Source organism: Shewanella sp. ZOR0012 (assembly GCF_000798835.1).
Classification (GTDB): Bacteria; Pseudomonadota; Gammaproteobacteria; order Enterobacterales; family Shewanellaceae; genus Shewanella; species Shewanella xiamenensis.
In genome coordinates this window covers 3198057-3255727 of record NZ_JTLE01000094.1, presented here as the reverse complement: position 1 = coordinate 3255727, position 57671 = coordinate 3198057, and the positions used below count along the sequence as shown (strand labels likewise).

Below are 57671 nucleotides of genomic sequence, written 5' to 3'. Positions count from 1 at the left end.
CACTGCCAATACGCACCCGCGAATATACGCCGCGCATTTCCTTAGTATCATTGATATTGATAGTAAGCTTTTCATCCATAGGTAACTTAGCATCTAAGGTCACCATCGCGGTCATTAGCTTAGTCACAGAGGCAATGGGCCTTACGGCATCTGGATTGCTGGAATAGAGAATTTCATTAGTTTTAAGATCAACGACTAATGCACTATTAGCTGCCACCTCCTGCTTAGCAGGGGCTTTTTTAGCAGAAGTTGCTTTAGTGGCGGTGCTTTTTGTAGTGACAGAGGCCGAATCGGCTGAATGCGCTGTCGCGGCAACAGTTAAACTGCTGCATACCAAGATAAAACTACCAAGCAGAGAAGGGATCTTCATGTAGAATTCACTGAGTCGTTAATAAGTCGAATGTGCTACGGCACAGGGTTGAGGCTAAGTATAAGAGGTATATGCCGAAAGGAATAGAACTGAACACGACTTTTATCAGCAATATCAGCACTTTTTACACTCACTTTATGAGAAAAATCTTAGTTTTGAGCCCACAAACACATCAGAGTAAAAGTACCTATTAACAAACAATCGTAAATCGGCAATCATAAAAGCTAAAAAAGATTTAATATTCAGAATGATAAACCAAATACATTTGGCTTATCGAGATTATTAATCACCTATTCATTGATGTGCAGACAAGCCGCCATTTCGATAAAAGCCTTAGCAAATGATCCTAATGGAAGATAGAGCTCCCTTTCTTAATTTCCTCAAGCTCTATAGCCATAACATTAACGAGTTTAAAACACCTCAATAGTGAAAAATGAAATATTGCCAATGAAGCTCATCACAAAAACCAACAACTGGCGCAACAAAATCACACTTTAAATTACAAACTGATAGCGGGCCGATACAAGTTAAGCTATATTGCGCAACATCAAGGATAGTAGGTTTAGCTTACTGATTAAATAGCACTTTTTACTAATCATTTGCCATATAAAATCACGTAGGCTTGTGTCAGGATGATGTTTTTTCTGTTCATCCCCCGCACACCCCCTTTCCTTGAAAACAGGAGTTAATACTGAGCTAATCAGTATTAATGGATATAGAAAGCAACTCCACAGGCTTGTTATCATTTTTAAATTAGGGATTGATGATGTTAAAAAAACTACTTACCCCCATGTTAGCTGTTTGCCTATTTCTGACTGGTTGTGCTTCAGTGCCGATGGCATCACAGGAAGAAGATGCCAAATTAAAAACATTCCAAAAACCGGCTGACAATAAAAGCGGTATCTATGTTTACCGTAATAGCTTTGCTGGACAAGCACTAAAGAAAAATATCTACATTAACGGCAATCTAATTGGTGAGTCAGCAAACAAAGTTTATTTTTACAAAGAAGTTGATCCCGGTGAGCAGAAGTTATCGACCGAATCTGAGTTCAGCGAAAATGATTTAACAGTGAAAACAGAAGGGGGTAAAAACTACTTCTTCGAGCAATATATCAAGATGGGTGTATTTGTGGGTGGTGCAGGACTAAAAGCCGTCTCAGATACCGAAGGCATGAAAAACGTTCAAGAATGTAAACTAGCAAAATAGCCATTACTCCCCCCTTGAATCGCCCATAAAAAACCAGCCAAAAGGCTGGTTTTTTAATATTTATCCAATGCAAATTGGGTCGCAGGTTTTATCTGCAACCCAATACCGCACTTAGGCCTGTGGGCGCATCGCTGGGAACAGGATCACGTCACGGATAGTGTGAGTGTTAGTAAATAACATCACTAAACGGTCGATACCGATACCTTGACCCGCTGTTGGCGGTAAACCGTGTTCCAGCGCAGTGATATAGTCTGCATCGTAGAACATGGCTTCGTCGTCACCCGCGTCTTTGGCATCAACCTGCGCCTTAAAGCGGCTATCTTGATCTTCAGCATCGTTTAATTCGCTGAAACCGTTAGCCACTTCACGGCCACCGATGAAGAATTCAAAACGGTCGGTAATGAAGTGATTGTCATCGTTACGACGTGCCAGTGGCGAAATGTCCGCTGGGTAGCCAGTGATGAAGGTCGGTTGCATTAACTGCCATTCAGCGGTTTCACCGAAGATTTCTTCTAATAGTTGACCACAGGTCCAGAACTTCTCGATCTTGATGCCTAGGCTGATAGCCAGTTCACGCATGAACTCCAGATCTTTCACTTGCTCGTAAGTCATGGCTTGGATAGTCGCGTTGTCAGGATTGTACTTCTGAATCGCTTCTAACATGCTTAAACGGGCATATGGGCCACCGAAATCAACGGTGTGCTCGCCGTATGGCATTTGCGCACTGCCTAACAGTTCAATCGCGATAGAGCTTAACAGTTCTTCGGTTAAGTCCATCAGATCTTTGTAGTCAGCATAGGCCATATAGAATTCCATCATAGTGAATTCTGGGTTATGGCGTGGCGACAGACCTTCGTTACGGAAGTTACGGTTGATTTCGAACACACGCTCAAAACCACCTACCACTAAACGCTTGAGGTATAACTCTGGCGCGATGCGCAGGTACATTGGCATGTCCAGCGCATTGTGGTGAGTGATAAATGGACGCGCTGAAGCGCCGCCTGGGATTACGTGCATCATTGGGGTTTCAACTTCCATGAACTCTTTTTTGATCATGAAGTTACGGATTGCAGCAACCACTTTTGAACGCATGACGAAGGCTTGACGAGATTCTTCGTTAACGATTAAGTCCACATAACGTTGGCGGTAACGGGTTTCTTGGTCGGTTAAGCCGTGGAATTTTTCTGGCAAAGGACGCAGTGCTTTAGTCAGCAGTTGGTACTCTTCCATGTTCACGTACAGATCGCCTTTACCAGATAAGTGCAACTGACCAGTCACGCCGATGATGTCACCGATATCCAGACCTTGGTAACGCTCCTTCAGATCTGCCTGTACACCCTTTTCAGCATAAGCTTGGATGCGACCAGACACGTCTTGGATCACCAGGAATGGGCCACGTTTTGCCATGATACGGCCAGCGATGCTGGTTCTAAAACCTAAGGCTTCGAGTTCTTCCTTAGTATTTTGACCGTATTTTTCCTGCAACTCAGCCGCTTTATGGGTGCGACGGAACGTATTAGGGTGAGCATTAGCGCTGCAGTTCGGGCGAATGCTGTCTAGCTTGGCACGACGCTCGGCAATCAGTTTGTTTTCATCTTGTACTTGTTCAGTCATCTTATTTCTCGTCTATACCTTTGAATTAATTACAGTCCTGATTTCAAACTGGCTTCGATAAACTTGTCCAGATCGCCATCGAGTACCGCTTGGGTATTGCGCGTCTCCACGCTAGTGCGTAAGTCTTTAATACGGGAATCATCCAATACATAAGAACGGATCTGGCTACCCCAACCGATGTCGGACTTGGCATCTTCGGCGGCTTGCTTTTCGGCATTTTGCTTATGCATTTCTAATTCGAACAGTTTGGCTTTTAACTGTTTCATCGCCGAATCTTTGTTCTTGTGCTGTGAACGGTCGTTCTGGCACTGCACTACCGTGTTGGTCGGTAAGTGGGTAATACGTACCGCAGATTCGGTTCGGTTTACGTGCTGACCACCGGCACCCGAGGCGCGGTATACGTCGATACGTAAGTCAGCAGGGTTGATATCGATGGTGATATCGTCATCAATCTCAGGATAAACGAATACCGAGCAGAAAGACGTATGGCGACGACCCGATGAGTCAAATGGCGATTTACGCACTAAGCGGTGCACGCCAGTTTCGGTACGTAACCAACCAAAGGCATATTCACCAGTAAACTTAATGGTCGCGCCCTTAATACCAGCCACGTCACCGTCGGTCACTTCCATCAGCTCAGGACTGAATCCGTGGGCTTCACCCCAACGCAGATACATACGCAGTACCATGTTGGCCCAATCTTGCGCCTCTGTACCACCACTGCCCGACTGAATGTCTAAGTAACAGTTTGAGGCGTCCTGTGGACCAGAGAACATACGGCGGAATTCGAGTTCGGCCAAACGGCTCTCTAAATAATCCAGCTCTTTGGTGGTTTCATTGAAGGTGTCTTCGTCTTCTTCTTCGATGGCAAGCTCAAGTAGACCTTCAACGTCTTCTAGACCTGAGTCCATATCATCGATAGTTTTTACGACGGCTTCAAGGCTGGCGCGCTCTTTACCTAGTGCTTGAGCACGTTCTGGCTCGTTCCACACCTCAGAACTTTCAAGTTCACGGCTGACTTCTTCTAGACGCTCATGCTTAGCATCGTAGTCAAAGATACCCCCTAAGAAGCTGCGTACGCTCGGCAAGCTCCTTAATTTTGAATTTTACTGGATTAACTTCAAACATGGATTTTTAACTTCGCTTATTTTTGCCGTTTTTAATGGGTTTCCCATCAAAGCAGGCGGCGCTTAACGGTAATTGCAACCGCGCATTTTAACCTAACAACGCTGGTAAACCTAGGGCGTGATAGCGTTTCACTGCGATTTTATCAGCATAAAAAGCACCGTTAGGGTCGGCAGATTAACAAACAAAGCCGAGTTAAGACTGTGATCTTACATGAAATTGCCAGCTTGACGCCCCAATTCAATTAAAAATTGAGTTAACTAAACAGTGATAATCACTAAAAACTGCATAGGATTAAACAAGATACAGATAAAACTCATATAAAATGCTGAGATAATCACAGTATTCCACCAATAAACTTTCATCAGCGCACAGTCTGACGCCTGTTTGTGATGACAGCAGCAATTTAGCATCAAACTTCCCTCGACCATAAGCGTCTTCTAAAGCGCTCTAGTTATACTCAAATCCACCTTTAGCCTGCCATGCAGCAAGCACCCTACAAATATAAAAGGCCATGGGATGATAGAACTTCGAATCGATAATCAGATAGTCTCGGCCGAGCCGAGCGATAACCTATTACACGCAGCCCGTAAGGCGGGTATTGCAATTCCCAGCCTGTGCGATCCCACTGACGCCTCACGGCAATTGGACACGCAAGCCCATGCCGAAAAGCAGGACTGCAACCTCTGCTTAGTGCAAATCGAAAATAGCGATGCCAGTCTACGCTGCGTTAAAGCCTGTGAAACCCCAGCCCAAACAGGCATGAAGGTCATCACCCAATCGGCGTTTTTAACCAAACAGCGCCAAGCGGCACTGAACACCATCTTGAGTGATCACTTTGCCGATTGTGAAGCGCCCTGCCAACAGGCCTGTCCTGCGGGGGTCGATGTACAAAGTTACCTGTACCACATTGCCCAAGGTGACCACACCCAAGCCATAAAAGTCATTAAAGACACTCTGCCACTGCCGCTGTCGATTGGCCGTGTCTGCCCCGCGTTTTGCGAAACCGAATGCCGCCGCGGCCTCGTCGATGACCCTATTGCCATCCGTCAACTTAAGCGCCACGCTGCCGATTTAGATTTAGCCGATGACGAGCACGGCAACAGCTATCAACCACCACGCCTCGCAGACACGGGTAAAAAAATTGCCATTATTGGCTCAGGGCCTGCTGGATTAAGTGCTGGTTATTACCTGTCTAACCAAGGGCATAATGTCGAGATATTTGAAGCCATGCCCAAGGCGGGCGGTTGGCTGCGCTACGGTATTCCCGAATACCGTTTACCCAAGGCGATTCTCGATAAAGAAATCGAGCTGCTGTGTCGTAATGGTTTAATCATTCATACCCAGACTCGACTCGGCCATGAGGTTCACTTAGCCCAGTTGGTCACCGACTTCGATGCGGTGTGCCTTGCGATCGGCGCCCAAAAAGCGGTGCCAATGAATTATAAAGGCTCGGAGCTGGCGGGCTGTTATCTTGGAGTAGATTTTCTTAAGGCTCATTGCCACGATAAGCAACTGAAGTTGGGTAAAAAAGTCGCAGTCATCGGCGGCGGCAATACCGCCATCGATTGTGCTCGTACAGCGGTACGTGAAGGCTGCGATGTTACCTTAATCTACCGCCGTACCCGCGCCGAAATGCCCGCCGAAGCCTACGAAGTACACGAGGCCGAAGTTGAAGGAGTAAAATTCCACTTCTTAACCAATCCCATTGAAAATCATAGTGATGCCAATGGACATGTACAGTCGGTTACCTTCAGCAAAATGGCGCTCGGCGAAGCCGATGCTTCAGGCAGACGCGCCCCCGTGGACACTGGGGAAACCTTTACCGAAGCCTTCGACACTGTTATCGCCGCCGTCTCGCAGGCACCAGACCTGAGCTTTATGCAAGATCCCATGGGGCAACTCAGCCATGGCGAGCTGGCACTCAGTCGCTGGAACACCCTCATTGGTTGTGAGCAAACCATGTCATCGGGTGTGGAAAAACTGTTTGTGATGGGCGATGCCCGCCGCGGCCCAGCCACCGCGGTTGCCGCCATTGGTGATGGCCGGAAAGCGGCAAAAGCCATTGATAAAATGCTTCAAATTGGCCTTAGCTGTGATTTACATGCCCACGATTTTAACTCGGTAAAAACCATTCCGAGCGCCCTTAAGCAAGCAAAAACAACATCAGAAGCCGCACCAACGCTTTATCCCCATACGCCACGTCAGCCCCGCTTGAAAATGCCCGAATTAACAGCACTACAACGGCTGCTGAATTACAGTGAAGTCGAATTGGGCTTTCCCACAGATGCCGCTATGCAAGAGGCGGCGCGTTGCCTTGAGTGCGCCTGCCAGGCCAATACCGACTGTAAACTAAGGGATTACGCTACGGATTACGGTGTTGAGAGCAAAAGCTTATCCACTGAAAATGCACGGCATTTCAGCGTAGATAAGAGTTCACCCTTTATTCAATTCGATGCTAACCGTTGCATTAGCTGCGGCAAATGCGTTGATGTGTGCCAGCAGCAGAGCGGCCACTGCGCCATCCAATTTACCGAAGATTCCTATCAGGCGCTGCCACAGGAAATCAGTCAAAGCCTCGTGCGCCGCGCGCCGAGAGTTGGCTTTAGCGCGAGCATGGCCGATAGTCGCTGTGTACAATGTGGCAACTGCGTGCAGGTGTGTCCCACTGGCGCACTGGTCGATGCGCGGGACAAACGCCAAGGCGATAAAACAGCACTTAAAACCGCCTCGACGATTTGTACTTACTGCGGTGTAGGCTGTCGTCTGGATCTTAAAATTGACCCTAACACCAATCGCATTCGCCATATCGAAGGCAATAAAGACTCGGTTGTTAACCAAGGCATGTTATGTGTTAAAGGGCGTTTTGGTTTCGATTTTATTCACAGCGACAAACGCCTCACGACACCATTAATACGTAAAAATGGCGAACTACAACCTTGTAGTTGGCCCGAAGCCATCGCTTATGTGGCGAAACGCTTAACCGAGATAAAACAGCAAGATGGCAGCAATGCGATCGCTAGTCTCGCCTCTGCCAAAGCGACTAACGAAGATAACTTTGTGCTGCAAAAGTTTGTCCGCAGCGTTCTTGGTACCAATAATATCGATCACTGCGCCCGCCTATGCCACTCATCGACGGTAACGGGCTTACAACAGAGTATTGGTAGTGGCGCGATGACCAATGATATTCCAAGTATTAAGGACTCGGATGTTATCTTTATCATCGGTTCAGACACCACCTGCGCCCACCCGATTATTGCCTCAAAAATCCAGCAGGCGGTAATGCAGCACGGCGCACGATTAATCGTGGCCGATCCTAAACGCGTAGGCATAGCAGAAAAGGCCGAACTCTATGTTGCCCACAGACCGGGCACGGATGTGATGCTATTAAACGCCATTATGGCGGAGATTATTCGCAATAATTGGCAGGATAAAGACTATATTGCCGAGCGTACTGAAGGGATCGAGGGCCTCTATGCGGAATTAGCGAAGGAGGATTACTCCCTCGAAAACGCCGCCCTAATCACAGGTGTTAAAGCTGAGGATATCGCCCGCATCGCGCGTACCATAGGCACTGCACAAAAAACGGCAGTTTACTACGCCATGGGCATCACTCAGCATACGACAGGCCACGATAACGTCACCGCCATTTCTAACCTGCAACTACTCTGCGGCAATATCGGAGTATCAGGGGCGGGTATCAATCCGCTACGCGGCCAGAGTAATGTGCAAGGGGCTTGTGATATGGGTGCATTACCCAACTACTTCACAGGCTATCAAAAGGTCACGGATATTCATGCCAGAATGCGCTTCGAAAACCACTGGCAAACGCCGTTATCGGGGGAAATTGGCGTCACGGCAACCCACATGATGCACGACATTGCCGAGGGCAAAATCAAAGCCTTATATGTGATGGGTGAAAATCCAGTGCTGAGCGATCCCGATCAAGCTCATGTGCTTAATGCACTGAGTCAAATCGAGTTTCTGGTAGTGCAGGATATCTTTTTAACCGAGACGGCCGAGCTTGCCCATGTGGTCTTGCCCGCCGCCGCTTTTGTAGAAAAACGCGGTCACTTTACCAATACCGAGCGCCGGGTGCAGCGACTCGAGCAAGCGCTTGCCTCACCGGGGGAAGCCTTACCCGATTGGCAGATCGTACAAGCGCTGGCTAATGCCATGGGCGCAAACTGGGATTACAAAGATGAAGAGGCTATTTGGTCTGAAATCAATGTATTAACACCCCAGTATCGCGGTATTCGTTGGGAAAGATTAACCACAAGTGCAGAGGGTAAAGTGCCTCAGGGTATTCAATGGCCCTGTCCAGATGAAAATCATCCGGGAACACCGATTATGCACCAGAGTCAATTCACCCGCGGTTTAGGCTTATTTACGCCCGTCAGTTATCGTCTTCCCGCCGAAATGCCCTGCAACGAGTACCCACTGACGCTATCAACGGGGCGGCTCTTAGAACAATTCCACACAGGTACACTCACCCGTAAAACACCGGGACTGGATTTACTCGGCGCACCTAAAGTGATGATTTCAGTCTATGATGCCGAGCAACTCGGGATAAATAATGGCGACAAAATTAGCCTTATCACCCGCCGCGGCGAGATTGAGATAGATGCCTTTGTGACTAAACGCGCCCAAGCCGGTGTACTGTTCTTGCCGTTCCATTTTGTCGAAGCCGCAGCGAACAAACTCACCATCAATGCCTTAGATCCCGTGGCTTATATCCCTGAATATAAGGTTTGCGCAGTAAGAGTTGAAAAGGTGACTAAGCGGGTTATCGAACCAGCCTAAACAGATATTTGGGGATACGACTCAATAAATGGATATAAAAAACGGGAGATGTTATCTCCCGTTTTATTTTATAACTCAATAATTAATCAGTATTAAATTTTAAACTGCCCAACTAACTTGCCAAGATTGGTCCCTTCCTGCGACACAGTCTGACTCACCCTTGCCGCATCTTCACTGGAATGCAGCAGCTCATTCACGATTTCTTGGATAGCATAAACGTTACGGTTAATTTCCTCGGTCACAGAGCTTTGCTCAGTCGCCGCGGTGGCAATTTGGGTACTCATATCGTTAATTGCCGTTACCGCCGAGGTAACCGAACCTAAGCTTTCAGAAATAGCACGGGAAGATTCAACCGAGCGCACACAACTCTGCTGACTCTCGTCCATGGTTTTCACCGCCTGCGAGACCAGCTTATGCAGCTCAGATAGCATTTCATTAATTTCTAAGGTACTTGCCTGAGTTCGGCTGGCTAAGTTACGTACCTCATCGGCTACCACGGCAAAACCCCGTCCCTGTTCACCTGCTCGGGCGGCTTCAATGGCTGCGTTAAGAGCGAGCAAGTTGGTTTGCTCGGCAATGCCACCAATCACCGACAATACGCTGTTAATCTTCTGCGATTGTTCACTCAACGATTTGATACTGCCCGCGGCATTATTAATTTGCGCCATCAATCCAGCAATTTCTTCCAATGATGCATCAACACAGCGCTGAGCGTTAGCTACATCACCTGTCGCCGCTTGAGTAGCTTCGGCCACTTGGGTGGTGTTTTGCGCGACTTCACTCGCGGTAGATGACATTTCAGTAATCGCGGTAACGACTTGGTCAGTCTCATTGTTGTGACTGAGCAGTTGGTGTGACATCACTTTCGTTTGGTCATGAATCGCATTGGCTGCCGTTTTGACTTTGGCGGTCGCATTCGCCACATCACCGATAATGGTTTGTAGCTTATCGACAAACAAGTTAAAAGCTCGACCTAATTGAGCAATCTCGTCTTCACCTTTAACTGTTAAGCGTTTAGTTAAATCCCCTTCACCCTTAGCAATATCATTAAGATTATCAGCCATATTTTTGATCGGCACGACCATTCGATGGGCGGCGACCATAATCATAAACGCCGTAATCCCCGTTAACACAATGGCGATGAGGAGGATCATAAACGATTTCTCAGCCATCTGTTCAGTCACAGTTTGACGATAATCTTCAACTACGGCTTCAATATCATCAATATAAGCGCCAGTTCCTAACATCCAGTCTGTACCTGGAACCATCATCACGTAGCTTATCTTCTCAATTTGCTCATTGGTATTAGGCTTCTGATAATAGTAAGAAAAGTTACCATCACCCCGTTTAGCCGCATCCAGCAAACCAACAATAATCTTGGTGCCGCGCGGGTCGGTCATATCGATTTTGTTTTGACCTTCTAAATTAGGTAATAAAGCATGGAATATATTTTTACCTTGAGAATCATACATAAAGAAGTAACCAGCACTGCCAAAACGAATATCTCGTAATGCTTGATTCACATTACCTTGCTCCTTTAAGGACAATTGGTATTGCACAATTCCGGCGGCAATTTCGGTCGCTTCTTTAATTTGTTGTTTACGTTCGCCCACTAATTTTGTTCTAAAGGTCACGACCTCTTCCGCGAGAGATTCCTGTTCGACATAGTAGGAAACGGTCATTAACACTAATAAGGTCAAGATGAGGGGAAACAAAGATAACAGCAGTAATTTATTACGCAGGCTTAAATTCGACATGCTTGCTTACTCCAGAGTGATGTAATTTATATTTTTTATATGGTCGAAGTATAGCCAAAAAGGTGCATCCACTTAGCGCTTGGGTTAACAAAATTTTCTATAGAGGATAAAAATTATACTCAACTGATTTTAAGCTAATAATATCAGTCCTATGCCACATAGGCTAAAACCTAAGACCAGTAACAACATCTGCGGTTTAAAGAGTTTTAATGCACCAAAACCAAGCAAGACAACAGCCATATCCACCGCAGATAACACCCCTTGGGTAAATACAGGTTGATACAGCGCAGCCGCCAATAATCCCACCACACAGGCATTTATGCCCGAGAGCATGCCGGCAATCTTGGGCCTTGCGGCAATCGCATGCCAACTTTTTAAGCCCACCAGCATCAATAAAAATCCCGGTAAGAATATTGCTACAGTTGCGATGGCCGCACCGACAAAGGGATTGTCTAGCATCATCTCAGCGCCAAGGAAGGTGGCAAAGGTAAACATAGGCCCAGGCACGGCTTGGGCAAAGGCGTATCCGGTGAGAAAACGATCGCCGCTCATCGTATCACCCACAGCGGTTTCAAGCAGTGGCAGCACCACATGGCCGCCACCAAAGACTAAACTCCCGACACGAAAAAACTCACCAAAAATCCCTGCTTCAATCCCCAGATTTAAGGCAAAAAAACTCGCCACAAATAAGACAAAGAATAATCCTAAGCTCAGGTAATTTAACCTAATCGGTTCATTTTTACTGGACTCGGTCTCAGTCGCACTCAGGAATGACATACCTAAAATGGCAGCAAGCAACAGTAAGGTGATTTGTGTCCATAAGAAAGGCAGAATGAGTATCGCAGCGGCACTACCGAGCATGAGTAAACGCGCCGTTTGCCGTTGACAAAATTGCTTAAACATCGCCAATACTGCATCTGCGACAACCACGACGGCCAGCAGTTTTAAGCCATGCACAATGCCTTGCATGTACTCGTTACCTAACCAAGCGGCAGTCGTCACCGCCAACAAATACATCAGCACGAAGGAAGGCAAGGTAAATCCAGCAAAGGCGGCTATCGCCCCTAAAAGCCCACCACGATGATAACCAATGGCAAACCCCACCTGACTCGATCCCGGCCCCGGCATAAATTGGCTTAAGGCTACAAAACTGGCATAACGTTTATCATCAAGCCAGGCGAGTTCGTTGACAAAGGTCTGGCGAAAATAACCAATATGCGCCGCTGGCCCACCAAAGCTCATCAGACCAAGAGAAAAAAAACGTAAGAATATCTGTAGCATAAACTTTGCCCTTCGACGCATAAAGTGAACAAGATTATGTCACTAAAAAGACAGTTTAATGAAAGCTAAATCAGCAAGACACAAAAATACTCAACCAAAGGTAAAATGAGCAAAATTCCTTTTTATCGACTTCTAAATTGACTATAGCGATCTACTGCTCAGGAGATCATTCATTTAGATCGCTTAATCTTTTACCAACATGGCTAAGACTTCGAAATGATCCGAATGGGGAAAGAGATCGAATAACTGCACCTTAGTTAATCGATAGCCACGAATATGGGCGAGATCTTTAGCAAGGGTTTTGGGATTACAACTGGAATACAACATCGCCCTAGGGGCAAATTCACTTAAGGCGTGACACAGGGACTCACCAATCCCACGACGCGGCGGATTAACAATAATCAAATCGGGCTTTGTTTGCGCCGCATCACCCTTGGCAAAATCGGTGGAGTCGAGCGCCATAAACTGCACGTTATCCAGCCCCATCAGTTGCGCCGACATCTTCGCGCAAGCAATCGCCTCAGCTTCGATTTCAATCCCAGTTAATGGGATATCTTTGGAGGCACAGTGCAAACCAAAACCGCCCACACCACAAAATAAATCCCACAGCGAGTTTGGCGCAAATTCGCCAACCCACTCACGGGCGGTTTGATACAGTTTTGCAGCAACCTGTGGATTCGTTTGAAAAAAGCTTTTTGGGCGAATAAATAACGGCACATCGTTAAAGCGCTCTTCAAGACGAGTATTTTCAGTTAAGAAAATTTCCTCATCCCCTTCAAGGATCGCCATATGAATGGGCTGAATATTTACCGATACGACGCTGATTTGTGGATATTCAGCCAGCAACGCGGGTAATTCCCGTTCAATACGGGCAATGGCATCGAATGAGCGCAGCACAAAACGCAGCATATATTCGCCGCGTACTTGGCTGCGCGTCAGTAGAATAAACTTAAGCTCGCCCTTGGCTTTATCGATACGATACGGCGGGATACCCGCTTGCTGCACAAAACGCTCCAGACGGTGGAGCAACGCTTGCATATCAGCAGGATACAGCAAGCAGCCACAAAGACTTACCGCCTCGCCATTTGGGCTGACAATCCCCAGAACAGGCGCATGGGCGGCACCAAGTACCACCATTTTAGCCTTGTTACGAAAGCCGCGGTCCTCACCCACTACGGGAGGCAAAAATTGGGTATTAGTTTGATCAACAAAAGGAGCTAACAATTGCTGCAATTCTTGGGTTTTCGCCGCCAATTGCTGCGCCATGGGCAGCGTAATATGGCGACAGGATTGGCATTGGCCTCGTTCAAAATACCCACATTGCACTAATGTACTCACAGCATCGTACCCACAGCAGTTCCCGTCTATCTTATCTATTGAGATGGCGAGTGAAATTGAGATGACAACTGAAGCATAACCAACACAGTCAAGGCCACAGTCAAAAAGCGCCACACTTTAGCGTTTTTATGCCGAAAAATCACCTTGAACCACAGAATCAGGCCAAATGCGAGGCTGTTTTAAGTTAACCTTAGCGAATCTACATCGGCAATTGGCGAGCGTTTTCCTAATTTTTGTTCAATCCATTCAATCACTTCAGCAGAAGTACTCCTAAAGGTGGTGAGCTTGCCACCGTATAAACTGAGTAGCCTAGGGTGAGAGATAGAGGTTTGCATCAAGGTGTCCCTAGGCCGCTCAAAGGCCGAGCTTGCTTGTTTAGGTAGCACTCGCACGCCGCAATAGGTTTGCACTATCTTAGCCTTAAGCTCCTCAATCGATGGGGAAAGCGGAAAGTAATGACGATAAATACCTAAGAGATATAGAGTTTCAGACTCTGTCACTTGGGGGGGAGTATCGATGGACGTCAGCACTGTTTCAGTGGTGCCGATGAGCATTTGGCCATACCAAGGCATAACAAAAATCACCCGCTTATCGAAGCAGGATTCTAAATATAAAATCCCCTCTGGTGCAGGCAAGTCGAGCAATAAATGCGCTCCCTGCACCCAATCGATTTCAACACCCGCAAGAGGCGGCTCAACGTTAGCTAATACCTGATTAACCCAAGGGCCAGCGGCGTTTATCACCAGCTTGGCATCAATTTGTTGTACTTGGTCGCAATGGCGAAAGCTAAGCTCAATATGCTCCCGTAAATGATTGAGCTGCAAAAACTCGGCCTCGGCATAGATATGCGCGCCAAGTGCTTGAGCGCTGCGCGCCACTGCTTGAGTGAGTAATTTATCGTCGGTTTGTGCATCCCAGTATTGGAATACCGCTTTTAACCCCGTGAGTTTAAGCCCGTTAAAACGATGCCAATGCACTGCGGGAATAGAGACAAAACGCCCAAGCGGGTCAAATTCACTCAACAATGCATATAAACTCAGCCCAGCACGTATCGTCAACGGATTGCGTTGACTGTCCTGATAGACGGGAATGTAGAAAGGAACGGGTTTGACTAAGCTAGGCGCCAGATCCAGTAAATTACGTCGCTCAAGCAGTGACTTGCGCACGAGATTAACTTGCCCACTCTCAAGGTAACGTAGGCCACCGTGGATAAGCTTACTGGAATTGGCTGAGGTTTGGCCGCCAATCTCGCCTTTTTCAATAAGTAAAGTTGAATACCCTGCCGCTGCGGCATATTGGGCAATGCCGACACCGCTGATGCCACCACCGATAATAGCAATATCGAATGAACTCATAGAGGTTTTATCCATCCTGACGTGCTTCTGGCTAATGTATCCCAATTCTTTCGAACAGAGATACCTAATCTACACTGTGCAACTGTGCCAATGCTTTATCACACATGGCTTTTAGCGCCTTAAGATCATCAATTTCAGCCCCAATTTTACAGCGCATTAAATGCGGGATCTCACTGGCCTGTTGCTTTAACGCCTGACCAGCAGAAGTTAAACTGAGCACCCGAACCCTTTCATCCTGTTCGCTACGACCGCGACTCACTAATCCCTTCGACTCTAAACGTTTAAGTAACGGCGTCAATGTACCCGAATCGAGAAATAATTTATCCCCTAAGGTCTTCACGCTAATCCCCTGCTCCTGCCACAACACTAGCATGACCAAATATTGGGGATAGGTTAAATCTAGCTTATCAAGCATAGGACGATAGGCACGCACCATGGCATTTGCTGCACTGTATAGAGAAAAACAAACTTGATTCTCTAGGCATAACACATTGTCTGTATTGGTGGTTTCAGACATTTCTAACGCGTTTTCCATTGAAGTTAACTCAGAGCTTGGCATAGTCATTCCAAAAAACTTAAATATATTGCGCACAATATACTTGCATTCACACTAAAGATCGAACTATAGTTTATCACAATTAAATTGCGCACAACTTAAATTAACCATTTAAACACTGAGGATCTAAACATGAAAACATTGTATGAAACCCGAGCAACCGCCAGAGCAGGTCGTCAAGGCCAAGTCAGTACCGATGATGGGTTACTCGATGTAGCACTCGCCTATCCAAAGGCAATGGGCGGAAGTGGATTAGCAACGAACCCTGAGCAACTGTTTGCAGCAGGTTATGCGGCTTGTTTCTCTAATGCGGTTTTGCACGTTGCCAAAATCGGCAAAGTGGCCATTACTGAAGCGCCTGTCAGTGCTGTGGTTGGCATTGGCGCCAATGATGCGGGAGGTTTTGCCTTAACCGTTGCCCTAGAAGTCAATCTTGACCTGCCGCAAGCTGAAGCCGAAGCCTTAGTACAACATGCCCATCAAGTGTGTCCATATTCTAACGCTACACGTAATAATATCGATGTAAAACTGAGTGTTAATGGCATAGCGTTAAACTAAGCGCTTAACCATAGACTGAAAAGCACCTTGGGGTGCTTTTCAGTTATTCGCAGCTTATTTCCCCAACAGTAAACCTGCCTCACTTCCCAAAAACCAGTTAATCGCGAGTTAACTAACATTTCTTAATGCTTAATTTAATCAAAAGGATTGAATTCAGTAGAGTAATAGTCAGAAATCCATTTAAAACACATCTTGTCCACAATTGTGGAGGCACTATGACTAAATACTTAACCCAATTCGCTCTGCTATGCTCTCTCGCATTAGCAATGCTCAGTGCACCTAGTTGGGCCGACACCCCAAATACTTCCGATCAAACGTGGCATTATGTCAACGCCCAAGGTGAGCTTAAGATTAAACTCTACTTTTTTTGGTCGAAAACCTGTCCACACTGCGCACAAGCTCACCCTTTTATTGATTCACTACCGCAAAAATATCCGTGGATAGAACTTGAATCCCATATGGTTTCTGCACCTGGCGTACAGGATATTTGGCAAAATATTGCCGCCAAAACCGCCACAGAAGCCCGCTCAGTTCCTTATATGGCGAGCTGCGAAAAAGCCATTATCGGTTATTCCAGCGAAGCGGTTACTGGCGAGTTCCTCGTTAATCGTTTGAAGAATTGTTACTTATCCTTAGGTGGTCAGCTAAGCGAAGCGGATATGCCAACAAAGGGAGCTGCGTCAACTGCACCGACCAATAGTGAACCTCTGTTTGGCACTTGCGGAACCGACTCAGGTGAAGGAACCTGTGATGCAACTAGCCTGGCAAGTACCGACCAAGCTGAAGTACAACCCGTTGAATTACCACTTGTCGGAGTGGTCACTCCCGAGACGATGTCACTCCCGCTGCTAACGTTAGTACTTGCTGGCGTCGATGCCTTTAACCCTTGCGCCTTCTTCGTATTGCTGTTTTTACTGTCGATTATGGTTAATGCGAAGAGCCGTAGCCGTATGCTGTTAGTCGGCGGTATCTTCGTGTTCTTCTCTGGCTTTATTTATTTCCTGTTTATGACGGCATGGCTGAATATCTTCAAACTGCTAGGAGCAGGTAGTGATGGTGGAATGATCATCTTAGCGGCCGGGGTCTTAGCCTTGATCGCAGGCACCATTAACGTAAAAGACTACTTCTTTACTAAAGGAGAAGTCACCCTCTCAATGTCAGCTGAAAACCGTACGAGCCTGATCAAACGCATGGGGAAACTCTCTAATTCCAGTAGTTTAGGCGCCTTAATTCTGGGATCGACTGTACTGGCGATTTTAGCCAATGCCTACGAACTGCTCTGCACCGCAGGCTTCCCAATGATTTATACCAGCGTACTATCCATGCATAACCTGCCTGAGATTGAGCGCTATATGTATCTGGTTTTATACAATATTGTTTATGTGATCCCACTGGCAATTATTGTGATTGTGTTTAGTGCGACCTTAGGCAAACGTAAACTGACCGAAAAAGAAGGCCAAGCACTCAAGCTGATGTCGGGTGTGATGATGTTTGGTATGGGGGTTGCGCTAGTGATTGATCCCACTGCGCTACAGAGTGTTGGGCTGGCACTGGGGTTAATCCTAGGCTCTTTAGGGCTCACCTTCATCATAGTGCTAAGTCGCAAGTTACTGACGGCAAAAGCCAACAAGGCAGTATAAGCATTAACGCTCGGCTTTGGATTGGCAAACTTGGGATAACGGACTAAAGTAAAACCTGAGCTTGCCGATACAAAGACTCAGCTTACAATTGAGGTTAGTTATGTCTATTTCACTGAACACCCAAGCTATCACGCCCAACTTAGAAAACGGTGCCGTTGGCGTTAAAGTGGCGCAGTTAGCCAAAGAGCAGCAAAAGGCAGAAGGTCAAATTGCCGTTGATTTAATTAACGCTGCAACACCTCAACCCGTGGGAAATACCGGCCACAATATCAACACTACGGCCTAATCCTAGCTCAATGTGTAACCAAAAAACGCCCCGAAGTTCGGGGCGTTTTTATTTACAATTTTTAATGCACTGATGCTGAGGGGAACCAATCAAGCTTAAGAAAAGGCATTACCATTCACATGCATAATAGTGAAAGTCCACACAACAAAGGCCAGAGGAATATGCACTAAGGCATAAAAACATTGGTCGAGTCGACTCATCCCTTTGGCAAGCCAAATCAAATATAAATGCAGCCCAATAACAGCTGGAAACAAGGTAAACAGTGGATACAAGGCAAAAGGGCTAGCATCGGCTAACAAGCTGTGACTTAACAGGGCCCACGCCACCATTAGCGCCGTGGTTATAGGTGGCATGGCAACACGATACTGCTCTGGATACGGAAACATCCTTGGCCTCTTACACTTATTTAATACTTATGGTGGCAGTTGACCCCAAATGGGATCACTGGAGCGGTTTTCGCGCGATCAACTGCGCCTTAGCACTTTCAATACCCGTAACAGCATCGCTTAACCGCCCTTCAAAGTAATGCAAAGGTTGCCAGTTAGCAAATACGGATTGTAGTTCGTGTTCTTTGAGTAAAAAATCGGGATTGCGAGGGCGGCCAATTTCCGCCTGTTGCCACGTAAAAGTCTCATAGACAATGAGTCCACCGTGCTTAAGGCTAGCGGCAATTTGCGGGAACAGTGGCCGATGTAAGTAATTAAAGACTAGCACTATATCAAAAGTGTCTTGGGGTAACAGAGGGGCGCTGCCATCTTCTAAATTCCACTGCCATTGATGTGCTTTGTCGTGTGTTAGCTTGACCAATGTACTCAAATCCTGGTCGATAAAGGTCACTTCACAGCCTTGATTCAGAAACCACAATCCATTTCGCCCAGAGCCACAGGCTAAATCCAATACCTTAAGCCCTGCAAGCTCGGGCCATTGAAACTGGGTAATTAAGCTCGAAGCTGTGCAGAGTGTAGCGTGTGTCATCCCTTTATCTCTTTTTTAGTGTCTATCTGTTTGCGATGCACTATCGAATAGTGTCTGAGTCCAGACGGGCCATGAGAGACTATCACAGATAAAAATAACACCAAGATAAACAACTCTGGCTTGTAATTGGCAAGGGGGATAAACAGACAAAGCAAACCTAATTTTCCAAGGGTTAACACACCCTTAAGTTGAATTAACCAACGCCAATCCCGCATAATTTCCCACAACATTAATATGCTGCCGGTGCTCATGGCGAGATACCAATAATTTAACCAAAGGGATTTATCAATGTTTAATAATATCCCTCCACCCGCACCTGCAATGCCTAATATATGCAAAGCCCTTAAGGCTGTTTTACTAAGTCGCTGTACCCAAAAACGTTTTTCAGAAATCTGCTGCCTAGGCATAAATTTAACCCCTTAACACCACTTAAGTAACATTTTGGAAAAATATATTGTATTTTTTCAAAAATACACTAGCGCTATATTATTATTTATTGAATACTCAATCTGCGAGCAAAGAATATTTCAAAAAATAAAAGCATCAAAATACACAATTAAAATCAAAAACTTAAAAACAAGTCACCAACTACAGTTGATTTTACCATTCATTATTCAAATATAATTAAGCCCACCAAAATATGTTAACTCACGCAAGTTATACCGTATTCCCTAAGTGATTAACTTCAATTTCAGTAATATTTTCAGCCATATTGCACATTTCAATTATGTAATTCTCACTGTAACAATCGTTATGTGACCTAAGTACGCATATACCTCTTTAGATAGTGGTAACTTTGTTCGTGGAGAATACTCTAAAAGCGCGTGAGCTACGTAAAATATAAATATCACGCCATGATGAATAACCCTTATTAAGTAGATGAAATGTACGGCGGAGGAACAATTATGTTCACAAGAAAGATTCAAAAAACAGCACTAGCCATGCTGATCTCTGGTGCAATGGCTGGCACAGCCTATGCTGCACCAGAAGTACTAGCCGATTTTCACGGTGAAATGGGTGGCTGCGATAGCTGCCACGTATCAGACAAAGGTGGCGTAACCAACGACAACCTGACTCATGAAAATGGCCAATGTGTTAGCTGCCACGGTGATCTAAAAGAACTGGCTGCTGCAGCGCCAAAAGATAAAGTTTCTCCGCACAAATCTCACTTAATCGGTGAAATCGCTTGTACCAGCTGCCACAAAGGCCACGAAAAATCAGTAACCTACTGTGATGCTTGCCATAGCTTCGGCTTTGATATGCCATTTGGCGGCAAGTGGGAACGTAAGTTTGTTCCTGTTGATGCAGACAAAGCGGCTCAAGATAAAGCCATTGCCGCAGGCGTGAAAGAAACAACTGACGTTGTCGTTATCGGCTCTGGTGGTGCAGGTCTTGCTGCCGCCGTTTCAGCCCGTGACGCTGGCGCAAAAGTGATCCTGTTAGAAAAAGAACCTATCCCAGGTGGTAACACTAAACTGGCTGCTGGTGGTATGAACGCCGCAGAAACTAAGCCACAAGCTAAGTTAGGTATCCAAGATAAGAAACAAATCATGATCGACGACACCATGAAAGGTGGTCGTAACATTAACGATCCTGAATTAGTGAAAGTCCTGGCCAACAACTCTTCAGACTCTATTGATTGGTTAACCTCTATGGGTGCCGACATGACTGACGTAGGCCGTATGGGTGGCGCAAGCGTTAACCGTAGCCACCGCCCAACGGGTGGTGCAGGTGTTGGTGCTCACGTTGCACAAGTACTGTGGGACAACGCCGTTAAACGTGGTACTGATATTCGTTTAAACAGCCGTGTTGTACGTATCCTTGAGGATGCGAGCGGTAAAGTGACCGGCGTTCTAGTGAAAGGTGAATACACTGGTTACTATGTAATCAAAGCCGATGCGGTAGTCATTGCTGCTGGTGGTTTCGCGAAAAACAACGACCGCGTTGCTAAGTACGATCCTAAATTAAAAGGCTTTAAAGCAACTAACCACCCAGGTGCTACCGGTGACGGCTTAGACGTCGCTCTGCAAGCTGGCGCAGCAACACGTGACTTAGAATACATCCAAGCTCACCCAACTTACTCACCAGCCGGCGGTGTGATGATCACCGAAGCCGTACGTGGTAACGGTGCGATCGTGGTTAACCGTGATGGTGACCGCTTCATGAACGAAATCACGACCCGTGACAAAGCCTCTGCTGCGATCCTGAAACAAAAAGGTGAAAGTGCTTACCTCGTATTCGATGACTCTATCCGTAAGAGCTTGAAAGCCATCGAAGGTTATGTTCACTTGAACATCGTTAAAGAAGGTAAAACCATCGAAGAGTTAGCGAAACAACTCGATATACCAGCAGCTGAACTGGCAAAAACAGTGACTGCTTATAATGGTTTCGTGAAATCAGGTAAAGACACTCAATTCGAACGTCCTGATTTACCACGTGAGTTAGTTGTCGCACCTTTCTATGCCTTAGAAATCGCGCCAGCGGTTCACCACACAATGGGCGGTATCGTGATTGATACTAAAGCCGAAGTGAAGAGTGAAAAAACTGGTAAACCTATTGAAGGTTTATACGCTGCGGGCGAAGTCACTGGTGGTGTGCATGGTGCTAACCGCTTAGGTGGTAACGCTATCTCTGATATCGTGACCTATGGCCGTATCGCAGGTGCATCAGCCGCTAAATTCGCGAAAGATCACTAATATCAATCCTTTCTAGGTTAATGGACTAACCTTAGGCTCACATAGCACGACCATGAGAGCCAAGCTTGAACACTCAAGCTTATCGACACAAGCGAGCCGTCAGGGGCTCGCTTTTTTTATGCTTTTTTGAGCAATTGATGACTAAGCTCACTCTTTTTACGGGGTAAACTCATCACCAGAGGACAAATGTCGCCGAGTCACATACACTCAGTGCCAGTAACAATGTAACCCTTAGGTGATTGAAATGAGAATTGGATTTTTTAGCGCAAAACATTATGACATGCAGCATTTTAACCGTACTAATGCCGCATTTGGTGCGCAAATTGAGTATTTCGATTATCGTCTCTGCATGCAAACGGTAAAGCTTGCCGAAGGTTTTGAGGTGGTATGCGCCTTTGTTAACGACTCTCTCTGTGAAGAAGTGTTGGTCGAGCTCGCTAACGGCGGCACAAAAATCATCGCCATGCGCTGTGCAGGCTTTAACAATGTCGATTTAGTCGCCGCAAAACGTTTAGGTATGCAAGTGGTCAACGTGCCCGCCTATTCCCCCGAATCCGTGGCCGAGCACACGGTCGCCTTGATGCTGACCCTAAACCGCAAAATCCACAAAGCCTACCAACGCACCCGTGATGCTAACTTTTCACTCGAGGGGTTAGTCGGCTTTAACATGTTTGGCAAAACTGTTGGTGTAATTGGCACTGGTAAGATTGGGGTCGCCACCATTAAGGTATTGCTCGGTTTTGGTTGTAAAGTGATTGCCTTTGACCCCTACCCAAATCCCGCGGTAGAAGCGCTCAATGTGGAATATTTAGATCTCGATACCATTTACGCCACCAGCGATATTATCAGCCTGCATTGTCCATTAACCGCCGATAACCACCATCTGCTGAATAAAGAAAGTTTTGCCAAGATGAAACCCGGCGTCATGGTGATCAACACTAGCCGCGGCGGTCTGCTCAATGCCTTCGATGCAATGGAAGCCTTAAAGCTCGGCCAAATTGGCTCCTTAGGGTTAGATGTGTATGAAAACGAAAAAGAACTGTTTTTCGAGGATAAGTCGAACCAAATCATTCAGGACGATGTTTTCCGTCGCTTATCCGCCTGTCACAACGTGATTTTTACCGGTCACCAAGCCTTCCTTACCGAAGAAGCATTGGGCGCGATCGCCAACACAACGCTGAGCAATGTGAAAGCCGTGCTCGCGGGCGAGCGCTGTGGTAATGAACTGTTTTAACTGACAGATTAATACCTGACTGCTAAAGTGAGGCTTCAACGTTTGAAGCCTCAAAGAGAGAATCTCAATATGTTAGTCACTCAGGAAACTCAGGATATCTCCACGCCTTCAGGGCTAATGCGTACTTACCTCTACCGCCCTGATGCCACCGGGCAATTCCCCTGTATTATTTTTTACTCTGAGATATTTCAGCAAACCGCGCCCATTGCCCGCACCGCAACAATACTCGCAGGTCATGGTTTTGTGGTGTTAGTGCCAGAGGTATTTCACGAGCTTAATCCGATAGGCACAGTGCTGGCCTACGATGATGTGGGTAAAGACAAAGGCAATGCCGATAAATTTGCCAAGCCCTTAGAGCAGCACGACAGCGACACCCAAGCCCTTATCGATTTTGCCCGTCAGCAGAGTTATTGCACAGGTCGAGTCGGCAGTATGGGCGTGTGTATTGGCGGCCACTTAGCCTACCGTGCAGCACTCAATCCCGAGATTTTGGGCGCGTTTTGCCTCTATCCCACCGACATTCATTCCAATACCCTACCCTGTGCCTATGGCAATGACTCGCTGAGTCGCACAGGCGATATTCAAGGGGAATTAGTGTTAGTGTTTGGTAAGCAAGATCCCCATGTATCGCCCGAGGGGCGGGTATTGATCCACCAACAGTTGATGGCTAAAAACCGCAATTTCAGTTGGCTTGAGGTGAATGCTCAGCATGCCTTTATGCGTGATGAGGGCGAGCGCTACGATCCCGCGCTAGCACTGCAGATGTATCAGCAAGCTGTGGCGTTTTTCCAGAGGGTACTGCGATAATATTGTTATTATCCAACCCATAAATCTAAACCATTTTATGGGTTGGATAATTCAAAAGCTTAAGCAGCAGGTGTTGCTGGCGCATGTAAACGGCTTTGGCTATAAGCAACAAGTTCTTGGTTACTCACTCGCGTGATAAAAGCACCATCGAGGAAAAAGTCCACATCTTCGCCAACTTTACGGCCCGATAATAACTGGGTGCTACCGTCTTCGTAGGCTAACGTCATAGTGACCGTATGCTCATCGGGGTAGGCAATTTGCGCCTGAGTCAGCTTCACTGGCGCAGATCTAAGCTCATCACTCACGTGTGGATTAATCTTAAAGATGGCCTCGACTGGCATATCAACCACAGCAGGTGATTTATCGGTAATCGGATTCTTGCCAGTCCAAAACTCAATGGTATTAAAGATGAACAGATCGCCTGTCGCCGCGATGCCATACACAGGGCTTAACAGCATAAACAAGCCTGCACGACCATAACGGTTATCCACCGCACTTAAATTTCCCTTAGTCACCATTTGGCTTAAACCCATTTGTCCCATACAACCGGTTAACTGGGTCGCGAGTAGCGTGCCAATCGTCACAGCTAAAAGTTTAGATTTCATTAAATTAGATCCATTAGGTAAAAACAAAAGCGCGGATTCTACGGATTCGTGGGCACTAAACCGTGCAACAGGGCACAATCTAAGGTAAAAAAATGGAGGGAAATGTAATCAATAACACTGATTTTGTTATATAAAACAGATTAAGCAACGAAAGCTAACGCCAAGATAATAAAACTAAGTGCTTGCGAGTGCGCCGACAACAGTTTGCTAATAAATGTACAGCGATGGCGCACATACAGGAGAATGGTTACTCGAGGTCGAGTTTCTTTTTGCCATCCTGCAACGCTTGGCGCTCGGCAAGCGGTGACTGATCGGCCAGCTTTAACACCGCCTTCTGCAGCATCAAGTTGTTGGGATAGGTGATGGTATCGCCATTATCCCTGAGGATAAGTACATGAAACAGCGCGATTTCAATAATCACTCCACTGATATCTTCATCCTTATCCACCACCCGAATACGTTCACCGATCCGATACGGAAATACAAAAAAGATCAGTACGCCAGCCGTCAAGTTGCTCAAGATAGACCACTGGGCAACTAAGGCGACTCCCATCACCGCAAATGCGGAGGAGACAAACAGCGACACATCCTGATAGCCCAATCCAAGGGACACCGCCATTAGTGACAAGGTGATAAAAAACATCACATAGGAAATAAACCGAGTCACAAGACTGGTACGGGCCGCACTGACTTGCTTCATCAATGAGAGTTTTTTCACCCATTGAGTTAATGCACGCTGCAAAAAGATAAACACCGTAAGATAAATACAGGCAAGTAGGATTTGATTTGTCATAATAGCCACTTAAAAAACGAAACCAGCTGAATTCTAACTTTTTTATACCTGCACGCAAATCAGCTCAACGCAAATAGAGTAATAATGACCATGGCCGACGCAATTTTGTTACACGAAACTCACGATACATTCGGGCCTATCCGCGTGCTCGACTATGGTGATTCGCGCGTGCTCTCCTTCGGTGACAACGATGAACAAAGCAAAATCCTAAAAACCGCTCCCCATATTCCACAGCATACCTATGTACAGGGCATGATGCTGGTTCTGTTATTTTGTAAGCCCAAAAGTGCGATAGTACTGGGTCTGGGTGGCGGTGCACTTATCCATGTGCTGCGCCGATTTGACGCAGCCATCAAGCTAACCGCAGTAGAGCTTCGTCCCACGGTTATCGAACTGGCCAAGCGTTACTTCCAACTCCCAATAGGTAAAAAGCTGAATGTTATCAATGATGATGCCCTCGTCTTTATGGCATCGGCCGAGCATAAAAAAGTCGATGTGATTTTTGCTGATATCTACAGCGCCAAAGGCGTTAACACCGGGCAACTCTCGGCGACCTTCCTTGAGCAATGTACTCAACGGATTAAACCCGATGGCTATTTAGTGCTTAACTGCTGGAAGGAACATAGCCAAAATCGGGAGTTACTCGCCGATTTGCAGCACCATTTTGCCCACGTGCATGCTTGCCTCACCAGTGGTGGAAACTGGGTGATTTTTGCTAGCCAAATACCGCAATCACTTGGCGCCAGCGCACTTAAGAGCCAAGCACAAAGCCTGTCACAGCAATTGGATTTTGCCCTTGAACGCTCACTAACACGGTTTGGCCCTTGGAATTAAGATTAATCTCAGTCAAATGGCGTAAATTAGTTAACCCTAAGACTCAGCTTTGCTATGCTTCTCACTCTCCACAGATATGAGTTGTCACCATGAAAAATAAGAATAAATTTTTGTTAAGCGTTATGGCTCTGGCGTGCCTTAACTCTCTCAATGCTAACGCCGAAACCTTTAGCTTTGACACTCGTAATTCACTTAATTCAGATACCTTAGTACTGTTCCAAAGTACTGATTCAACAACCTATAGTCTCGATTTTTTGCCCCAGTCGACTCAGGATCAACTCAATCTTGCGGTAGCTGATAACAGTTTTTCGGGTAAACGCGGTGAAATTTTAGAGATTTTAGTCCCGAGCGAAATTGACGCTAAGCGAGTATTACTGGTTGGGATTGGCGATGCTAAAACCCTAACACCCGGTGAAATCAATACCTTAGGTGGCAACATTGCCGCCAAACTTGAAACCGTGCCACAAGCCACGGTACGCGTGCTGACCCAAGGCCTCAGTAACGCACCTCTCTTTGGTTCAGAGCTCGCCCACGGCATTGAGCTGCGCAGCTACCGCTACACTCAATTTAAAACCAGCAATCGCGCCGAGAAGAACTATCAAATCGGCGTTGATGACTTAAGCAAAAACCAAAAACATCATAAGAATCTGCAAGCTATCGAAGCAGGTGTGTTTTTAGCTCGCGATCTTACCAATGCCCCAGCGGGAAACATGTATCCCGAAAGCTTTGCTAACGAGGCGCGTAAACTCAAAGCCCTCGGCGTAAAAGTCACAGTACTCGAAGCCAAAGATATTGAACGCTTAAATCTTGGCGCCTTAGCGGCCGTAGGTAAAGGCAGTGAGCGCCCACCTAAGCTGGTTGTCGCCCACTGGCCCGGCAGCAAAGAAGCACCTATCGCCCTCGTCGGTAAAGGTATTACTTTCGACTCTGGCGGTTACAACATTAAAGCAACAGGCACTTCCATCGCGCGAATGAAGTCCGATATGGCGGGCGCGGCAACTGTACTCGGCACAGTCAAGGCGATGGCGATTCAAAAGGCGCCAGTTAACCTTGTCGCCATTATGCCCATGGCTGAAAACATGGTATCGGGCCATGCGATGATCCCAGGCGATGTGATTAAAACCGCCCAAGGCCTTACGGTTGAAGTGCTCAACACCGATGCCGAAGGCCGTTTAGTGCTCGCCGATGGTCTCTGGTATGCCCGTGAAAACTACCGCCCATCGGTCATCATTGATGTTGCCACCCTTACAGGCTCAAAAGTCAGTGCGCTAGGCACCGTTTATGCGGGGTTATTTACCGATTCAGAGCCGCTAGTGCAGCAACTCACCTTTGCGGGTCAACAGGTGGGTGAAAAAGTCTGGCGCTTACCGTTAGATCAAGCCTACGATGACGAGCTAAAATCTACCATCGCCGACTTAAAGAATACCGGTAAAGAAGGCAGCGCGGGAGCATCTGCTGCCGCCATGTTCCTCAAACGCTTTGCGGGTGAGCAACCTTGGGCTCACCTCGATATCGCTGGTAATGCCTTAACTGCCACCGATACCGCCGTTGTGCCCGCAGGTGCCACAGGCTATGGTGTGCGCCTGCTCAGCACCTGGTTAACCCAGCCTAAGGCGCAAAACTAGAACCTAGAACTTCAGTAGCTTGTTGCAACCGTTTTTATGTTTAAAGGGATATCGTCGATATCCCTTTTTTATTGCCCTTCCCTAACGCTACATAACCAAATTAAACAATCGATTAGCCGCTAAGACACGCCAGTGCTGAAAAATCGATTAATCCATCATATCAAACCCAATAAATTCGATAAAATCGATTAGGATGATAGTTTTTATCCGTTATATTTATCGTCGTTAGGTCAGTAATATACTTCTCATCGACGGGGGAACAAGCTAATGCCCGTCACTAAATTCACCATAATCAACTAAATGGAAGCATAAAATGACTCAATCAATTATCAACAGCACCATCAAACCATTCAAAGCCACTGCTTACCACAATGGTGAGTTCGTGCCTGTAACAGAACAAGATCTGTTAGGTAAATGGTCAGTTGTATTCTTCTATCCAGCAGACTTCACTTTCGTTTGCCCAACTGAATTAGGCGACATGGCGGATCACTACGCTAAGTTACAATCAATGGGCGTTGAAGTTTACTCAGTATCGACTGACACTCACTTCACTCACAAAGCATGGCACGATACTTCTGACACTATTAAGAAGATCAACTTCCCAATGCTGGCAGACCCTACTGGCGTGATCAGCCGTAACTTCGGTGTGATGATCGAAGAAGAAGGTTTAGCACTCCGTGGTACTTTCGTGATCAACCCAGAAGGCCAAGTGAAAGTTGCTGAAATCCATGACTTAGGTATCGGCCGTAGCGCTCAAGAACTGGTTCGTAAGATCCAAGCGGCTCAATACGTTGCGACTCACGATGGTGAAGTTTGCCCAGCTAAATGGCAACCAGGTGACGAAACCTTAGCACCATCTTTAGACCTCGTTGGCAAAATCTAATCTCGCCTAAAGGTCAACCCCGCCAATCTGACTCCCCCCTGCATGAGTCAGATTGGCACCCTTCGCGTTTTTCAATATTTTTCAATTTTTACGCTGATTTGGAGTCATCATGTTAGATGCGAATTTAAAAAATCAACTGCAAACCTATCTGCAAAACCTCAAGAGACCAGTTGAACTTGTCGTGTCAGCAGATGAAAGCAAGAAGTCTCAAGAATTAAAAAGCTTAGCCAATGACATCGTTAGCCTTTCAACGTTCGTGAGCCTCAAAGAAGCTCAAGGCTCTCGTACGCCTGCGATGACAGTGGTTAACCCAGAACTCAATACTCAGATTAGCTTTGCTGGTCTGCCTATGGGTCACGAATTTACCTCACTCGTGCTAGCCCTGCTGCACACGGGTGGACACCCAATCAAACTCAGCGATGACATCATCGAGCAGATCCGTAATCTGCCAGGCAAATATGAGTTTGAAACCTATGTGTCACTCACCTGCCAGAACTGCCCTGATGTGATTCAGGCGCTGAATATGATGGCGGCGATTAACCCGAACATTACCAACGTGATGATCGACGGCGCCCTGTTCCAAGATGAAGTCACCAGCCGCAACATCATGGCCGTACCGTCTGTGTACTTAAACGGTGAAGTATTTGCCGCAGGCCGTATCAGCATCGGTGAGATCTTAAATAAACTCGATACTGGCGCGGCAAGCCGTAAAGCGGAAGAACTCAGCCAAAAAGCCCCATACGAAGTCTTAGTCGTCGGTGGTGGCCCAGCTGGTGCAGCGGCGGCGATTTACGCTGCCCGTAAAGGTCTACGTACTGGTGTGGTGGCCGACAAATTCGGTGGTCAAGTCGCCGAAACCGTTGGTATCGAAAACTTTATTTCGGTAAAAGCGACCGAAGGTCCAAAACTGGTGGCAAACCTTGAAGCCCATGTGCGTGACTACGAAGTCGATATCATGGATAACCAAAAAGCCGTTAAACTGGCGAGCGATGGTTTATTTGAACTCGAATTGGCAAGCGGCGCGAAACTGCGTAGCCGTACTATACTACTGGCAACCGGTGCCCGCTGGCGCGAAATGAACGTCCCCGGCGAGAAAGAATACCGCGGTAAAGGCGTAGCCTACTGCCCACACTGTGACGGCCCATTATTTAAAGGCAAACGTGTAGCGGTTATCGGTGGCGGTAACTCAGGTATCGAAGCAGCAATCGACTTAGCCAACATCGTTGAGCATGTCACAGTACTCGAGTTTGATAGCAAACTACGCGCTGACGATGTATTGCAACGTAAAGCGGCATCTATGGGTAACATCAAAATCATTACTCAGGCGATGACCACAGAAGTGACAGGCGATGGTACTCGGGTGAATGGCCTGAACTACACCGACCGTGCAACGGGTGAAAGCCACCATATCGCGCTGGCAGGGATCTTCGTACAAATCGGTTTAGTGCCTAATGCCGAGTGGTTAAAAGGCACAGTAGATTTGACTCCTCGCGGCGAAATCATCGTCGATGAGCGCGGCCAAACCTCAGTACCCGGCGTATTTGCCGCAGGTGACGTGACTAACTCACCTTACAAGCAAATCATTATCGCCATGGGTAGCGGTGCCAATGCCTCACTGGGAGCATTTGATTACTTAATTCGCCATAGCGATGACAGTACCGAAACCAAAACCACAGCGACTAAAGCGGCTTAATCGTTAACGATTAATCCCTTCACTAAAAAGCCAGCTGATGCTGGCTTTTTGTTTTTAATAGCATTTATTTCGAGTCTTTTGATTTTATCGACCGCTTTAAACTATGGTACAAACAAGCAAATCCCATGGTTGAAAGTAGCAAAATATAGCAAAGTAACCTCACCCAAGGCGCTTGTCCCTCGAGTAACCAATTCAAAAAAGCAGATGAAACAGCAAAGCTGGCAAGATAGGCATACTGCAATTGTGTCATATGAATCTCCGTATCTTAATCATGACTATTTCAACGAGGATAGTGCTAACAATCCTGTTCTACAGGTAAGCATTCTCAAGCCGAATTTGCATTAGTGTTTCAGGATGATCCACAGCGCCAAAACCAAATTGCGCATAAAGTCCATGGGCATCGCGGGTGGCGAGCATTATGCGTCTTAATCCTTGCAGATCAGGATGTTCCATAATTGCTGCCATCATCATCTTACTTAACCCTAAGCCGCGGTGGGATTCGAAGACAAACACATCGGCAAGGTAGGCAAAGGTGGCTTTATCGGTAATCAGTCGCGCAAAAGCAAGCTGTTGATTATCCTTATCAAATACTCCAAAACATAAACTGTTGCTAAGCGCCTTTTGCAGCAGCGCAGCAGGCATGCCCTGCGCCCAATAACTGTTGGAAATAAAACCATGGATAACATCAAAATCCATTTCCGATAGCTCACTGCTGACTCGATATTCCATTTGTCGCTCCAATATAGCGTTAAATACTGTTTAATCTAGGTATGTTTTGCACTCATAAATATCATCAATACCATGCCTAATAACACCACTTTTGCTAATGAATACATGGCTCCAGCAAAGGAACCACCACCGTGATAGCTAAAAGCAAGATGGCGATTGATCTCAAATCGAAAGGACTTAGCCAAGTGGCGATAAGCAAGAAAATAAAATAATGAGGCCGCGGGCCAAATGCCAATAATCAAGGTTTGGCCCTGAGCCTTTGTAGTCAAAACCACCGAAATCCAGGGAATACAAAGGCAAACCGCATATATCCAAGCAAAACGCTTAAGTAACTGACGAATCTTTTTGTCTGATAATGACTTCAATCTAAAATTCCTTTTCACCTCTATTTACCCGCTATCAGCGCGGATCACATCGGCTCAATTTGCTCGACCATCAACTGCAGGGTGAAATTACCGCGATATTCGTTCACATCGAGCTTATAGACGATACGCGCATGTTGAATCGTCGCATCGGGCCAAGTGTGTAAATCCACATTAAAGGCAATCGCATCTAACATCAGGGTACTACATGGGGTTTCAAGCACTAATTTAAGGTGGCGTTCTCCCACTATTCGCTGCTGGATAATCTTAAAATAACCATCGAATAATGGCTCCTCGAAGGACTGGCCCCAAGGTCCGGCATTACGCAGTAACTGGGCGATTTCGAGGGTAAGTTCCGTCGGCGTTAACTCGCCATCGGACCAAAGCTCGCCCGTCAGCTGCTCAGGCTTTAATTGTTCACGCACCGCATCATCATAGGCTTTGGCAAAGGTTGCGAAGCCACCGGACTTTAAAGTTAAGCCCGCCGCCATCGCGTGGCCGCCAAATTTACAAATCAGCCCCGGATGGCGTGAGTTAACTAGCTCCAGCAAGTCACGCATATGCAAACCTTTGATGGAGCGCGCCGAACCTTTAATTTCACCATTACCCGCGTCGGCAAAGGCGATTACAGGTCTGTGGTATTTATCTTTAATTCGCGAGGCCAGAATACCGATAACCCCTTGGTGCCAATCCTCTTGAAAGAGGGCGATGCCCCATGGGAGCTGTTCTTCATTAAGCTTTAGATATTCAAGACTTTTCAGCGCCTCTTGCTGCATCCCCACCTCAAGCTCCCGTCGCTCTTGGTTGAGGCTATCGAGCTCTGCCGCCATCCGCCTTGCATACATGATGTCTTCGCACAGTAGGGTTTCAACCCCGAGCGCCATTTCATCCAGCCTGCCGGCGGCATTAAGCCTTGGCCCCACGGCAAAACCAAAATCAGAGGCAACAATCCGAGCTGGATTACGTTTTGCGACTTCAAGTAGAGCAGTAATGCCCACGCGGCAACGGCCACTGCGTACCCGCTGCAATCCAGCCTCGACCAGAATACGATTGTTGGCATCGAGCGATACCACATCGGCCACAGTGCCAAGGGCAACAATATCCAGCAGAGTGCCGAGGTTGGGCTCGGCAATACCGCGGGCTTGATACCAATGACGAGTGCGCAGCTCAGCCCTAAGCGCCGTCATCAGATAAAAGGCGACCCCAACGCCAGCAATGGATTTACTGGCAAACTGACAACCGGGCTGATTGGGATTCACTATGGCATCGGCCGCAGGTAACTCATGGCCGGGTAAGTGATGGTCGGTGATCACCACCTGCATGCCAAATGCTTTGGCGGCGGCTACACCCTCAATCGAGGAAATACCGTTATCAACAGTAATAAGTAATTCTGCCTGTTTGGTTGCCGCCACGGCGACAATCTCAGGACTCAGGCCATAACCGTAGTCAAAGCGATTGGGGATCAGATAATCGACTTTACTCGCGCCCATCATTCGTAGCGCGAGGATACACACACTTGTCGAGGTGGCGCCATCGGCATCAAAATCGCCAACGATCAGAATCGACTTATCAAGCTGCATCGCATCGGCAATCAACTTGGCGGCGTTATCTAAGCCCTTCATGGTATCGGGCCTTAACAAGCCTTTAAGTACCAGTTCACACTCAGCGGACATGACTCCACGGCGAGCATAGAGCTGTCTTAACAGCGGCGGAAGGTGAGCGGGTAAATGGCTATCATCAACGGTTGGACGACGGATTATTTTATGGATCAAGGGAACAAACTCTTAAACAATCATGGGGCTAAGATAACAAAAAGGTGAGCTTTAGGCTCACCTTTAATAGGATAAGTTTAGTCGAATTGCGACTATTGGCGCGCTTCTAAAGTACGTAATAAATCCGCAGGTGGTTGATATCCTGGGATCATATTGCCATCTTCTAACACGATAGCAGGCGTGCCGTTAACACCAAAGCTGGTACCTAATTCGTATTGTTCGGCGATTTTAGCATCACAGGTCGCGGCAGAGACTTTTTTACCCGCCTTGGCTTCTGTCATGGCTTTTAATGGATCCTTAGCACACCAAATGGCCTGCATTTCATCGGCATTGGCAGATGGCACACCCGCACGTGGGAAGGCTAAGTAACGTACGGTAATACCCAACTTGTTATACTCGGCCATTTGGCTATGTAACTTGCGGCAATAACCACAGCTCACATCGGTAAACACAGTTACAACGTGTTTTTCATCTTTCGCTTTATACACCAACATATGATCTTCAAGCGGTTTCATCATCGCCAAACGTGGGCCTGCAAGTGCAGCTTCAGTCAGGTTTTTCATCCCTTTATCAAGATCGTATAAATTACCGTGGAACATTTTTGAACCATCACGGCTGATATAGAGCACGCCGCGATTAGTCATAGCTTGATATAAACCTTCGATGGGCGAATCCTGCATTGAAATCACTTCAACATCTAACATTTCACTGAGTTTTTGCTTAATCGCAGCAGTGTCTGGAGTGGTCGCCGTTGCGGCGCTGGCCAGAGGCGCAACAACAAGCGCGAAAACTAAAGATAATGCTCGGGTCAACTTCATGGGGACTTCCTATTAAGTAAATCGCTACTGCGACATATGGGTCAGGTTAATAGACCCTGTATGGTGGTAAAAAGTTACAGACAAGCCAAATAGAATGCAAATTTATACTGTAACTAAATTCAACCATTCACGGTTTTGTGATCCACAAAGCCTATCCCCGTGGATGATGCTGCTGATGTAACTCTTGTAATCTCGCTCGGGCCACATGGGTATAGATTTGAGTTGTCGATAAGTCACTGTGACCTAAAAGTAATTGTACAACCCTAAGATCGGCGCCATGGTTGAGTAAATGGGTGGCGAAGGCATGACGCAATGTATGGGGTGACAATTCAGTTTCAATTCCAGCTCGGCTCGCGTAGAGCTTAATACGATGCCAAAAGGTTTGCCGCGTCATCATCTGCGAGCGCTTTGAAGGGAACACCACGTCAGATTGAACATAGCCTAAGAGTTCATGCCGCGCCGAAGTTAAATAATGTTCTACGGCGGTTATTGCTACCTCACCCATTGGCACTAAACGCTCTTTACCGCCCTTACCCACAATCCGCACTAAGCCTTGGCGCAAGCTCATCTGCTCCATGGTTAATCCCACCAGCTCGCTCACCCGCAGTCCGGTGGCATATAACAACTCCAGCATGGCTTTATCACGGCATTCAACGGGGTCGTCCACATTGGGCTCGGCCAGCAATCTATCGACCTGTGACTCGCTTAGAGAATCAGGCAAATGCCGACTTAACTTAGGCGATTCAATCAGTGCCATGGGATCGCCTGCAATCTGTTTGGTCTGCAATAAATAGGTGTAAAAACGCCGTAAACTACTCAGCAAACGTGCACTACTAGTGCGGGCAAATTGTTGCTCGACCCTATAAGCTAAGTAAGCACGAACGTCAGCTTGACCCACATCGCACAAACCCAATCCTTGGCTTTGCAGATAGCGATCAAAATGGCGTAAATCGGTGCGATAGGCACTCAAGGTATTATCACTTAAGCCCTTACTAGACCAAAGATCATCAAGAAATGCATCAATAAGCGGATCACACTGATAGGTTTTAGCCACGAAAACTCCATAAAAAACGGCGTATGGTAGATACGCCGTTGATATTAACTTAATTTCTCCGCGACTGGCAGTCGCCTTTATTTAGGCGGCAGTGACTGCTTTTGCACCGCCACCGCGAATCATTAAACACAGCACAATGACCACTAAGGTTGGCAATAACCACGCCATTCCCTCTTCATACAGCGGTAGGAGAGACAGGGTGGGAGACATACCACTGACCAGATCGATAAAGCTTTGCGCCGCTTCAGTCACGCCTTTACCGTCTTCACCCGTGAGGCTTTTTGCGGCAACCTTCATACCGTCAAAGATGCCAAACAGGAGTGCCACAGACAGGGTCGCACGGTGAGCAAACTGCGGACGAGGGAAATATTCAGTTAAAAAGGTTACCGCGACCAGTGCAATAGCCACAGGGTAAACCGTCATTAATACCGGAATGCTGATATTAATCAGTTGTGACAGTCCAACGTTCGCAATCACAGCACAGATAGCGCTTAATATAATCACCAGAAAACGATAAGACAGCTTTGGCATTAGCTCATTGAAAAACTCAGAGCACGCACTCACTAATCCCACCGCCGTAGTTAAACAGGCTAGCGTTACCACTGCCGATAACAACACAGTGCCTAAATTGCCAAACTCACGGGTCACATAGTTAGTTAAAATTTCACCGCCATTTTTAGCACCTGCGGCAATATCACCCGCCGTGGCACCTAAAAAGAACAATGACACATAAACAAAGGCAAGACCCGCTGCGGCAATAAAGGCAGCGCGAATAAGGTACTTAGTCTGTGCGCTAGGCTGCTCGATGCCCTTTTTACGCAGCAGATCGATAATCAACATACCGAACATCAAAGATGCCAAAGTATCCATAGTGTTAAAGCCTTCAAGAATACCTTTAGTCAGCGGATGGTTCTTGTAATCACCTACGGCCGCGCCAACATCAGAAGCGGGTAAAAACACCACAGACAAGGCTAAACCTACTAGTAATAACAATAGGATAGGGGTTAATACTTTACCGACGCTGTCGAGTAATTTCCCGGGGAACAATGCCAGCAGCATAGTCACAGTAAAGAAGCACAGGGTATAAATTAGTTGCGACAGATTAAGCGATAAACTGCCAAGCATAATGGTTGCTGTGGTGTTATCAATAAAGGGCTTAGCACCGATTTCATAGGCCACTAGACCGGTACGCGGCGCTGCAAATGCAGGCCCGATGATGATATAAATCGCAATGGCTAATGCACTTGCCGCAAACACAGGCAACATCGCCATAACCTTACCTTGAGCCTTAGCAACAGCAATGAGCCCGACCAAAGGTAAACCTACGGCAGTGATGAGAAACCCTAACATAGCAAGGAGCATGTTCTCCCCAGCTAACATCCCCGCAAAGGGAGGAAAAATTAAGTTACCCGCCCCCAAAAAAAACGCGAAGGTCATAAAACCTAAGCCTAATGTATCCCCAATACTCATCTGATTGTCTTGCACGGAAAGCCCCATCTTGTCTTATTGTTTTTAATAAACTTAAGTGATTATGTGTCGATTAGCCATAGCTAAAACAAAGCCCATCCGGAGTGCAAATCTATGTTTACACAATTCCGTGGTAAATATGTGCGATATCTGCTGAGTTTATAAACAAAAATGAACTAAAAATTGGCTTCATTGCCGATTTATTCACCTAAAAACCCGTTCACCTATCCGTTAATCATAAAATTGATTAAAAATGGGGGCGAAACTAATATCAGAATTCAAAAACCAATACAACAGGTAAGATAGTTTTTATCGAAAAAAGCGTTCCAATGCTAATTAACTGCTAACAATGAGTTACCAAGGTAATAAATTAAACCGCCAATTAAGTGAACTTAGACTCAAAACAGCACAAAAATACACAAACGCGATCTCATTGGAAGAATAGAGCGATTAGGGTATGTTGGCGTTTCAGGACGAATCTTTAAACATCAATGCGCCCGACTCATAACCATAAAAATCTTAGCGAAAGCACAACTCGCCCTTTAAAATAGCCACGATCTTAAATCGCATTCCCTTATTCATCGGATAAATGAGTTTTCATGGCTTTTACCTTTAAACAATTCCACATTGATGATCTTAATTGTGGCATGCCCGTTAGCACCGACGGCGTGATATTAGGCGCATGGGCACCGCTTGCTCAGGCAAAACACATTCTAGATATAGGGGCCGGAAGTGGATTATTGAGTTTAATGGCAGCGCAGCGAAGCCTTGGGCAGATCACCGCGGTGGAGCTTGAGGAAAAAGCCGCCGCCGCATGCCAATTCAATATGGTGCAAAGTCCTTGGGCGGACAGGCTCAGTATTATCCATAGCGATATTCAAGACTTTTGCCAGCAAACTCAGTATTACGGATATTTTGATCATATCATCTGCAACCCGCCTTATTTCGAACATGGCCCCAAGGCGAACGACCAGCATAGAGCGATGGCGCGCCATACCCATACCTTAGGATTTGAGCCATTGCTAAAAGCAATCTCCCAATGCTTATCACCTGAGGGTTCTGCAAGTCTTATATTGCCGATTCAAAGTCTTATACGCTTTAAAGTCTGCCTAAATCAGTTCGCACTTTATCTCAGGCAAGAGGTACAGGTTAAAAGTGTGGAGAATAAAGCCGCCAATCGCGTTTTGCTGTTATTGAGTAAAACAAAGGGGAGCCAGTGCGTGCACACCGTATTCACCATCCGTGGATTAGAGGGAAGTTACACGAATCAAATGGTCGAACTGACAAAGGATTTCTATCTTAAGCTATAGGCATGCTAGGGCGTGTTGACGTTTCGAGATTAGATTTTGTTCGTTCTGGCAAGCACGTGCTCGCGAAACGAGGAATGATGTGTAGTTATTCTACTCAAATGACGAGTGACAAAGAGCAAGGGTTTGCCAGACGAACCCTTCGGGCAGCATTTGGCTGGCTTTTCTGCCGCGTTATCGTCCGTTTATGTAGAATAACTACACTGCACGGACTTTGCCTTGCATAAAAGCCAGTCAAATTGCTGCAAAAATAACCCTGAAACGTCAACACGCCCTAACTGTAAACTTGCAATTTTAATCTGTTCCACGTTTACTGTACTGCCAGAAATATCGATAGTGACGGAATACTATGTTGTTGATACTGATAATTATCGCTTTTGTTGTACTGTTTGTTTTTTTCGCTAAATATCAAAAAAAACAAGCTCAAGCCGCAGCACTTGCCGCAGGCGATCCTTCGGCACTACTCAATCATGGCCTAACACTGATCAACCAAAATCAAGTAGAAACTGGCTTAGATTTTATCCATCAAGCGGTGGATAAAGGATTTGCAATTGCGGCCATTGCCCTTGCCGAATTATATTCGGGCCGATTTCCACAAGTGCCCGCCGATGCCAAGGCGTCCAACGATTGGTATAAAAAAGCCGCTGAATTAGATCCCCAATATTTAGCCATGCTAACACTACCTAATTTGCTCTCATCGCAGGCGCAAACCCCCGATGAGTTAATCGCGCAGGTAGAACAGCTCAAACCCAATGCCGAAGCGGGGCAAGTCGAATTTCAATATGAGCTCGCCTACTTGTATCTAAGGCAACCCTTTCTCGATCCCGATGCGAGTCAAGCAATTTACTGGTTCGAAAAAGCCGCTGCACAAAACCATCAAGAGGCCTATTACCACTTAGGAACACTCTACTTGCATGATGAGCGCGTCACCTCTGACCATAATAAAGCTCGCGAATACTTCGAAAAATCAGTTGCCTATGGTGATGAATTAGCGAATGAATTAGCGAAAGAACACTTAGGGAATATGCTGGCCGCGGGCCAAGGTGGACCTAAGGATCTTATCAGGGCAGAAACCCTACTGGGCGAAAGCGCCGCAGACGATGATTTCCGCCAGTATGATCTTGGTAAGCGTTTCCTTTATGGTGAAGATTTTGCAGTCGACTATGGCAAGGCTCGCTATTGGTTAGAAAAATCCTGCGCTGCAGGCAATGATTATGCAAAATTAGCGCTGGCTGAGCTGAAGCTACTCGCCCCACAAAACGATCAAGACTATCTACAGGCAAAAGCAGAGTTTGAAGCAAATGCTCCCCTATGGCATACAGAAGCTTTGTTTGGTCTCGGTAAGATCTACGAGGAAGGATTGGGAGTCTCACGCCAGCCAATAAAAGCCTTAATGTATTATCAGTTGGCCGCCATGAGTCATGATCAGGACTATCAAGCGGCATATGATAGACTCAGTAAACGCTTGGGTACCCTAGAGATCCGTGAGGCACAGAACCTCTGTAATAACTATCTGCACCAATATCCTATTCCTGATGAGCAACTAAGCTATTACCACTTCAGCCAAGCGGCGCTCTTCCACGGAGAAGAAAATCCTAGCCGTGAAGGACTGCAAACCGCCGAAACTTGGTACCGTAAATCCGCCGACTTGGGCAATCAGAATGCGATGCAAGCCTTGGTAGAAATCTATCGTCATGAATTGATGGATAAACCCGTACAAGCCTTTATTTGGTCGAGCATACTGCTGCGCAACTTTGGCAAGTACGGGATGAATAGCGATCAACTCTTGTATCAACAGCAAGCTCAATCGCGCTTAACGGAATCCGAGCTTTTGTATGCCCAGAGCGAAATCGAGCGCATTGAAGCCCTGTTAGCACCTTACCTAGAAACTCATCAGTAAGTTTGAATCTTAGTCACATAGGATTTGGCCTTTTTACTTAGCCAAATCCTATGATTAAGAGCGGTATTTATGCGGTTGCTTGAGTTAAATACCGCAACAATTGGGCTAAGGTTGGCGCCACGGTTTGATGGGAGGGATAACACAACCCAATACGGCGGAACATTCTCGGACCATCAAATTTAATCTGTTTAAGCCGAGGCTCATCCTCGATTAATCCATCGGGTAGGAAACTCACGCCAAATCCCGCCAGCACCAATGACATCACCAAAGATTTAGAATCAGCCTTTGCGACGAGATTCAGTGACAAATTACTGCATGCCAATAACCCTATGGTTTGCTGGTGCGCTTCACAGGGTGGACATTCAATAAAGTCATACTGGCTTAACTCTTCGGGGCGAATACGGTTGGCCTGTGCCAGCGGATGCTCAGTCGGCACGCACAGCACATAATCCTCCTCCCAGAGCGGAAAAAACACCTCATCCTCATGGCGTAAGCTATCTAAAGTTAACCGACAATCCGCAGGGCTTTGATAGTCCACCAGCTCTAAATCTAAATGGCTAATTGCCTGATTAATTTGCGTTAATAGCCCAGCTAGGCGGCGTTGACTCAAATCGGGCATCACAGCTAAACGCAACTTTTGCCGACTCGCTTTCGCCATAAACAGCGCGGGTAATTTACTCGCCTCCTCCACTAACTTTACCGCCAGAGGATAAAGATAGTGTGCACTGTCTAAGGCTTTTACGCCCTTTTTACTGCGCTCAAATAGGGGGCCGCCCAGTTCTTCCTCTAACTGCTTGAGCCCAGCGGAAAGAGAAGGTTGGCTGACATAACAACGTGTTGCCGCCGCGGTAATATTGTTTTCCTCATAAATTGCGATAAAAAAGCGCAATAAGCGTAAATCTACCATCTGCCTTCACCTTGTCTGCTGAGCATATGTCATAGGCAAATCCTATCACATCCAGTGGGAATAAGTATTTTTCAGCCTAAAAATCCCCACCTATACTGATACACAAGCTAGATATTCATTAATTAATCTTATTATCCATAAATAAAGATAGGAAACTCAAATGACCAACGCTAATAAATCCCTCGTTGTTATCACGGGCGCCTCATCCGGCATTGGCGCAGCTATCGCCAAAAGTTTTAGTGCAGCAGGACATCCGCTGTTGCTACTGGCACGCCGCGCAGAAGCAATGCAAGCCCTTGCTTTACCAAACAGTTTATCCATCAGCGTTGATGTAACCGATGCAGACGCTATCAAGGCGGCGATTAGCCAAGCAGAAGCGCAGTTTGGCCCAGTGGGTTGCCTTATCAATAATGCTGGCGTCATGCTACTTGGGCAAATTGATACTCAAGATCCTAACGAATGGAGCCGCATGCTCAATATCAATGTAATGGGCGTACTCAATGGTATTCACGCTGTATTAGCTGGCATGAAGGCGCGCAAAAACGGCACCATTATCAATATCAGCTCGGTGGCAGGTCGTAAAACCTTTCCCAATCATGCGGCTTACTGCGCCACTAAATTTGCCGTGCATGCCTTAACCGAAAACATTCGTGAAGAAGTGGCAATGGATGACGTGCGCCTAATCACTATCGCCCCTGGCGCAGTTGAAACAGAGCTCCTAAGCCATACCACGGATGAAGCCATCAAAGCCGGTTATCATGATTGGAAAGAACAAATGGGTGGCGTGATTGCTCCCGAAAACGTTGCCGCAGCCACATTATTTGCTTGGCAACAACCACAAAATGTTTGTGTGCGTGAGATTGTATTGGCTCCCACTCGCCAACAACCTTAATCCGTAAACGCAAGGAACAGACGGGCGATACTCTGATGTAGACGCTGCAGATGTAGGAGCTGCGCGCTTTTGATGGCGCGCAGCGTGTACAAAGAGAATCCCTTATGGCTCAAACAAGCGTCGGCTTGGACCCCAACATTTATTCGAAACACCACAGTTAAAATGTGCTCGAAATAGCAGAGTAAAAATGAGCATTCATCTCGAGAAATGATTACGAACTACTACTTTAGATATAGCCAATTCTACAAAATGTTAGCTCGATCACTGTCCATTATTAGCACTTTTCCTCCCACCAGCTGCCACCACCCGCAAAAAGTCAATCTCAACCTAAAAATAACTAATTGTTTTTAATTAGATTAATTTTACCAAACTCACCATCACATCCATTCAATTAGATTTTTATCAATGAATTTTTTATCAATTAGATTTTTTTAATGAAAGTGACACACCTCAAATAAACAATTCACGACCTTTGATAAATTTATTCACAAGGTGGAAGCAATAGCTACATTCCATCAACAAAGTCATTCAGATGACACCTAAGAAAGGATGAGATGATGAAAACTTCAACTAAGATCGCAATTGCAGCCGCGCTGATGGGTTGCTTAGCTACCCAAGCCTATGCTGCTGAAGGTGGGAACCCTAAAAAAGGTAAACACCTTTATAAAAAAGAATGTAAAGCCTGCCACAGCCAAGCAGGCGAAGGTGGAGAACTGACCCCAATGAGCAAAACCATGAGCCAATGGGATCGTTTCTTCGATAAAGATAAGCACAAACTCAAACCCGAGGCATTCAACGACCTCACCGAGCAAGACCTCAAGGACATACAACAATTCCTGTATGACCATGCCGCCGACTCTGAGCAGCCGCAAACCTGCGGTTAATCGCTGCCAAGCCTAAAGCAAAGGGATAACCACAGGCCTGCAACTGTAGGTTAACCCATTGATATAAAAATCAAAGCCCAATAAGAGCAACATGGGGAGCACACCTCAGGGACTCCTGTTGGGTAAATTTGGCACAGGGTCTTGAATCGGTGCCAACGGAATACTCAGGGAGAACCCTATGCGTACACTCATTTCGATACTGGTTGCTAATGCGCTCTTTATGTCAGGCCAAGCCTTTGCCGCAGCCAATGATACCCAAGCAGATACCCAAAAAATGGCTGAGCTGAAACAACAGCTTACCGATATCACTGAACAACTCGATGAACTCAATAGTCGTGTCGATAAAACCGAGCGACACACGTCATTAGATCGCCTTGAAATTACGGGTGACTTTAGAACCAAAGCCCACTCGCTGCATTACCGAGATGTGGTTTGGAACCCTGCGATTAATGTCAATTTCAATGACTTTGGTGCCAAAGCGATGTCGGGCGTTTTTGGTATGCCAAACGATCCTAACTCGCCACTCGGAAAAATGATGCAAGCCAACCCAGACCTTGCAGCCGCCTTCCAAAATGGCATGTTGCAGGGCGTGATGCCCTATGTACTCGCGCCCAAAAGTGTACAGGACATAGATAACGATATTTTTTACACCACTCGCTTGCGATTAAATCTGAAAGCCAAAGTATGGGATAACGTCAGCTTTGCTGGTCGTTTGAGCATGTATAAAAACTGGGGCGACTCAACCGGCGTACAAGTATTTGATTCTTGGCGGTCATTCACTATGGATGGCACCAGCAGCGGCAACACCAGCGGTGACTGGCTACGAGTAGAACGCGCCTATTTCGACTGGAAAAATATCAATGGCTCTGAGTTTTACCTCTCTATTGGTCGTCGCCCATCCACCTACGGCCCACCAAGCCACTACCGCGAAAACGAACTGCGCGGCGGCACGCCTTCAGGCCATTTAGTCAACTTTAACTTTGACGGTGCCACCTTAGGTTACAACCTAGGGGAAATCACAGGCATTGAAGGACAAATAGTACGCTTCTGCTATGGCCAAGGCTTTGAATCCCAATGGGGTAATGGCGAAATGTTTGGCGATATCGTCACCAAAGATACTCACCTCGGTGGCTTTAATATCGATGCCATTAACGATGGCACTAACTTCCTGCAATTTACCCTGTTTGGTGCCAAAGACGTCAACGACGGCTTTAAAGGCACGATGGCTTTCCCCACTCAACTGGCGGGCATTTTTGCCCCCACCATGTACCAAGATATGCAAAAGTTCGACAACTTTAACTTTGTCACCCGAGTGCAACCTAGCGGCGTCATTGGTGATATGTACCTCGGCGGTATTGGCTTTGCGCGGGAAGAAGCTAACGATATCAAATGGTTTGCCTCACTAGGCTGGACACGCGCTGAGCCTAATGGCAATGCCGGTATGTTTGGCGGCATGTTATCCGATGCGGTGTTTGAAGCAGAACTCAACAGCACTGGTACCGAAATCATCATGGTGCCTAAAACCAGCGATGATACCGATACCAAAGACGGCTATGGCATCTATGTGGGCATTCAAATACCCGCCCCCTACGGCAAATTCGGTTTGGAATATAACTATGGTTCCGAATATTGGACGCCCTTTACCCAAGCCCAAGATGACCCTATCGGCAGCAAGTTAGCCACCCGTGGACACGTCGGCGAAGCTTATTACATCTTTGATATCAATCCAAAAATGTTTATCAAGCTTGCGGGACTCTACTACGACTATGAATACACAGGCAGCGGTACACCTGTGGGTGCCCCTCAAAAAATTGATGATGTGTTAGCGGGCTCAGCCTACTCAATGCTGCCGGTAGTGGATAAGGCCTTTGATGTTAACGCCTCACTCACCATTAACTTCTAACCTAGACGTCATTCAGCCCCTGGCATCGCTGGGGGCAGGAGTACCAAAAATGAAACAACTTCTCTTTATCGCCTTAGCGGGTATGGCACTGCAGGCGCAAGCCGCCAATCCCCATAAAGACGTGCTCAAAGGGCCCTTCACCACAGGTTCTGAGGTGACAACTCAGTGCTTAACCTGCCACGAAGAACAAGCCACAGATATGATGAAAACCTCCCACTGGACATGGGAGTTAGAACAAAAGCTACCCGATAGAACCGTGGTTCGGGGTAAGAAAAACAGTATTAATAACTTCTGTGTCGCCATATCCAGCAACGAACCTCGCTGTACTAGCTGTCACGCTGGCTATGGCTGGAAGGACAATACCTTTGACTTTAAAGATAAAACCAAAGTGGATTGCCTAATTTGTCACGACACTACTGGCACCTATGTAAAAGATCCTGCGGGCGCAGGCGAACCAATGGCTAAGCTCGATCTAGCGAAGATAGCCCAAAATGTCGGAGCGCCTGTGAGGGATAACTGCGGTAGCTGCCACTTCTACGGCGGCGGTGGTGATGCGGTCAAACACGGCGATCTCGACTCTTCCATGGCCTATCCCGATAAAGCCACCGATGTTCACATGGACAGCGATGGCAATAACTTCCAATGCCAAAACTGCCATACCACTGAAAAACATCAAATATCAGGTAATGCGATGGGCGTATCACCAGGTGGTATCGACCATATCGGTTGTGAAAACTGCCACGATAGCGCGCCGCACAGCAACAAAAAGCTCAATACCCATACCGCCACCGTTGCTTGCCAAACCTGCCATATTCCCTTCTTTGCTAAGAATGAACCCACCAAGATGCACTGGGATTGGTCAACTGCGGGGGATGATAAGCCTGAAGCTGTTGATCAATATGGCAAACACACTTACCAGAAGAAAAAAGGTAACTTCGTTTGGGAAAAAATGGTTAAGCCTCAATACGCTTGGTATAACGGCACTGCAAACGCATATATGGCTGGGGACAAAATGGACCCGAATGTCGTCACTAAACTGACCTACCCCATGGGTGACATTAACGATGCCAAAGCCAAAATTTATCCCTTTAAGGTCCATACTGGTAAGCAAATTTACGATAAAAAGCTCAATATCTTTATCACCCCAAAAACCTATGGCAAAGGCGGATATTGGAGCGAGTTTGATTGGAATTTAGCGGCGAAACTGGGTATGGAAGCTAACCCAACTATGTTGGAAAAAGGCATCAAATACAGCGGTGAATATGACTTTGCAGCCACCGAAATGTGGTGGCGGATCAACCACATGGTGTCACCTAAAGAGCAAGCGCTTAACTGTAATGATTGCCACAACAAAGGCACACGCCTCGACTGGCAAGCTTTAGGATATCAAGGCGACCCAATGAAAAACAAGCAAGGCCCTAAACATAAGCAATAACCCTATTGACTCGCCTGAAGCCTAATCGAGGCCAAGGCGAGTATCGCTCCCCTGCAAACCTTTGAGAGCTTAGTATCCCGTTGGCTAAGCTCTCTTTTTTATCTCACAACCTAACCTCAATTCAGGTTAACAAATGGGGAAATGAAATCTACAAAATGAGTTAACCTCAACTTGTATTTTGCGATGATAACAAGAAAAACTTACGCACCACATGGAGATAACTTACAAACCTGAAGCAAGAGTAAATTTGAAAAAATCTTCCGTAGCCAATGGCTTAGAGTAATAGTAACCTTGGATAAGTTTAACCCCTAATTCACCTAAATACCCTTGCTGTTCAACCGTTTCCACCCCTTCCGCAATAACATGCAACTTAGACTCGTTTGCAAACGAAATAATGGCATCTAAGGTTTTGCCATTAAAATTATGGGATTGACCAATGGTATCGACAAACATCTTATCTATCTTCAATGTACTGATCCCTAGATGCTGAACATAGCTAAAACAGCCATAACCCGTACCTGCATCATCCAACTTAAGATCAATACCCAGCGCATAAATTTTATCGAGTGTCTGGCGAGCTAACGTCATATCCTTAATCGGGAGTCGCTCGGTGATTTCTAAGGATAACCTGTGGTGCCCCAGCATTCCTGATTCGACAATTTCTTGTAATTGATGATAAAAATCATCATTTTCAAGATGAGCAGGCACAATGTTGATACTAAAAAATAACGTCGGGCATTGTCCCCCTAGCAGTTGAATATCATTAATGACCTTGTTCAACATACTCGTCGTCATGGGAAGAATGTGTCCCCTCGCTTCAGCAAAGGGAATAAACTGATTGGGTGGGATCATCCGATTATCATGCCGAAGCCAGCGCACCAGTACTTCTGCCCCCACAGGCATTCCCGTACTACTATCGACAATAGGCTGATAATAGGGAATAAACTCCCCCCGCTGAATGCCCCGTTTTATTTGACTATCAAGGGAAACTTGATGGTTGTTCCAGCGCCAATACACTAAGCACGCCAACAAACCTAAGACAATCCCAGTTGCTACACTAACCCGCCAACCTAGCTGTGAATATTGTTCAAGGAAAACACGATTCCCCGATAGCTCAAAGGTCGCATGGTAGTAGGGATTTTGCTCTTGAACGACATGGTAAACCACAGGTTCATCAGCAAAATTATCAAATCCAAATTCAATATAAGGATCTGAATCTAAGCTCACCTTGTACTCAAGACATCGCTCGCAATCCACTGGAACAAAATACCTCGGCCTAAGGGGAGTGATACTGGCAATGTAATCAATCCCCTCCATGTGACGCATTAAAAATAATTCGTGACTTGTCTGAGTATTATGGCTTGCCACCGCAATACTTAAATTCTCTCTCACCTTATGGGCTTTCAATGCCGTTAAATCATGGGGTATTACGCCAGACTGACAGAGCACTTGGTTATCTTTATAAATCGCCAGCCAGCGGACAAAGCTGGAATCAAAGGTTTTCTGTTTCAATAGGCTTTCTAATTCTGCGGTACAAGTTACACCTGGGTCTAAGCGCGGCATTTCAAGTATTTGTTCTGCTGACTCAGTAATATACATCTGAAATTTACTTGCAAGCATCTCAGAATCACGCGCGATAACGCTATTAGCAATGATGCGATCCACGCCCTTCACCAGCGCCAATCCGAGTGCAAACACGACGAGAAAAATGATGACGTACTTTATTTTGCCCATGATTTACTCATACCTAACTATCGCCCCAAATAATGATTAAGCTGCCTTACAACACTGAAAACACCAGAACAACAACCAACACAAAATAAACATAACGTTAACAGCAAGGCAGAGTAAAAACATTAAATGTTAAACTAAATAAGCAATAAAATTCATTTGCTTGGTGTTGTACACTATAAATTGTTAGTGATAGTGTTAATCAAGATGTTAATACGCTTTTTGATTTCCGTGATGAATGTAATGCTATTTAAGGTGTACGAAACATGATCGAGTCTTTACGTCTATTGGCACAACACAAATCATTTACCGAGCTTTTGCTTTCATCTACCCTCATCAATGTGCTGTCACTGGCATTACCATTCACTATGCTACAAATCTATGACCGGATTTTACCCAATGAGGCCTATGGCACCGCCAGTGTGTTAGCGATTGGCGTTGGGATAGCAATACTTCTGGAACTGCTGTTGCGCTATACGCGCAGTTGGTTGCTTGCCCTTAATGCTTCAAACTATGAGCTACAAACCACCACTCAATTTGTCGACCGACTCATGAAGGCGGATTACCACCACGTTGAGCAATTAGGGTCAGGAAAAATACTCCACGGTATCACCAGCATTGCCACCATGCGGGAGATTTACTCAGGGCAAGCTGCGGTCGCCTTAATGGATTTTCCATTTGTTATCATATTTTTAGCCTTAGTAGCCTATATTGGCGGGCCATTAGTCTTTATCCCAATACTGGTTTGGGGTGTCGCGGGCATTGGCGTGTGGCAAATGGGCAAAAAACTCTCCGTTGCCACCCGAGAACTCGCCATCAGTGACGATGAACGAACCCGTTTACTCATTTTAGTCTTATCAGGCTTAACGACTGCAAAATCCCTCGCGTTAGAATCGCGAATTACTTATGCCTACAAAAAAATCAACTACCAAAGGTTAGCGCAGCAACATACGTATGTCCTTAACAACTTAAGCTGCTGATTTATTTATATTATCCAACATTTTGAACACACCATTTTTCTGATCCCTCTTCAAATTCTGACGCTGGCAACGTTGTGCTAAAAATGCCAATGCTTCATTTATGGCCGTCATTAAATCCGCGCCATGGCCTCTGGCAATATCTAAACAAAAGGGTAACCACCAGATATGGGCTGATTTTGCTCCGGTAAACAATGAAATCACCCGGTCATACTTCTGTTGTGCCGCGTTAATAAGCCATCGTTTTAAGGTTGCCGCAAGCAAACTTCCCCAGATCAGCGTTTCAACTATTGTGGCATGGTGAGTGTCAAATTTATTCAGATTATTCATCGACTTCCATTCTTTGAATAGCAATTCTATCTGCCAGCGGACACGGTAGAGATCGCCGACAACTTCTGGTGGAAACTGTTGCCGGTCAAGGTTGGTGCACACTAGAACATGTCTTTTTTTGTGATCTAATGCAGCAAATGCCACACAACGATAAATCGGGCCATCAGGCCAATGCACGTCTAAATCCAACGCACCTGTGCTCGGTAATTCTTTTAGCCATGATTGCAGTGGTTTTGTCTGCTGACTCTTAGTGCAAACCGCCATTGGATTCATGCTGTTGCTCATGCGTATGATGAAATGGGCGTAGGCGTCTTGCAGGTTATGGATGTAAGTCTTTGAAAAATAACCAGCGTCTGCCATAAATAAGCAACCGGCTAAGGATGAGGCAGATGGCAAATAATCCCGCTCTGGCGCAATGTCTTCGGTCAGGGTTACGCTCTGTGGTTGTCCTTTGAACACGTCATAGGTGACATGCAACTCAACCGCTGCAGGGTTGTGTACATTAAAACGCCCTGGAAAATAGTGCATTAAGTCGTCATGTACCGCGAAACTGGTGCCATCTTGCAAAATAATACGTTCAAAAACATCCTGATACTTATCCCTCAGAGTAAGCATGTTGGGAAGATGCACAGCCAGTGCTTTTTCAAACACCTCGCGCATAAACTCAGGTGCAGACATTTTAACTAACTGTTTATGAAAAGGTTTTAGCTGTATGGCGGTGAAGTGCATATGATTAAATTGACGCTGGATATCGGCAATTGAATTCGTTGCCCCAGAGCCAAGGGCACTGACCAATGCCATGCAAAATTTATGTGGTGTGACTTGGCGACGCCGTTTCATAAATCCGGTTTGTCGTCCAAGCGTATCAAGCTCAATTGGTGAAAAAAGTCGTTCAAAAGCGTTTAAGAATCGGATATCTTGTTCTTGCTTCATTCGTTTTGCCTGCAAAGGTGATCTTTTTTTTCTGGTAAATCAATTAGATCACGAATGAAGCACCTCTTCAAATCCTAAAGATCATACGTATGAGCGCAGCAAAATGAGGTTGATTGGCTATCATCCCAGTTACAAGAATGGATCCAAGGGGCTTCGCAGGCTACCACACTGGCTTTGGTGCTGATTGGCTGTTTTGAAGTCTTAAATGGCGATCTAACAACAGGGGGATTAGCGGCATGTTCAATCCTTGCAGGCAGAGCCGTAGCGCCCTTAAGCGCAATTGGCAGTTTAAAAGCGAAGTTTGTTACCGCTCAGTCTGCGATGCAAGATGTTAACGAAATAATAGCCTCCCCTCCAGAGTCCTTGAATGGTTCTCAGGTCTACCACCAAAAATTACCTTCAGGCCCTATTGAATTTGAACAGGTATCAGCACAACAAACGGGGGCAAAGCTTAAGCACATTAACCTGACAATACCCGCGGGTAGCCTTGTCACGGTAACCTCAAATCCACTCACACATGCCAGTTTATTGTTAAGTACCGTGGGCGGCTATCATCAGGTGACTGAAGGTGCCATCAAGATTGATTCTATCCCATTAACTGAACATGACCCGCTGGAGTATCGCCAATCCATTAGCTATGTGTCGCCATGGGCTACGTTATTTGCGGGCTCCATTTTGGATAATCTGACTCTGTTTCGCCATGAGCGGGAAGCCTATGCCATGGTTCTCGCAGACAAACTGGGCTTATCTGCCACGATTGCGCAGCTGCCTGCGGGTTATCAAACCTTAGTGGGTAATAATGACAGCCAAATGCTTAATAAGGGGGCTATCAAGCTCATCGCCATTGTCAGAGCGCTTGCCCAATCCCCTTCGATACTCTTACTCGACGAACCTATGGTCTCCCTCGATGCAGACTCTCAGCAACGCTTACTCGCTTTGTTACTCGAACTCAAAAACCACATCACTCTGATTGTGGCCTCCTATTTTACGGAAATTGCAGCGATCAGTGACTATCGCATCCATATTTCATCACAAGGGGATGCAACTATGTCGTCAAATGGGGAGCTTTAACAATGCATAACCAAGCGCAGTCTGTCCCAAACTTAAAATCCCTATTAGTCACACTATTTAATCAACTCGGACTTAATGCCCAAGCCAAGAATATTGAACGCAGCGCATTAGTGGATAATGCGAGTTATTTAGATGCGTATGTCTTATTTAAAAAACATCATGTTGTGGCCGATTTACGCTCACTTGATCCCGAGATGCTCAGCCATACAATCTATCCTTTCCTGATCCTACCTGAAGAGGGAGAACCGCAAATTGGGCGCCGCAACCAGCACACCTTTGAGTATTTAGGCCCACACCAACAATGGCAGCCACTCACACTCCCTTCTGATGGAAAAGTATTTATTATTAATGGTCTGCCTTCTACCAATCAAAAAAGGAGTCGCTTTGCCAGCCAATTTAAGCAGCAAAAAAAGTGGTTCAAACCCGTTTTTTTATTAAGCCTCGTCGCCAGCTTAACCGGATTAGCGATACCGCTTTTTACCATGGCGGTATACGACAGAGTCATAGGAGGACAAGCCCCCGACATTTTACCTGGGATCGCAATTGGTGCTTTGCTTGCTTTAAGCATTTTTATTTCTAGCCGATTGCTGCGAGCCAAAGTGCTGGCCAGCGCAAGCAATAAATTAGCGCGGGATCTGTCAGCCGTATCCTTTAATCAACTCCTCAGTATGCCGTTGATGATGTTATCCCGAGTTGGACTATCAAATCATTTGGCACGACTTCGTAACGCCGAAAAGGTGAGAGGATTATTGTCAGGCCCTAGCGGAGGTGGGCTGATTGATTTGCCCTTTACGATCGTGGCGCTTATTGCCATCACAGTTCTCAGTGGTTGGCTGGTATTAGTACCACTTTGTATGCTGATTCTGTTTTACCTAGTGATGAAAGCCCTAAACCGTTATACCCAAGCCGCCAGCCCAACCATCAGCAATGACTACCAAAACAGCCTCAATGAACTAGCCAAGAATGTATTAGAGCTGAAAACCGCAGGGGAAACCGAAGGCTGGTACGCAGATTTTATCCGTCGTTGCCGCGAGCACTGCCGTCAACAATTTTTATATGCCAAACGTAATGGGTTTAATGCTGCAGTTGCCCATGCCATGGGGCTAATGACGGCCTTAGTTACCGTGTTTTGTGGCATTTTTTTAGTGTTAAATCAAAGTATTTCACCCGGCGCTTTAATCGCCTGTGGAATGTTGATTTGGCGCATCACAGGCCCCGCCCAATTAGCCTTTTCTTCGGCGCCTAAAATTAACATGATAACCAGTACTGTCACTCAGTTTGATCGTTTTATGGAGGTGACGACCGAATTTAATCAACTCCGCCTCGATGGGCCTAACTTAAATAAAGCGCCTGCACTCAACTTTAAGCATGTCACCCTTCGTTACAGCGCAGAAGCTGAACCTGCACTCTCTGGCGTCACATTTGATGTTGAAGCAGGAGAAACCGTCGCCATTATCGGCCCTAATGGCAGTGGTAAAAGCACCTTATTGCTGACAGCCATAGGCGTGATTGATACCCAAGCAGGCTTTGTCACTTTAGATGGCAAAAACCTGAAACAATTTGATCCTGAAGCCTTACGCCAATGGGCCGCATTCAGCCCGACCCACACCGAACTACTGCCGGGATCGTTAGCAGATAACTTACGTCTGGCTAAACCCGATGCCACCGATGAGGAGTTGTGCCAAGCACTGTATGAGGCAGGTGGAGACGCGTTAAAAGAAGTGCTCGGTGGCGATTTACATCGCAGTTTATCCGCACAGGGAGCCAATATGTTTTCGGTGGTAGGGAGTGGCTATATCAGCCTAGCTCGTGCCCTATTAAAAAAATCGCCTTTGCTTGTCATGGATGAACCCATCGCCAACCGTAATCCTTTTGCGAAAAAAACCTTTATCGAAACCTTAACCAAGTTAAAGGGCAAAACCACTATTTTATTTACTAGCCATGATCAAGAACTGATCCAGCACGCTGATAAGGTCGTTATCTTAGATAAAGGCTCTGTGGTTTATGCAGGCCCTATCCCAAACAAACCCGTAGCAGGCGATGAACACCAATCAATGGCTAGCATGGAGACCACACACAATGAATGATCGTCAACTTAACCATCGTTCTTTGCCAGAACACGAGTTCACTCAAGCCATTGAAGCGCCTGCAGAAAAACGCATCATCAAACAAATCACCTACTTTATTGCCGGTTCAGTGTTCATTATGTTTGTGTGGTCACTGTTCACTAATATTGAAGAAATTGCCAAAGCGAAAGGTCAAGTTATCCCCCTTGGACATCAACAAGTGATTCAGAGTTTTTCAGGGGGAACCTTAGCCTCTATCTTGGTCTCTGAGGGAGATTTAGTGAAAAAAGGCGATGTTCTCGCCAACTTTATCGCCATCGATAGCCAAGCTGCCGCTGAAGAGCTGGAAAGTAAACAAGCTAATCTGGTGCTCAAAATTGAGCGTTACAGTGCTTTTATCGAATCCAGAGAGGCCAACTTTGCTAGCTACCTTGAAAGTCATCCCAATCTTGTGAAAGGGCATATTAGTGATCTCGAACGGATGAATAACGAAAAACAAGCCATCATTCAATCTTCCCTCGCGGAAATCGCGAAATCGAAAGCCGAGTTGGCAAGTCTTGATCAAGAAATTCCGCCACTGAAACATCAAATCAATTCTGCCCAACAAACCATCAATATGATGGAGTCGATCAAAGAATCGCAGGCAGTCTCTAAGCTCACTATGCTGGAATCGCAACAAAAATTGGACTCCTACATACGTGAACTAAAAAGTATGGAAGGTAAACAACAGGTATTGGCACGGGATATTGAAAATCTTCAACGGCAATTGGAGCAAAAACAAGCCACATTGCTAAAAGAGGTTGGTGAAGCTCGCACAGATGCACAAGCTGAATTATTAGGGATTACCGCACGTTTAAAATCATCCGATTCGCAGGTGCAACAAAACACCATCACCTCCCCTGTTGATGGCATTATTCAGTCCATTCCAAATACCTCATCAGGGAGTGTGATTCAACCAGGAGGCACAGTTGCGGTGATTGTACCCACCACGCCAACAGCCCTACTTGAGGCCAAACTCTCCCCTCGGGATATTGGCTTTGTCAGTGTGGGACAAAAAGCGCGCATAAAAATTGATGCCTTTGATTACAGTCGCTATGGGGCACTTGATGGGATCGTCAAACGCATCTCCCCAAGCACTGATGCTGATGAAAAAGGCGGCGTCTTTTATAAAGTACAAATCTCGATTGATAAGCCCTACTTTGGCGATCAACCCGATAAGCTGGAACTGATCCCCGGCATGACTGGCGAAGCGGATATTGTCACAGGGGATAAAACCGTCTTCCAATACCTGTGGAAACCCGTATTTACCAATGTGACTGAAGCCTTTGGTGAACGCTAGGGAGCACGAACTATGAGCCAAAAAAAACCATTAACGCTCTCAACCGCAAAACGTAAAAGTCGCATTTCAGCAAAACTCGCCAAAAAGTCTGAAATTGCCGCTAAAAAACTCGATAAAGATGTCGCCAAGCTCAAGGTAAAGGAATTTAGAGAGAGTGAAGTCCAAGGCACTGCAAGCCCAGATATTGTGGCAAGCAAGTCCTGGCGCTTACCCTCGCACGCAGCAACGCAGCTTGTTAATACCGAAGAATCGACAGAGCAAAAGCCTGATTCGCAATCCGCTACCGTAGACATTGATAACCGCCATGTAACAGCCCAGTCAGCTAGCTCTAGCACAGACTCGGAAAAAATCTTGTCAGAACTGCCACATGAAACTCAAAACCCAAATGCCCCTAAGTTCCAAGATTATGGTTCGAGTGAATCAACCCATTTAGGGCAAGGTCCACATTTTGACGACACACAATTGCCCCTTGTTACCCTCAGCCAACTCCCTGAAATTGGACATGTTAAGCAGCAGATTGAACCGGCAGCATTAACGGTATCAATGGCAAGAACCACATTAACTCAAATTGTGCGCCCCCCAATCATTAGCACTGAACAGCACACCCCACTCACCATTGACGAACAAGCCGGCCATCAATCGGTTAAAGAAGATGCCCCAGTCGCGAGTGCCTCTGGCAAACTGCATGCCCATGGGGGAACAGTAACCCCACTCCAATGGACGGTCGCAGAACATCAAGGTCAATTTGGTCGCCTTGATATCGATCCAATCACTGGCGAGTGGCATTACCAACTCGATAACAATGCGCCTAAGACTGATGCATTAGCCGAAGGTGAGCATCAAACCGAACAATTTACGGTTACTGTCAGCGGTCCCAATGGCGAACAAGTAAGCACTATCATCGTCATCGATGTCGATGTCGAAGGCAGTAACGATCTGCCCCAAATTTTAGGATCGCACCTTGCTAGCATGAATGCGGCGGACTCCTTGCAGACAGTGATGGGGCAACTACGCAGTGTCGATCCCGATCATAACGATGTAATCACTTGGGCTGTGCTTGATGGACAAGGTCAATATGGCCAACTGAGCATCAATCCACTCACGGGCCAATGGCAATACCAACTAAATAACCATGCAAACGCCACACTTGCTCTAGTCTCTAGCCAACAGGTGACGGAAACCTTTACCGTCACCGCAACTGATCAATCAGGCCATCCAGTAAACCAACAAGTCAGTATTCAAGTGAATGGCGCTGATGATGCCGCTATCATTCAAGGTGAGATCACAGGTTTAGTGACCGAAGATACTCAGGCTCTTAACGGCCAATTAACGGTATCAGGTCAATTAAGCATCCAAGATCCAGATAGGGATCAAGCCCATTTTTCGGCAGATTCATTACAAGGACAATTTGGCTATCTTACGATCGATGTAAACGGCCATTGGATCTACAGCGCCGATAACTCACTGGCCACCGTTCAAAGCCTTAAATCGGGTGAGCATCTTACTGATACTTTTACCATCCACAGTGCCGATGGTACTGCGCAAAACATCACAGTCACCATTAACGGAACCGATGATAAGGCCGAAATTTCAGGCACAACCTCAGCCTCACTCACTGAAGATAGTGACACATATCAAGGCATGCTTAGGGCCGATGGCAACCTTACCATCACAGATAACGACCACGGACCACACTTATTTACAGCTACAGAGCAATATGGTCAGTTTGGTACCCTCATCATTGATGAATTCGGCCACTGGACCTACACCGCAGATAACTCGCAGACGGCAATTCAAGCACTCAAAACCGGAGAATCCATCACTGATACCCTTGTGGTACAAACCCAAGATGGCACACGGCAAACAATCTCCATCACCATTCATGGTACCGATGATCACTCTGTGATTATGGGCACATCAGTAATGAGGGTGTTTGAAGACAAACGCCTTTCTCAAGGGCAACTCCATACAGATGGTCAACTCTGGGTAAGCAATCCCGATACCGGGCGAGCAGGATTTGCAGCCGAACAACTCCAAGGTAAATTCGGCATATTATCCATCAACACCCATGGCCATTGGACCTACACAGCAGACAACAACAATCCCAGCATACAAGCTCTCAAGCATGGTGAATCCTTAACTGAAACCCTGTTTGTACAAGCGTTGGATGGAACAAGCCAAAAGATCACAATTCTGATCAAAGGTGCTGATGATAAAGCGATTATCGGTGGAACCGACACTGCAACGCTTGTCGAGGATCAATCTGTCCAGCATGGGCAATTACAGGCACACGGCACATTAACCATAACCGATCCCGATGCAGGCCAAGCCCAGTTTACGGCACTAACCGATGTCGCAGGCAGTGCAGGCTACGGACATTTCAGCATAGACGCTACCGGTAACTGGACCTACACAGTAGATAACACACTAACAGCTATTCAGCAGCTCAATACCGGTGTTCGCCTCACTGATAGCCTAACAATATCGAGTGCGGACGGCACAAACCACACACTAACAGTGACGATAACGGGCAGCAACGATGCACCAGTAGTGGCTCACAGTTTGGTCACAACGACTGCAACGGAAGATACTGCCTTCAGCTTCAGCATTCCTGCGGGCACCTTTGCCGATATCGATACCAGCGATACATTGATTTTGAGCACTGGCAGCTTGCCGGCCTGGCTGCACTTCGATGCGGCTACAGGCACCTTCTCGGGTACGCCCACCAATGGCGATGTCGGCACCTTACAAGTGACTATCACAGCAACCGATGGTAGCGGCGCACAAGTCAGTACCATCTTCATGCTGAATGTGGACAACACTAACGACGCCCCCACGCTCACCCCCATTGCGACCGTGCACGCAACAGAAGATGGCGCACAGGTCACCGGGCAGTTCACCGCGACCGATCCCGACAGTGGCGATAAGCTCACCTTCAGTATCGCGCAGCCAGTGGATGGTCTCACCGTCAACACCGACGGCAGTTGGCGCTTCGACCCCAGTCATGCCAGCTACCAGCATCTGGCAGCCGGCCAGACGCTGACGCTCACCATGCCAGTCACAGTGACCGATGCAGCTGGCGCGACCGGCTCCCAGGACTTAGTAATCAAGCTCAACGGCAGCAACGATGGCGCGACTATCGGCGGAGTCAGCACTGGCAGTGCCAAAGAAGATAATGCCCAGATCACCACTGGCCAGCTCAGTGTGGCCGATGTGGACGATGGTGAAGCACACTTCGTAGCGCAGACCGACACGGCTGGCACTTACGGCCACTTAAGTCTGAGTGCAGACGGCCGATGGAGCTACCAGCTCGACAACAGTAAGCCAGAAATCCAGCAGCTCAGCTAAGGAGTGATGCTGCACGAAAACTTCAACGTACATAGCGCCGATGGCACGACTCACACGATTATCGTCGATATCGTCGGCACGAACGACGCGCCAGTGCTTAGCGCGCAGCGCCAATCGGTCAGTGAAGATGGCGCCAAGCTCAGTGGGCAGATGGTGGCTACGGATGTGGATACGGGTGACAGCCAAATCTTCAGCACCAGCACCCAGACAGCTGGTTTTACGCTCAACGCCGATGGCAGCTACAGCTTCGATCCAACTGATGCGGCTTATCAACATCTGGCCACTGGCCAAACTGAGACGCTCACAATTCCCATCACAGTCACCGACAGCACTGGCGCAACTAGCACTGCGAATTTGACGATTACACTCACAGGCAGCAACGATGGCGCCGTCATTAGTGGCACAGATGCA

46 protein-coding genes (1 of these 46 only partly in view) are annotated in these 57671 nt (G+C 46.6%); 24 read left to right on the top strand and 22 right to left on the bottom strand.

Annotated features, from left to right (window positions below):
- Window positions 1-370: the beginning of a D-alanyl-D-alanine endopeptidase gene (pbpG, locus tag L976_RS15915; protein WP_037414829.1), read on the bottom strand. Its footprint begins 596 nt before the window's first position; 370 of the gene's 966 nt are visible here — the first part of the coding sequence; its start codon is at window positions 368-370; the stop codon falls past the left edge of the window.
- A 766-nt stretch (window positions 371-1136) separates the two neighbouring features.
- Here pbpG and L976_RS15910 point away from each other — a divergent pair.
- Window positions 1137-1577, top strand: a complete 441-nt coding sequence (locus tag L976_RS15910) for a DUF2846 domain-containing protein (protein WP_047538285.1) — start codon at window positions 1137-1139, stop codon at window positions 1575-1577.
- A 111-nt stretch (window positions 1578-1688) separates the two neighbouring features.
- On the opposite strand, the gene lysS is transcribed toward L976_RS15910, so the two are convergent.
- Both lysS and prfB read right to left on the bottom strand, forming a co-directional pair.
- Complete coding sequence (lysS, locus tag L976_RS15905; RefSeq protein WP_047538282.1) at window positions 1689-3191, bottom strand: lysine--tRNA ligase; 1503 nt, start codon at window positions 3189-3191, stop codon at window positions 1689-1691.
- Window positions 3192-3220: 29 nt separating this feature from the next.
- A protein-coding gene (prfB, locus tag L976_RS15900; protein ID WP_164925631.1) for a peptide chain release factor 2 occupies window positions 3221-4319 on the bottom strand; the annotation gives its coding sequence in 2 pieces (ribosomal slippage) (window positions 3221-4243 and window positions 4245-4319; 1098 coding nt in all).
- Window positions 4320-4835: 516 nt separating this feature from the next.
- Here prfB and fdhF point away from each other — a divergent pair.
- Window positions 4836-9119 (top strand): formate dehydrogenase subunit alpha, encoded by a 4284-nt coding sequence (gene fdhF, locus L976_RS15895; RefSeq protein ID WP_047538279.1) that lies wholly within the window; start codon window positions 4836-4838, stop codon window positions 9117-9119.
- A gap of 92 nt (window positions 9120-9211) precedes the next feature.
- Here fdhF and L976_RS15890 read toward each other — a convergent pair whose 3' ends face one another.
- The 5 genes from L976_RS15890 to ohrR all read right to left on the bottom strand — a co-directional run bounded on the left by L976_RS15890 (window position 9212) and on the right by ohrR (window position 15409).
- Window positions 9212-10876 carry a methyl-accepting chemotaxis protein gene (locus L976_RS15890; protein WP_047538276.1) on the bottom strand — a complete coding sequence of 555 codons (1665 nt, stop codon included), beginning with the start codon at window positions 10874-10876 and terminating at the stop codon, window positions 9212-9214.
- Between the two features lie 129 nt (window positions 10877-11005).
- The gene (gene chrA, locus L976_RS15885; protein WP_037414656.1) at window positions 11006-12157 is read right to left on the bottom strand and encodes a chromate efflux transporter; all 1152 of its coding nucleotides are present in this window, start codon (window positions 12155-12157) and stop codon (window positions 11006-11008) included.
- Window positions 12158-12340: 183 nt separating this feature from the next.
- Window positions 12341-13495, bottom strand: a complete 1155-nt coding sequence (gene rlmC, locus L976_RS15880) for a 23S rRNA (uracil(747)-C(5))-methyltransferase RlmC (protein ID WP_047538273.1) — start codon at window positions 13493-13495, stop codon at window positions 12341-12343.
- 179 nt (window positions 13496-13674) lie between these two features.
- Window positions 13675-14850 (bottom strand): glycerol-3-phosphate dehydrogenase/oxidase, encoded by a 1176-nt coding sequence (locus L976_RS15875; protein WP_047540600.1) that lies wholly within the window; start codon window positions 14848-14850, stop codon window positions 13675-13677.
- A 64-nt stretch (window positions 14851-14914) separates the two neighbouring features.
- Window positions 14915-15409, bottom strand: a complete 495-nt coding sequence (gene ohrR / locus L976_RS15870) for a hydroperoxide resistance transcriptional regulator OhrR (RefSeq protein WP_047538270.1) — start codon at window positions 15407-15409, stop codon at window positions 14915-14917.
- A gap of 129 nt (window positions 15410-15538) precedes the next feature.
- Between ohrR and L976_RS15865 the strand changes: the two genes are divergently transcribed.
- From L976_RS15865 to L976_RS15855, 3 genes are all read left to right on the top strand, one after another.
- Window positions 15539-15964, top strand: a complete 426-nt coding sequence (locus L976_RS15865; RefSeq protein ID WP_047538267.1) for an organic hydroperoxide resistance protein — start codon at window positions 15539-15541, stop codon at window positions 15962-15964.
- A 215-nt stretch (window positions 15965-16179) separates the two neighbouring features.
- Entirely contained in the window at window positions 16180-17604 is a 1425-nt protein-coding gene (locus L976_RS15860; protein ID WP_037414667.1) for a cytochrome c biosynthesis protein, read from the top strand.
- 100 nt (window positions 17605-17704) lie between these two features.
- Window positions 17705-17890: a hypothetical protein gene (locus L976_RS15855; RefSeq protein ID WP_011621607.1), complete on the top strand. Its 186-nt coding sequence runs from the start codon at window positions 17705-17707 to the stop codon at window positions 17888-17890.
- Window positions 17891-17985: 95 nt separating this feature from the next.
- Here the strand turns inward: L976_RS15855 and L976_RS15850 are convergent, their stop codons facing one another.
- Genes L976_RS15850 through L976_RS15840 form a run of 3 tightly spaced genes read right to left on the bottom strand, consistent with a single transcriptional unit; the run spans window position 17986 to window position 19272 of the window.
- A complete protein-coding gene (locus L976_RS15850; protein WP_037414668.1) occupies window positions 17986-18276 on the bottom strand; it encodes a hypothetical protein in 291 nt (96 codons plus the stop codon).
- A gap of 55 nt (window positions 18277-18331) precedes the next feature.
- Window positions 18332-18865 (bottom strand): class I SAM-dependent methyltransferase, encoded by a 534-nt coding sequence (locus tag L976_RS15845; RefSeq protein WP_037414669.1) that lies wholly within the window; start codon window positions 18863-18865, stop codon window positions 18332-18334.
- Window positions 18862-19272: a hypothetical protein gene (locus tag L976_RS15840; RefSeq protein ID WP_047538262.1), complete on the bottom strand. Its 411-nt coding sequence runs from the start codon at window positions 19270-19272 to the stop codon at window positions 18862-18864. Before L976_RS15840 ends, L976_RS15845 begins: the two co-directional genes overlap by 4 nt.
- 498 nt (window positions 19273-19770) lie before the next feature.
- On the opposite strand from L976_RS15840, the gene fccA reads away from it, so the two are divergent.
- From fccA to L976_RS15825, 3 genes are all read left to right on the top strand, one after another.
- Window positions 19771-21561, top strand: coding sequence for a fumarate reductase flavoprotein subunit FccA (gene fccA, locus L976_RS15835; RefSeq protein WP_037414671.1), 1791 nt, complete (start codon window positions 19771-19773; stop codon window positions 21559-21561).
- A 244-nt stretch (window positions 21562-21805) separates the two neighbouring features.
- The gene (gene ldhA, locus L976_RS15830) at window positions 21806-22795 is read left to right on the top strand and encodes a lactate dehydrogenase LdhA (protein ID WP_037414672.1); all 990 of its coding nucleotides are present in this window, start codon (window positions 21806-21808) and stop codon (window positions 22793-22795) included.
- Window positions 22796-22864: 69 nt separating this feature from the next.
- Entirely contained in the window at window positions 22865-23602 is a 738-nt protein-coding gene (locus L976_RS15825; RefSeq protein ID WP_047538255.1) for a dienelactone hydrolase family protein, read from the top strand.
- 59 nt (window positions 23603-23661) lie between these two features.
- Here L976_RS15825 and L976_RS15820 read toward each other — a convergent pair whose 3' ends face one another.
- Together L976_RS15820 and L976_RS15815 are read right to left on the bottom strand one after the other, a co-directional pair.
- Complete coding sequence (locus tag L976_RS15820) at window positions 23662-24207, bottom strand: DUF3332 domain-containing protein (protein ID WP_037414674.1); 546 nt, start codon at window positions 24205-24207, stop codon at window positions 23662-23664.
- 247 nt (window positions 24208-24454) lie between these two features.
- A complete protein-coding gene (locus L976_RS15815; protein ID WP_047538253.1) occupies window positions 24455-25000 on the bottom strand; it encodes a mechanosensitive ion channel family protein in 546 nt (181 codons plus the stop codon).
- Window positions 25001-25090: 90 nt separating this feature from the next.
- Here L976_RS15815 and L976_RS15810 point away from each other — a divergent pair, with 90 nt between their 5' ends.
- The 4 genes from L976_RS15810 (at window position 25091) to ahpF (ending at window position 30035) form a co-directional block, all read left to right on the top strand.
- On the top strand, window positions 25091-25834 hold the full coding sequence (locus L976_RS15810) for a spermidine synthase (protein WP_037414750.1): 744 nt from the start codon (window positions 25091-25093) through the stop codon (window positions 25832-25834).
- Window positions 25835-25923: 89 nt separating this feature from the next.
- Window positions 25924-27459, top strand: a complete 1536-nt coding sequence (locus L976_RS15805; protein ID WP_047538251.1) for a leucyl aminopeptidase — start codon at window positions 25924-25926, stop codon at window positions 27457-27459.
- A 313-nt stretch (window positions 27460-27772) separates the two neighbouring features.
- A complete protein-coding gene (gene ahpC, locus L976_RS15800; protein ID WP_011621596.1) occupies window positions 27773-28342 on the top strand; it encodes an alkyl hydroperoxide reductase subunit C in 570 nt (189 codons plus the stop codon).
- A 109-nt stretch (window positions 28343-28451) separates the two neighbouring features.
- Window positions 28452-30035 carry an alkyl hydroperoxide reductase subunit F gene (ahpF, locus tag L976_RS15795; protein ID WP_047538246.1) on the top strand — a complete coding sequence of 528 codons (1584 nt, stop codon included), beginning with the start codon at window positions 28452-28454 and terminating at the stop codon, window positions 30033-30035.
- A gap of 309 nt (window positions 30036-30344) precedes the next feature.
- On the opposite strand, the gene L976_RS15790 is transcribed toward ahpF, so the two are convergent.
- From L976_RS15790 to brnQ, 6 genes are all read right to left on the bottom strand, one after another.
- Complete coding sequence (locus L976_RS15790) at window positions 30345-30764, bottom strand: GNAT family N-acetyltransferase (protein WP_047538244.1); 420 nt, start codon at window positions 30762-30764, stop codon at window positions 30345-30347.
- A 35-nt stretch (window positions 30765-30799) separates the two neighbouring features.
- The gene (locus L976_RS15785; RefSeq protein ID WP_047538240.1) at window positions 30800-31129 is read right to left on the bottom strand and encodes a hypothetical protein; all 330 of its coding nucleotides are present in this window, start codon (window positions 31127-31129) and stop codon (window positions 30800-30802) included.
- A 44-nt stretch (window positions 31130-31173) separates the two neighbouring features.
- Window positions 31174-32898 (bottom strand): single-stranded-DNA-specific exonuclease RecJ, encoded by a 1725-nt coding sequence (recJ, locus tag L976_RS15780; protein WP_047538237.1) that lies wholly within the window; start codon window positions 32896-32898, stop codon window positions 31174-31176.
- 92 nt (window positions 32899-32990) lie between these two features.
- Window positions 32991-33716 carry a bifunctional protein-disulfide isomerase/oxidoreductase DsbC gene (gene dsbC, locus L976_RS15775; RefSeq protein WP_037414691.1) on the bottom strand — a complete coding sequence of 242 codons (726 nt, stop codon included), beginning with the start codon at window positions 33714-33716 and terminating at the stop codon, window positions 32991-32993.
- Window positions 33717-33867: 151 nt separating this feature from the next.
- Entirely contained in the window at window positions 33868-34770 is a 903-nt protein-coding gene (gene xerD / locus L976_RS15770) for a site-specific tyrosine recombinase XerD (protein ID WP_037430831.1), read from the bottom strand.
- Between the two features lie 81 nt (window positions 34771-34851).
- Entirely contained in the window at window positions 34852-36267 is a 1416-nt protein-coding gene (gene brnQ / locus L976_RS15765; protein WP_047538232.1) for a branched-chain amino acid transport system II carrier protein, read from the bottom strand.
- A gap of 569 nt (window positions 36268-36836) precedes the next feature.
- Here brnQ and L976_RS15760 point away from each other — a divergent pair.
- Window positions 36837-37547: a tRNA1(Val) (adenine(37)-N6)-methyltransferase gene (locus L976_RS15760; RefSeq protein ID WP_047538229.1), complete on the top strand. Its 711-nt coding sequence runs from the start codon at window positions 36837-36839 to the stop codon at window positions 37545-37547.
- A 346-nt stretch (window positions 37548-37893) separates the two neighbouring features.
- Window positions 37894-39444: a tetratricopeptide repeat protein gene (locus L976_RS15755; protein ID WP_047538226.1), complete on the top strand. Its 1551-nt coding sequence runs from the start codon at window positions 37894-37896 to the stop codon at window positions 39442-39444.
- Window positions 39445-39511: 67 nt separating this feature from the next.
- Here the strand turns inward: L976_RS15755 and L976_RS15750 are convergent, their stop codons facing one another.
- Window positions 39512-40351, bottom strand: coding sequence for a LysR family transcriptional regulator (locus tag L976_RS15750; protein ID WP_047538223.1), 840 nt, complete (start codon window positions 40349-40351; stop codon window positions 39512-39514).
- 160 nt (window positions 40352-40511) lie between these two features.
- Here L976_RS15750 and L976_RS15745 point away from each other — a divergent pair, with 160 nt between their 5' ends.
- From L976_RS15745 to L976_RS15730, 4 genes are all read left to right on the top strand, one after another.
- On the top strand, window positions 40512-41243 hold the full coding sequence (locus L976_RS15745) for an SDR family oxidoreductase (protein ID WP_047538220.1): 732 nt from the start codon (window positions 40512-40514) through the stop codon (window positions 41241-41243).
- Window positions 41244-41797: 554 nt separating this feature from the next.
- Complete coding sequence (locus tag L976_RS15740) at window positions 41798-42127, top strand: cytochrome c (protein ID WP_047538219.1); 330 nt, start codon at window positions 41798-41800, stop codon at window positions 42125-42127.
- Between the two features lie 178 nt (window positions 42128-42305).
- Window positions 42306-44030, top strand: a complete 1725-nt coding sequence (locus L976_RS15735) for a DUF3373 domain-containing protein (protein ID WP_047538216.1) — start codon at window positions 42306-42308, stop codon at window positions 44028-44030.
- Window positions 44031-44079: 49 nt separating this feature from the next.
- Window positions 44080-45465 (top strand): tetrathionate reductase family octaheme c-type cytochrome, encoded by a 1386-nt coding sequence (locus tag L976_RS15730; RefSeq protein WP_047538213.1) that lies wholly within the window; start codon window positions 44080-44082, stop codon window positions 45463-45465.
- A 222-nt stretch (window positions 45466-45687) separates the two neighbouring features.
- On the opposite strand, the gene L976_RS22415 is transcribed toward L976_RS15730, so the two are convergent.
- Complete coding sequence (locus tag L976_RS22415) at window positions 45688-47199, bottom strand: EAL domain-containing protein (RefSeq protein ID WP_052184006.1); 1512 nt, start codon at window positions 47197-47199, stop codon at window positions 45688-45690.
- 263 nt (window positions 47200-47462) lie between these two features.
- Here L976_RS22415 and L976_RS15720 point away from each other — a divergent pair, with 263 nt between their 5' ends.
- Entirely contained in the window at window positions 47463-48176 is a 714-nt protein-coding gene (locus L976_RS15720) for an ABC transporter transmembrane domain-containing protein (protein ID WP_231570506.1), read from the top strand.
- Here the strand turns inward: L976_RS15720 and L976_RS15715 are convergent.
- Entirely contained in the window at window positions 48165-49436 is a 1272-nt protein-coding gene (locus tag L976_RS15715; protein WP_047538210.1) for an IS4 family transposase, read from the bottom strand. The genes L976_RS15720 and L976_RS15715 overlap by 12 nt on opposite strands.
- Before the next feature lie 177 nt (window positions 49437-49613).
- Between L976_RS15715 and L976_RS15710 the strand changes: the two genes are divergently transcribed.
- The 5 genes from L976_RS15710 to L976_RS23530 all read left to right on the top strand — a co-directional run.
- Complete coding sequence (locus L976_RS15710) at window positions 49614-50507, top strand: ATP-binding cassette domain-containing protein (RefSeq protein ID WP_231570505.1); 894 nt, start codon at window positions 49614-49616, stop codon at window positions 50505-50507.
- A gap of 2 nt (window positions 50508-50509) precedes the next feature.
- Complete coding sequence (locus L976_RS15705; RefSeq protein ID WP_047538207.1) at window positions 50510-52594, top strand: peptidase domain-containing ABC transporter; 2085 nt, start codon at window positions 50510-50512, stop codon at window positions 52592-52594.
- The gene (locus L976_RS15700; RefSeq protein ID WP_052184004.1) at window positions 52587-53912 is read left to right on the top strand and encodes an HlyD family type I secretion periplasmic adaptor subunit; all 1326 of its coding nucleotides are present in this window, start codon (window positions 52587-52589) and stop codon (window positions 53910-53912) included. Before L976_RS15705 ends, L976_RS15700 begins: the two co-directional genes overlap by 8 nt.
- A gap of 12 nt (window positions 53913-53924) precedes the next feature.
- Window positions 53925-57260 carry a VCBS domain-containing protein gene (locus tag L976_RS15695; RefSeq protein ID WP_047538205.1) on the top strand — a complete coding sequence of 1112 codons (3336 nt, stop codon included), beginning with the start codon at window positions 53925-53927 and terminating at the stop codon, window positions 57258-57260.
- Between the two features lie 6 nt (window positions 57261-57266).
- The coding region (locus tag L976_RS23530; RefSeq protein WP_197062284.1) for a VCBS domain-containing protein at window positions 57267-57671 on the top strand (405 nt) is incomplete at its 3' end.

Excerpts from the sequence above, each read along its gene's own strand:
- brnQ (WP_047538232.1), bottom strand. The coding sequence starts at position 36,267 with ATGGGGCTTTCCGTGCAAGACAATCAGATGAGTATTGGGGATACATTA.
- L976_RS15735 (WP_047538216.1), top strand. The coding sequence starts at position 42,306 with ATGCGTACACTCATTTCGATACTGGTTGCTAATGCGCTCTTTATGTCA.
- ahpF (WP_047538246.1), top strand. The coding sequence starts at position 28,452 with ATGTTAGATGCGAATTTAAAAAATCAACTGCAAACCTATCTGCAAAAC.
- ahpC (WP_011621596.1), top strand. The coding sequence starts at position 27,773 with ATGACTCAATCAATTATCAACAGCACCATCAAACCATTCAAAGCCACT.
- L976_RS15760 (WP_047538229.1), top strand. The coding sequence starts at position 36,837 with ATGGCTTTTACCTTTAAACAATTCCACATTGATGATCTTAATTGTGGC.
- L976_RS15820 (WP_037414674.1), bottom strand. The coding sequence starts at position 24,207 with ATGAAATCTAAACTTTTAGCTGTGACGATTGGCACGCTACTCGCGACC.
- L976_RS15740 (WP_047538219.1), top strand. The coding sequence starts at position 41,798 with ATGATGAAAACTTCAACTAAGATCGCAATTGCAGCCGCGCTGATGGGT.
- L976_RS15695 (WP_047538205.1), top strand. The coding sequence starts at position 53,925 with ATGAGCCAAAAAAAACCATTAACGCTCTCAACCGCAAAACGTAAAAGT.
- L976_RS15790 (WP_047538244.1), bottom strand. The coding sequence starts at position 30,764 with ATGGAATATCGAGTCAGCAGTGAGCTATCGGAAATGGATTTTGATGTT.
- L976_RS15755 (WP_047538226.1), top strand. The coding sequence starts at position 37,894 with ATGTTGTTGATACTGATAATTATCGCTTTTGTTGTACTGTTTGTTTTT.
- L976_RS15825 (WP_047538255.1), top strand. The coding sequence starts at position 22,865 with ATGTTAGTCACTCAGGAAACTCAGGATATCTCCACGCCTTCAGGGCTA.
- L976_RS15840 (WP_047538262.1), bottom strand. The coding sequence starts at position 19,272 with ATGCCTAGGCAGCAGATTTCTGAAAAACGTTTTTGGGTACAGCGACTT.
- L976_RS15750 (WP_047538223.1), bottom strand. The coding sequence starts at position 40,351 with ATGGTAGATTTACGCTTATTGCGCTTTTTTATCGCAATTTATGAGGAA.
- dsbC (WP_037414691.1), bottom strand. The coding sequence starts at position 33,716 with ATGAAGTTGACCCGAGCATTATCTTTAGTTTTCGCGCTTGTTGTTGCG.
- L976_RS15865 (WP_047538267.1), top strand. The coding sequence starts at position 15,539 with ATGAAAACATTGTATGAAACCCGAGCAACCGCCAGAGCAGGTCGTCAA.
- L976_RS15845 (WP_037414669.1), bottom strand. The coding sequence starts at position 18,865 with ATGACACACGCTACACTCTGCACAGCTTCGAGCTTAATTACCCAGTTT.
- L976_RS15745 (WP_047538220.1), top strand. The coding sequence starts at position 40,512 with ATGACCAACGCTAATAAATCCCTCGTTGTTATCACGGGCGCCTCATCC.
- chrA (WP_037414656.1), bottom strand. The coding sequence starts at position 12,157 with ATGCTACAGATATTCTTACGTTTTTTTTCTCTTGGTCTGATGAGCTTT.
- fccA (WP_037414671.1), top strand. The coding sequence starts at position 19,771 with ATGTTCACAAGAAAGATTCAAAAAACAGCACTAGCCATGCTGATCTCT.
- L976_RS15910 (WP_047538285.1), top strand. The coding sequence starts at position 1,137 with ATGTTAAAAAAACTACTTACCCCCATGTTAGCTGTTTGCCTATTTCTG.
- ohrR (WP_047538270.1), bottom strand. The coding sequence starts at position 15,409 with ATGCCAAGCTCTGAGTTAACTTCAATGGAAAACGCGTTAGAAATGTCT.
- lysS (WP_047538282.1), bottom strand. The coding sequence starts at position 3,191 with ATGACTGAACAAGTACAAGATGAAAACAAACTGATTGCCGAGCGTCGT.
- L976_RS15810 (WP_037414750.1), top strand. The coding sequence starts at position 25,091 with ATGGCCGACGCAATTTTGTTACACGAAACTCACGATACATTCGGGCCT.
- L976_RS15705 (WP_047538207.1), top strand. The coding sequence starts at position 50,510 with ATGCATAACCAAGCGCAGTCTGTCCCAAACTTAAAATCCCTATTAGTC.
- L976_RS15730 (WP_047538213.1), top strand. The coding sequence starts at position 44,080 with ATGAAACAACTTCTCTTTATCGCCTTAGCGGGTATGGCACTGCAGGCG.
- L976_RS15890 (WP_047538276.1), bottom strand. The coding sequence starts at position 10,876 with ATGTCGAATTTAAGCCTGCGTAATAAATTACTGCTGTTATCTTTGTTT.
- ldhA (WP_037414672.1), top strand. The coding sequence starts at position 21,806 with ATGAGAATTGGATTTTTTAGCGCAAAACATTATGACATGCAGCATTTT.
- L976_RS15850 (WP_037414668.1), bottom strand. The coding sequence starts at position 18,276 with ATGTTTCCGTATCCAGAGCAGTATCGTGTTGCCATGCCACCTATAACC.
- L976_RS15700 (WP_052184004.1), top strand. The coding sequence starts at position 52,587 with ATGAATGATCGTCAACTTAACCATCGTTCTTTGCCAGAACACGAGTTC.
- L976_RS15805 (WP_047538251.1), top strand. The coding sequence starts at position 25,924 with ATGAAAAATAAGAATAAATTTTTGTTAAGCGTTATGGCTCTGGCGTGC.
- L976_RS15720 (WP_231570506.1), top strand. The coding sequence starts at position 47,463 with ATGATCGAGTCTTTACGTCTATTGGCACAACACAAATCATTTACCGAG.
- L976_RS22415 (WP_052184006.1), bottom strand. The coding sequence starts at position 47,199 with ATGGGCAAAATAAAGTACGTCATCATTTTTCTCGTCGTGTTTGCACTC.
- L976_RS15875 (WP_047540600.1), bottom strand. The coding sequence starts at position 14,850 with ATGAGTTCATTCGATATTGCTATTATCGGTGGTGGCATCAGCGGTGTC.
- L976_RS15715 (WP_047538210.1), bottom strand. The coding sequence starts at position 49,436 with ATGAAGCAAGAACAAGATATCCGATTCTTAAACGCTTTTGAACGACTT.
- fdhF (WP_047538279.1), top strand. The coding sequence starts at position 4,836 with ATGATAGAACTTCGAATCGATAATCAGATAGTCTCGGCCGAGCCGAGC.
- L976_RS15855 (WP_011621607.1), top strand. The coding sequence starts at position 17,705 with ATGTCTATTTCACTGAACACCCAAGCTATCACGCCCAACTTAGAAAAC.
- L976_RS15815 (WP_047538253.1), bottom strand. The coding sequence starts at position 25,000 with ATGACAAATCAAATCCTACTTGCCTGTATTTATCTTACGGTGTTTATC.
- L976_RS15860 (WP_037414667.1), top strand. The coding sequence starts at position 16,180 with ATGACTAAATACTTAACCCAATTCGCTCTGCTATGCTCTCTCGCATTA.